50 protein-coding genes and 5 tRNA genes (1 of these 55 running past the window's edge) are annotated in these 57,671 nt (G+C 52.0%); 38 read left to right on the top strand and 17 right to left on the bottom strand.

What is annotated here, in order from left to right; all coding sequences use genetic code 11:
• Positions 1–56: 56 nt before the first annotated feature.
• A tRNA-Glu gene (locus ABYA77_RS03385) sits at positions 57–132 on the top strand.
• Between the two features lie 96 nt (positions 133–228).
• Here the strand turns inward: ABYA77_RS03385 and ABYA77_RS03390 are convergent.
• Positions 229–1,080, bottom strand: a complete 852-nt coding sequence (locus tag ABYA77_RS03390) for a 6-carboxytetrahydropterin synthase (protein ID WP_372964538.1) — start codon at positions 1,078–1,080, stop codon at positions 229–231.
• 101 nt (positions 1,081–1,181) lie between these two features.
• Here ABYA77_RS03390 and ABYA77_RS03395 point away from each other — a divergent pair, with 101 nt between their 5' ends.
• Entirely contained in the window at positions 1,182–1,793 is a 612-nt protein-coding gene (locus ABYA77_RS03395; protein ID WP_372964636.1) for an NTP transferase domain-containing protein, read from the top strand.
• On the opposite strand, the gene ABYA77_RS03400 is transcribed toward ABYA77_RS03395, so the two are convergent.
• From ABYA77_RS03400 to ABYA77_RS03410, 3 genes are all read right to left on the bottom strand, one after another.
• Positions 1,776–2,864: a response regulator gene (locus ABYA77_RS03400; RefSeq protein ID WP_372964539.1), complete on the bottom strand. Its 1,089-nt coding sequence runs from the start codon at positions 2,862–2,864 to the stop codon at positions 1,776–1,778. The genes ABYA77_RS03395 and ABYA77_RS03400 overlap by 18 nt on opposite strands.
• Positions 2,865–2,918: 54 nt before the next feature.
• Positions 2,919–4,277: a PEGA domain-containing protein gene (locus tag ABYA77_RS03405; RefSeq protein ID WP_372964540.1), complete on the bottom strand. Its 1,359-nt coding sequence runs from the start codon at positions 4,275–4,277 to the stop codon at positions 2,919–2,921.
• A gap of 114 nt (positions 4,278–4,391) precedes the next feature.
• Entirely contained in the window at positions 4,392–4,853 is a 462-nt protein-coding gene (locus ABYA77_RS03410; RefSeq protein WP_372964541.1) for a hypothetical protein, read from the bottom strand.
• Between the two features lie 100 nt (positions 4,854–4,953).
• On the opposite strand from ABYA77_RS03410, the gene ABYA77_RS03415 reads away from it, so the two are divergent.
• Positions 4,954–7,878 (top strand): insulinase family protein, encoded by a 2,925-nt coding sequence (locus ABYA77_RS03415; protein ID WP_372964542.1) that lies wholly within the window; start codon positions 4,954–4,956, stop codon positions 7,876–7,878.
• 79 nt (positions 7,879–7,957) lie between these two features.
• Here ABYA77_RS03415 and ABYA77_RS03420 read toward each other — a convergent pair whose 3' ends face one another.
• The gene (locus tag ABYA77_RS03420) at positions 7,958–8,773 is read right to left on the bottom strand and encodes a pyruvate, water dikinase regulatory protein (RefSeq protein ID WP_372964543.1); all 816 of its coding nucleotides are present in this window, start codon (positions 8,771–8,773) and stop codon (positions 7,958–7,960) included.
• 113 nt (positions 8,774–8,886) lie between these two features.
• On the opposite strand from ABYA77_RS03420, the gene ppsA reads away from it, so the two are divergent.
• Positions 8,887–11,259, top strand: a complete 2,373-nt coding sequence (ppsA, locus tag ABYA77_RS03425) for a phosphoenolpyruvate synthase (protein WP_372964544.1) — start codon at positions 8,887–8,889, stop codon at positions 11,257–11,259.
• 33 nt (positions 11,260–11,292) lie between these two features.
• Positions 11,293–11,772 carry a ribonuclease E activity regulator RraA gene (gene rraA / locus ABYA77_RS03430; protein WP_372964545.1) on the top strand — a complete coding sequence of 160 codons (480 nt, stop codon included), beginning with the start codon at positions 11,293–11,295 and terminating at the stop codon, positions 11,770–11,772.
• 66 nt (positions 11,773–11,838) lie between these two features.
• Here the strand turns inward: rraA and ABYA77_RS03435 are convergent, their stop codons facing one another.
• The 3 genes from ABYA77_RS03435 to ABYA77_RS03445 form a co-directional block, all read right to left on the bottom strand.
• Complete coding sequence (locus ABYA77_RS03435) at positions 11,839–12,126, bottom strand: PilZ domain-containing protein (RefSeq protein ID WP_372964546.1); 288 nt, start codon at positions 12,124–12,126, stop codon at positions 11,839–11,841.
• Between the two features lie 2 nt (positions 12,127–12,128).
• On the bottom strand, positions 12,129–12,797 hold the full coding sequence (locus tag ABYA77_RS03440) for a TIGR04211 family SH3 domain-containing protein (protein WP_372964547.1): 669 nt from the start codon (positions 12,795–12,797) through the stop codon (positions 12,129–12,131).
• Between the two features lie 142 nt (positions 12,798–12,939).
• On the bottom strand, positions 12,940–13,239 hold the full coding sequence (locus ABYA77_RS03445; RefSeq protein WP_372964548.1) for a YciI family protein: 300 nt from the start codon (positions 13,237–13,239) through the stop codon (positions 12,940–12,942).
• A gap of 87 nt (positions 13,240–13,326) precedes the next feature.
• Between ABYA77_RS03445 and ABYA77_RS03450 the strand changes: the two genes are divergently transcribed.
• Complete coding sequence (locus ABYA77_RS03450) at positions 13,327–14,193, top strand: PHP domain-containing protein (RefSeq protein WP_372964549.1); 867 nt, start codon at positions 13,327–13,329, stop codon at positions 14,191–14,193.
• 2 nt (positions 14,194–14,195) lie between these two features.
• Here the strand turns inward: ABYA77_RS03450 and ABYA77_RS03455 are convergent, their stop codons facing one another.
• Both ABYA77_RS03455 and rne read right to left on the bottom strand, forming a co-directional pair.
• Entirely contained in the window at positions 14,196–14,738 is a 543-nt protein-coding gene (locus ABYA77_RS03455; protein ID WP_372964550.1) for a YecA family protein, read from the bottom strand.
• Positions 14,739–14,740: 2 nt separating this feature from the next.
• A complete protein-coding gene (gene rne, locus ABYA77_RS03460; RefSeq protein WP_372964551.1) occupies positions 14,741–17,674 on the bottom strand; it encodes a ribonuclease E in 2,934 nt (977 codons plus the stop codon).
• Positions 17,675–18,281: 607 nt separating this feature from the next.
• Between rne and rluC the strand changes: the two genes are divergently transcribed.
• Genes rluC through ABYA77_RS03475 form a run of 3 tightly spaced genes read left to right on the top strand, consistent with a single transcriptional unit; the run spans position 18,282 to position 21,022 of the window.
• Positions 18,282–19,343 (top strand): 23S rRNA pseudouridine(955/2504/2580) synthase RluC, encoded by a 1,062-nt coding sequence (gene rluC, locus ABYA77_RS03465; protein ID WP_372964552.1) that lies wholly within the window; start codon positions 18,282–18,284, stop codon positions 19,341–19,343.
• Positions 19,340–19,987 (top strand): HAD-IA family hydrolase, encoded by a 648-nt coding sequence (locus tag ABYA77_RS03470; protein ID WP_372964553.1) that lies wholly within the window; start codon positions 19,340–19,342, stop codon positions 19,985–19,987. The genes rluC and ABYA77_RS03470 overlap by 4 nt, the downstream gene beginning before the upstream one ends.
• Positions 19,988–20,026: 39 nt before the next feature.
• Positions 20,027–21,022, top strand: coding sequence for a S49 family peptidase (locus tag ABYA77_RS03475; protein ID WP_372964554.1), 996 nt, complete (start codon positions 20,027–20,029; stop codon positions 21,020–21,022).
• Position 21,023: 1 nt separating this feature from the next.
• Here ABYA77_RS03475 and ABYA77_RS03480 read toward each other — a convergent pair whose 3' ends face one another.
• Positions 21,024–21,617: a nucleoside triphosphate pyrophosphatase gene (locus ABYA77_RS03480; protein WP_372964555.1), complete on the bottom strand. Its 594-nt coding sequence runs from the start codon at positions 21,615–21,617 to the stop codon at positions 21,024–21,026.
• 138 nt (positions 21,618–21,755) lie between these two features.
• On the opposite strand from ABYA77_RS03480, the gene ABYA77_RS03485 reads away from it, so the two are divergent.
• The 12 genes from ABYA77_RS03485 (at position 21,756) to putP (ending at position 32,236) form a co-directional block, all read left to right on the top strand.
• The gene (locus tag ABYA77_RS03485) at positions 21,756–22,313 is read left to right on the top strand and encodes a YceD family protein (RefSeq protein ID WP_372964556.1); all 558 of its coding nucleotides are present in this window, start codon (positions 21,756–21,758) and stop codon (positions 22,311–22,313) included.
• 30 nt (positions 22,314–22,343) lie between these two features.
• Positions 22,344–22,523 carry a 50S ribosomal protein L32 gene (gene rpmF, locus ABYA77_RS03490; RefSeq protein ID WP_114333439.1) on the top strand — a complete coding sequence of 60 codons (180 nt, stop codon included), beginning with the start codon at positions 22,344–22,346 and terminating at the stop codon, positions 22,521–22,523.
• Positions 22,524–22,567: 44 nt separating this feature from the next.
• A complete protein-coding gene (gene plsX / locus ABYA77_RS03495) occupies positions 22,568–23,572 on the top strand; it encodes a phosphate acyltransferase PlsX (RefSeq protein ID WP_372964557.1) in 1,005 nt (334 codons plus the stop codon).
• 122 nt (positions 23,573–23,694) lie between these two features.
• Positions 23,695–24,633 carry an ACP S-malonyltransferase gene (fabD, locus tag ABYA77_RS03500; protein WP_372964558.1) on the top strand — a complete coding sequence of 313 codons (939 nt, stop codon included), beginning with the start codon at positions 23,695–23,697 and terminating at the stop codon, positions 24,631–24,633.
• A gap of 15 nt (positions 24,634–24,648) precedes the next feature.
• Positions 24,649–25,392, top strand: coding sequence for a 3-oxoacyl-ACP reductase FabG (gene fabG / locus ABYA77_RS03505; RefSeq protein ID WP_372964559.1), 744 nt, complete (start codon positions 24,649–24,651; stop codon positions 25,390–25,392).
• Between the two features lie 133 nt (positions 25,393–25,525).
• The gene (acpP, locus tag ABYA77_RS03510) at positions 25,526–25,759 is read left to right on the top strand and encodes an acyl carrier protein (RefSeq protein ID WP_114333443.1); all 234 of its coding nucleotides are present in this window, start codon (positions 25,526–25,528) and stop codon (positions 25,757–25,759) included.
• 125 nt (positions 25,760–25,884) lie between these two features.
• Positions 25,885–27,132: a beta-ketoacyl-ACP synthase II gene (gene fabF, locus ABYA77_RS03515; RefSeq protein ID WP_372964560.1), complete on the top strand. Its 1,248-nt coding sequence runs from the start codon at positions 25,885–25,887 to the stop codon at positions 27,130–27,132.
• Positions 27,133–27,139: 7 nt separating this feature from the next.
• Positions 27,140–27,958 carry an aminodeoxychorismate lyase gene (gene pabC, locus ABYA77_RS03520; RefSeq protein ID WP_372964561.1) on the top strand — a complete coding sequence of 273 codons (819 nt, stop codon included), beginning with the start codon at positions 27,140–27,142 and terminating at the stop codon, positions 27,956–27,958.
• Positions 27,958–29,028 carry an endolytic transglycosylase MltG gene (mltG, locus tag ABYA77_RS03525; protein WP_372964562.1) on the top strand — a complete coding sequence of 357 codons (1,071 nt, stop codon included), beginning with the start codon at positions 27,958–27,960 and terminating at the stop codon, positions 29,026–29,028. Before pabC ends, mltG begins: the two co-directional genes overlap by 1 nt.
• Positions 29,028–29,672, top strand: coding sequence for a dTMP kinase (gene tmk, locus ABYA77_RS03530; RefSeq protein ID WP_372964563.1), 645 nt, complete (start codon positions 29,028–29,030; stop codon positions 29,670–29,672). The genes mltG and tmk overlap by 1 nt, the downstream gene beginning before the upstream one ends.
• Positions 29,665–30,444, top strand: a complete 780-nt coding sequence (locus tag ABYA77_RS03535) for an AraC family transcriptional regulator (protein ID WP_372964564.1) — start codon at positions 29,665–29,667, stop codon at positions 30,442–30,444. Before tmk ends, ABYA77_RS03535 begins: the two co-directional genes overlap by 8 nt.
• Before the next feature lie 301 nt (positions 30,445–30,745).
• On the top strand, positions 30,746–32,236 hold the full coding sequence (gene putP, locus ABYA77_RS03540; protein ID WP_372964565.1) for a sodium/proline symporter PutP: 1,491 nt from the start codon (positions 30,746–30,748) through the stop codon (positions 32,234–32,236).
• A gap of 188 nt (positions 32,237–32,424) precedes the next feature.
• Here putP and ABYA77_RS03545 read toward each other — a convergent pair whose 3' ends face one another.
• Positions 32,425–35,019 carry a bifunctional aconitate hydratase 2/2-methylisocitrate dehydratase gene (locus tag ABYA77_RS03545; RefSeq protein ID WP_372964637.1) on the bottom strand — a complete coding sequence of 865 codons (2,595 nt, stop codon included), beginning with the start codon at positions 35,017–35,019 and terminating at the stop codon, positions 32,425–32,427.
• 259 nt (positions 35,020–35,278) lie between these two features.
• Here ABYA77_RS03545 and ABYA77_RS03550 point away from each other — a divergent pair, with 259 nt between their 5' ends.
• Entirely contained in the window at positions 35,279–35,899 is a 621-nt protein-coding gene (locus ABYA77_RS03550; protein WP_372964566.1) for a tRNA-(ms[2]io[6]A)-hydroxylase, read from the top strand.
• Positions 35,900–35,909: 10 nt separating this feature from the next.
• On the opposite strand, the gene ABYA77_RS03555 is transcribed toward ABYA77_RS03550, so the two are convergent.
• Entirely contained in the window at positions 35,910–36,791 is an 882-nt protein-coding gene (locus ABYA77_RS03555; protein ID WP_372964567.1) for a LysR family transcriptional regulator, read from the bottom strand.
• Positions 36,792–36,930: 139 nt separating this feature from the next.
• Between ABYA77_RS03555 and ABYA77_RS03560 the strand changes: the two genes are divergently transcribed.
• Positions 36,931–37,701 carry a ferredoxin--NADP reductase gene (locus tag ABYA77_RS03560; protein WP_372964568.1) on the top strand — a complete coding sequence of 257 codons (771 nt, stop codon included), beginning with the start codon at positions 36,931–36,933 and terminating at the stop codon, positions 37,699–37,701.
• A gap of 152 nt (positions 37,702–37,853) precedes the next feature.
• The gene (locus tag ABYA77_RS03565) at positions 37,854–38,738 is read left to right on the top strand and encodes a hypothetical protein (RefSeq protein ID WP_372964569.1); all 885 of its coding nucleotides are present in this window, start codon (positions 37,854–37,856) and stop codon (positions 38,736–38,738) included.
• On the opposite strand, the gene ABYA77_RS03570 is transcribed toward ABYA77_RS03565, so the two are convergent.
• A complete protein-coding gene (locus tag ABYA77_RS03570) occupies positions 38,733–39,458 on the bottom strand; it encodes a UDP-2,3-diacylglucosamine diphosphatase (RefSeq protein WP_372964570.1) in 726 nt (241 codons plus the stop codon). The two genes, ABYA77_RS03565 and ABYA77_RS03570, sit on opposite strands and share 6 nt — an antisense overlap.
• On the bottom strand, positions 39,455–39,958 hold the full coding sequence (locus tag ABYA77_RS03575) for a peptidylprolyl isomerase (RefSeq protein ID WP_372964571.1): 504 nt from the start codon (positions 39,956–39,958) through the stop codon (positions 39,455–39,457). The genes ABYA77_RS03570 and ABYA77_RS03575 overlap by 4 nt, the downstream gene beginning before the upstream one ends.
• Before the next feature lie 160 nt (positions 39,959–40,118).
• On the opposite strand from ABYA77_RS03575, the gene ABYA77_RS03580 reads away from it, so the two are divergent.
• The 3 genes from ABYA77_RS03580 (at position 40,119) to ABYA77_RS03590 (ending at position 45,511) form a co-directional block, all read left to right on the top strand.
• On the top strand, positions 40,119–41,798 hold the full coding sequence (locus ABYA77_RS03580; protein WP_372964572.1) for a glutamine--tRNA ligase/YqeY domain fusion protein: 1,680 nt from the start codon (positions 40,119–40,121) through the stop codon (positions 41,796–41,798).
• Positions 41,798–43,183 (top strand): cysteine--tRNA ligase, encoded by a 1,386-nt coding sequence (gene cysS / locus ABYA77_RS03585; protein WP_372964573.1) that lies wholly within the window; start codon positions 41,798–41,800, stop codon positions 43,181–43,183. Before ABYA77_RS03580 ends, cysS begins: the two co-directional genes overlap by 1 nt.
• 153 nt (positions 43,184–43,336) lie before the next feature.
• The gene (locus tag ABYA77_RS03590; RefSeq protein WP_372964574.1) at positions 43,337–45,511 is read left to right on the top strand and encodes a malate synthase G; all 2,175 of its coding nucleotides are present in this window, start codon (positions 43,337–43,339) and stop codon (positions 45,509–45,511) included.
• A 111-nt stretch (positions 45,512–45,622) separates the two neighbouring features.
• Here the strand turns inward: ABYA77_RS03590 and folD are convergent, their stop codons facing one another.
• Positions 45,623–46,480: a bifunctional methylenetetrahydrofolate dehydrogenase/methenyltetrahydrofolate cyclohydrolase FolD gene (folD, locus tag ABYA77_RS03595; protein ID WP_372964575.1), complete on the bottom strand. Its 858-nt coding sequence runs from the start codon at positions 46,478–46,480 to the stop codon at positions 45,623–45,625.
• A gap of 243 nt (positions 46,481–46,723) precedes the next feature.
• Here folD and ABYA77_RS03600 point away from each other — a divergent pair.
• The 10 genes from ABYA77_RS03600 to ABYA77_RS03645 all read left to right on the top strand — a co-directional run bounded on the left by ABYA77_RS03600 (position 46,724) and on the right by ABYA77_RS03645 (position 56,006).
• A tRNA-Pro gene (locus ABYA77_RS03600) sits at positions 46,724–46,800 on the top strand.
• 32 nt (positions 46,801–46,832) lie between these two features.
• Positions 46,833–46,909: transfer RNA gene (locus ABYA77_RS03605), tRNA-Arg, on the top strand.
• Between the two features lie 90 nt (positions 46,910–46,999).
• Positions 47,000–47,075, top strand: a tRNA-His gene (locus ABYA77_RS03610).
• Between the two features lie 60 nt (positions 47,076–47,135).
• Positions 47,136–47,220, top strand: a tRNA-Leu gene (locus ABYA77_RS03615).
• A 219-nt stretch (positions 47,221–47,439) separates the two neighbouring features.
• On the top strand, positions 47,440–48,744 hold the full coding sequence (gene tig / locus ABYA77_RS03620) for a trigger factor (protein WP_372964576.1): 1,305 nt from the start codon (positions 47,440–47,442) through the stop codon (positions 48,742–48,744).
• 163 nt (positions 48,745–48,907) lie between these two features.
• Positions 48,908–49,543: an ATP-dependent Clp endopeptidase proteolytic subunit ClpP gene (gene clpP, locus ABYA77_RS03625; RefSeq protein WP_372964577.1), complete on the top strand. Its 636-nt coding sequence runs from the start codon at positions 48,908–48,910 to the stop codon at positions 49,541–49,543.
• A 76-nt stretch (positions 49,544–49,619) separates the two neighbouring features.
• Complete coding sequence (gene clpX, locus ABYA77_RS03630; RefSeq protein WP_372964578.1) at positions 49,620–50,903, top strand: ATP-dependent Clp protease ATP-binding subunit ClpX; 1,284 nt, start codon at positions 49,620–49,622, stop codon at positions 50,901–50,903.
• Between the two features lie 172 nt (positions 50,904–51,075).
• Positions 51,076–53,493, top strand: a complete 2,418-nt coding sequence (gene lon, locus ABYA77_RS03635) for an endopeptidase La (protein WP_372964579.1) — start codon at positions 51,076–51,078, stop codon at positions 53,491–53,493.
• Positions 53,494–53,731: 238 nt separating this feature from the next.
• Complete coding sequence (locus ABYA77_RS03640) at positions 53,732–54,004, top strand: HU family DNA-binding protein (RefSeq protein WP_372964638.1); 273 nt, start codon at positions 53,732–53,734, stop codon at positions 54,002–54,004.
• A 157-nt stretch (positions 54,005–54,161) separates the two neighbouring features.
• Positions 54,162–56,006 (top strand): SurA N-terminal domain-containing protein, encoded by a 1,845-nt coding sequence (locus ABYA77_RS03645; protein ID WP_372964580.1) that lies wholly within the window; start codon positions 54,162–54,164, stop codon positions 56,004–56,006.
• Between the two features lie 40 nt (positions 56,007–56,046).
• Here the strand turns inward: ABYA77_RS03645 and ABYA77_RS03650 are convergent, their stop codons facing one another.
• Entirely contained in the window at positions 56,047–56,928 is an 882-nt protein-coding gene (locus ABYA77_RS03650) for a MurR/RpiR family transcriptional regulator (protein ID WP_372964581.1), read from the bottom strand.
• A gap of 182 nt (positions 56,929–57,110) precedes the next feature.
• Between ABYA77_RS03650 and zwf the strand changes: the two genes are divergently transcribed.
• Positions 57,111–57,671 carry the 5' portion of a glucose-6-phosphate dehydrogenase gene (zwf, locus tag ABYA77_RS03655; protein WP_372964582.1) on the top strand. 912 nt of this gene lie beyond the right edge of the window, so 561 of the gene's 1,473 nt are visible here — the first part of the coding sequence; the start codon lies at positions 57,111–57,113; the stop codon falls past the right edge of the window.

Consider the following 57,671-nt stretch of genomic DNA (forward strand, 5'->3'; position numbering starts at 1 on the left):
AACACTGGCAGTGTTGAGGTCGGCGGTTCGATCCCGCCTGGCTCCACCAATTTCTAGTCCCCTTCGTCTAGTGGCCTAGGACTCCGCCCTTTCACGGCGGCAACAGGGGTTCGAACCCCCTAGGGGACGCCAATACGGCTTTACGGTTTAGTCCACCGGAAAGCCATCAAAAAAACCGCCTTCGGGCGGTTTTTTTGTGTCTGGAATTCAGGGAGGGGGGCTCCGGAACTAGCGAGCGGCAATTGCACCCTTGCCAACGCCTTCGTAAGCCTTGACTCGAATCTCGTCGTCCGGGAATTCAGTTTTCAGTACATCAGCAATGTGCGCTGCGATCAGTTCAACCGTTGTGTCCGTTTCGAGCATGTACACCCGGCTTTCAGGAAGCGTGAGGCCAAATTCACCCTGATTGGCTTCGTACCCGAAGCTGATGTATGGCGTTCCATCCTCACCGACGTAGCGGCGGGTGACGTCTTCCTCGGTACCAACATAGATATCTTCCCAAAGCCTGGCCCAGCGTTTCTCTAAATTATGATCCCGGTGGCCGTTACGATCTATGCGAATAGGAGAGCGGTGGCCGTGGGCTATGCGTTGGCAGTTGCCCAGGTGTTTTTTCAGGCCATGAACATAGTGGTAGTAGGCGCCTTCGATAACGTCTTCCCGCAGGTTAATCTCTACGGTGGTGACGTTACCGGGCAGTACGGCCTTTAGTTCTTTTTCCAGTAGTGCGCTGACAGCAGAGGGGACAGCCCGGTCTGATGATAGCCAGACAACAGCTTCATTCGGTGAAGTATGTTCAATGTGACCACCGCCGGTCAGATCCCACTGGAAAGTGTTTGGTGCTTCTTCGTCCCAGTGCAGGCCTTCGTAGCCTCGCGGGATAACAAGACGATGGTCTACCAGCTCATCAATCACTCTCTTGATGGTGCGTTTGACGTTACTGAAATCGAAGACCATGCCCTGATCGTCCAGTTTCCCACCGAGCACCACGTCAGCAATCCAGCTTTCACCGACAAGGCCTCGGGTGGGGTCCAGGTAGGCGAAGTCAATGACGGTAAGGTTGTCGACGAATAAATGGTTCATGAATGGCCTGGCTATTTTGGTTGCATGATGGCGGGATTCTAGCAAAAATCGAGTGATTCAGCAGTTTGCTGCAGTGATCCGTTACAGGAGGCAAGATCATAATCACGAAAAGGGCTCAGCTCGATCAGCAGTTTCCGGTATTGGTGCTGGCGGCTGGTCGGAGTTTGCGGATGGGGCGGTGTAAACAAGTGCTGAATTTGCCAGGGCGCGGCACATTGCTTGGTAACGCCATTCGTCAGGCCAGAGTACTGTCTGGAAATGTGATGGTCATAGTCGGGGCTGGGTATCCTCTGGTGCGTTATCGTTGTACTTGTGAGCCCTCACGCTGGCTTTACTGTTCGGAGTGGGAACAGGGGCTGTCAGCGTCCTTAGTGGCCGGAATCAATGCTGCTGGGCCGAAAGCGCGGGGCGTGTATGTGGTGCTGGGCGATCAGCCTCTGGTCACCGGGGAGGGGTTGCTCGAACTTGCTCGCTGTGTTCGGAGCGAGCCTAAGCTGGCCTGGGCTGCGGATTACGGTAATCGGGCGGGGGTTCCTGCCTGGATACCGCGAGAGTTATGGCCGGAAGTGCGTGGCCTCGATGGGGATGCAGGCGCGGGAAGCGTGCTGAATGGAGTCGGGGCGAACCGGGTCGATATTCCAGGGGTGAAGCTTGATGCCGACACCCCCGTCGACTGGCTAAGAATAAAGCGGTTGTTAGCCGAACAGGCCTGATAGCCAAGCGATACCCACACTGAATATGCCCAGGCTGACAGCCAGGCCCAGGGTGTAGATGCGCGAGTTGGCAGACCGGTTTTGCGAAACGTACAGGTCAATCGTGCGTTGAGCGATGTCTTCAGCTGTTTCACGGGAGATTTCGTGGGCCTGCTGAATGGCTTCTGACTGAAGTGTTTGCCAGAACTCAGTATCAATGGTTTGCACGCTGGTGATGTGGTCTTTCATTTCGGCCATGTGGTCCGCCGTGAAGCCGGAGCTCTTTGCCAGTTCTTTGCGCCAGTTTGCCAGTTCCCGGCTTAAATTCATGTTCACTTCAACAGCGACTTCGTCACGCAGGTTGCGTGTGCGCTCATCGATGAGTTTGGATAAGTTCTCAAGCCGCTCATCAATGCTTGCTTCTTGCTTGTTCCGGGTTTCATCCAATGCGCGTTTCAGATGATCAAACTGCTCATCAAACAGGTCGCTTAAAAGCTCGTGCAGGCGGTTGTTAATATTGGTTTTGACGGCTGAACGTGCAATTTGTTCGATCAAGTCGCTGGTCAAAGGCACTACTTGCTGGCCAACCTGTCCGCTGAGGTTGCCTTCGGCGTAAGTTGTCATATCAACAGACATGTCTTCCGGAATGCTGATGGCGTCTTCCTCCGTCTCGGAAGGCATGACAAATCCCTCTGATTGCGGCAGGGTGCCCTGCTCAATGTCACTCGAAAGTTGCTCCAGCATGAGGGTAAGACCTTCTGTTTGCGGAGGCTTGGTGAGGATGCTGTAGATGCCGAAGTTTTTGGCTTCATCTGTGAAGGATGAGGATTTTTTCGACGTGCACATGATAATGGGAATGCCGGCGGTGTCCGGGTTGCTCTTGATTGCTTTCGTCGCCTCAACGCCGTTCATACCGGGCATTAAATGGTCCATGAAAATCACATCCGGAGCGGTGTGGTGTTTCAGGAAATCCAGGGCTTCTTCGGCGGAGCCTGCCATGTTCACTTCCATGTTCCGACTTTCCAGCAGTTTGCTTAGAGCAAACCGGGCCACTTTGGAGTCGTCAACCAGCAGAGCATTTTTGATTGCCATGTCACTACCTCAACCTGTTACTGCAAATTCGTGGGTGCTGCGACCGGGATGTTCTTACCAGCCTTCCAGTTGCGGGCACTGTGTGGCCCGATAGCTTTTGTCCCGATAACACACGCCGGGCTCTGAGGTGCGGGCTGTGAATATTTCACCGGCCGCAGTTGTCAGACGAACTTGTCCGTAGGGTTCGCCATGGCGGAATGTGGCTTCAATGGAGCTGCCATTAGGGTTGCGTAGCAGCCCGGCACCATGAAATTTGCCTTCCATATATTCGCCGTCGTATCTCTTTCCATCCGCAAATATTTCTGAACCCTTACCGTGGAAGGCACCGTTGGAAAATTCACCTTCATAAGATCGGCCATCCGGGTAGGTGAGGGTGCCGTGACCATGGAATTCACCGTTGCGGAAATTGCCAACGTATAACATGCCGTCAGCGGTGGTTAGCGAGCCGGCGCCGTGTATGCGCCCTTGTACCCAATTGCCGGTTATGATGTCGCCGTTGGCTTTGGTGAGGGTGCCTTTGCCGTGGAATTCATTCCGCTCAAAGCGACCGGTGTATTCTGAGCTGTCAGCACCCCGCCACTGGCCTTCGCCATGTTGCTGGCCATTTTCCCAGTCGCCTTCATAACGGCTTCCGTCGGGGTACCAGGCTATGCCTTCACCGTGAAACAAGCCGTTAATGAAGTGGCCTTCGTATCGTAGGCCGGTATCATCCTTCCATGTACCGTCGCCGGTTTTTATGCCGCCAATCCATTGGCCGTTCAGATAGTTAACTGTAGTTTGTTCTTCCAGTCTGCCAACCAGTGTAAGTTCTTGGCCAGCTTTTAAGGCAACAGCGCTGCTCCAGGGCTTGTAGCCCGGTTTTTCGATGATAACTTCATAGCGCCCTGGGTCCAGTTCCAGATCAAGTCTGGTGGCGCCATAGGCTTTACCGTTGATAGTGACCAGGTCTCCTGCCACGTTAGAACGAAGTACCAGGGTGCCGGTAGTCGGTGGTGTCTTCTGCCGGGGGGCATGAATGTCTGTGACTTTGGTGATGGCCGAGACTGGTTCGGCTACAGCGAGCAGTTCGGAATCTTCCGCTAAAGGCTCTACCTCAAAGGCTTCTGCGCTAACCCTGCTTTCTTGCAGGGTGTCAGTCGCGGCACCTGTTTGTGGTGCCGTCGCAACAGCCAACTCTTGTTCTTGTGGTTGCGCTGGCTCGGGTGTGTTTTCTTGCCGGGCCTGGTCAAGGAGGGATTCTTCAGGTGAGGTTGGCTCTTTTGTTGTGTCTGTGGCGTCTACAATGGCTGCAGTGATACTGGGCTCGTCAGTTTTTTCTGGCATCATGCCATTACGCACCGAGGCGAAGCCGGCAGTCACCAGTAACATCAATGCAAGTGCGTTAACGAACAGCAGCGGTCTGAAATCGACCATGGTAAAACCTCTTATCCCAACTTCTCGGATACCTTTGTTATAGGATCATCTTAACCACTGTATGCAACGTTATGTAACAGAAAGTCATTGAAGTTAGCCAGAATGCTGGCCAAATCACATTTTGTCCGGAAGCTGATCATGGTTGAGCTGCTCCCAGGACTTCATGTATACATCCGCTTCATACTGATATGGGGACCGGAATGGCGTCAACACGAAATCGAACACCAGAAAAAAGGAACCGATCGAGAACCAGGCTATCAGTAGAGTACTGATGGTTGTGGCCTGTTCTTCAGGGTTGGAGTTTATAAATCCTTGCAGTACCGGGATCAGGTCTGTTGCCAGTACGACTGGATTGAAGCTCGACAATACGAACGGTAGCCAGAAGGCGATAAATACCGGGAAGAACCCGTAGGACCAAAGCACTCGCCGAAGAAGGTAGACACCAACTTCCCGCCAGAACCGTTGGCGAATTTCCGGAACGCTGCGAATGCTTTCGAGGTATTGGCGGCGTTCGGCCCACCAGGCAGCTACTTCGGGGGCGTCTATATGCTTTGTGGTGTTGGTTTTGTCTGTCATTGATTGGCAGGCTACCTTGTTGGGTTTGTTCAATGCATCATATCGGATAGTACGTGTTACTCTGTAATTCTCCAATTATTCAATACACAGGATCGTTTTAATGGCTGCAGTGACAGACAACGCAATCCATCCGGCTTTCGAAAAACTTCGTAGTCACCGGATTAGCACTCTTAACCTGGACGTTGAGGAGTATCGCCATAAAAAGACGGGTGCTCGACACCTGCACCTGGCGGCCGACAACGACGAAAACGTCTTTTTTGTAGCCCTTCGAACTTTCCCGATGGATTCCACCGGGGTAGCCCATATTCTGGAGCACACAGCCCTTTGTGGCAGTGAGCGTTACCCAGTTCGCGACCCATTCTTTATGATGATCAGACGTTCTTTGAATACGTTTATGAACGCGTTCACAAGCAGCGACTGGACGGCTTATCCTTTTGCCAGTATGAACCGGAAGGATTTTGACAACCTGTTGTCGGTGTATCTGGATTCTGTCTTTTTCTCCAGGCTTGATCCGTTGGACTTTGCTCAGGAAGGCCATCGCCTGGAATTTGAAAAGCCTGATGATCCCTCAAGTGATCTGGTCTATCGAGGCGTGGTCTACAACGAGATGAAGGGCGCGATGAGTTCGCCCACATCACAGTTATGGCAGAGCTTGTCCAGCCACTTATTCCCAACTACAACTTATCACTACAACAGTGGTGGCGAGCCAGATCAGATTGTTGATTTGAGCTACGACGATTTGCTCGAATTCTATCGACACCACTATCACCCGAGTAATGCCATTTTCGCCACCTACGGAAATATCCCGGCCCACGAGCATCACGAAAAGTTTGAAACCTTGGCGCTTAAGCGTTTTGATCGGTTGGATATCAGGCTGCCGCTGCATGATGAAAAACGCATGTTTGCCCCTATGAAAGTTGAGCAGGGATATGCGGTTGGAGAAGGTGAAGACGTTGAAAGCAAAACTCACATTGTCATGGGGTGGTTGCTCGGCCACAGCTTCGATTTGCAAGAAAACCTTGAAGGCCAGTTGTTGTCTTCGGTTTTACTGGAAAACAGTGCGTCACCAATGATGCGGGCTTTGGAGACCACCGACATTGGCCTTGCTCCATCACCGATGTGTGGTCTGGAAGATTCTAACCGTGAAATGACCTTTGTGTGTGGTATCGAAGGTAGTGAGCCTTCTCGCCGCGAGGACTTGGAAGCGCTGGTTGAATCGACCCTGAATAAAGTGGTTGAAGAAGGTGTGAGCCTTGATCGGCTTGAGGCGATTCTCCATCAACTTGAGTTGCATCAGCGTGAGATTGCAGGGGATAGCTTCCCTTATGGCTTGCAGCTGATCATGCAGTCCATTGCGCCAATGGTCCATGGTGGTGATCCTGTTGAATTGCTGGATCTTGAGCCGGTTTTGGCGACTTTGCGGGAGAAAATCAAAGATCCGGACTATGTGCCGGACCTTATCCGCCGGAAGCTTCTGGACAACCCGCATCGGGTAACTTTGACTTTACGCCCTGATGAGAAGCTTGAAGGGTATCATCAGGCCGCTCTGCGCGAAGCGTTGGCTAAGCGTAAAGCCAGCCTCAGCGAAGAGGAAGTGAAAGCGATTGTTGAGCAGGCGCAGGCGCTGGAAGAGCGGCAGTTGCGTAAGGATGATGATTCCATTCTGCCAAAAGTTGGGCTTGCTGACGTGCCCTTGCAAATGCCCGAGCCAGAGGCGACTTACGATGCTGAAACTGGTGCAACGTTATATGCTCGTGGAACCAATGGGCTGGTTTATCAACAGGTTGTGTTGCCGGTTCCTGCGCTGAGCGAAGAAGAGTTACTGTTGTTGCCTTACTACACAACCTTGATATCCGAGGTGGGTTGTGGAGAGCTTGATTACCTGCAGATGCAGGATCGTATTTCTGCTGAGTCCGGCGGTATAGGTGCTTCGTTCAGTGCCAAGGGTCGTATTGATGATGTGCAGGATATGTCCGGATACCTGATTTTCAGTGGCAAGGCGCTTGCGCGTAACAGCAAGGCGCTGACTCAATTGCTGAAAGATGTGTTTACCGGTGCGCGGTTTGATGAAAAAGAGCGGATCCGGGAAATTATTACTCAGGTTCGGGCTCGTCGTGAGCAGGCTGTGACGGGTAGCGGGCATGCCTTGGCTATGGGTGCTGCAGCTCAGGGCTTGAGTGCCGGTTCCTGGTTGAGCTTCCGTCTGGGTGGGCTCGCGGGTATTCGTGGGACTAAAGAGTTGGATAAGTCCTTGGGGGATGAGGCTGAGCTGGAGGCATTCTGTACAAGTTTGACAGCGTTGCACGACAAGATTCGCCATCAGGGGCGCAAGTTCTTGTTGATTGGTGAGGAGGCTCAGCTAACACCAATGCTGGATAACCTTAAGTCCTGCTGGCGGCCGGGTGAGGGGACGTCAGGTGACGCTTGGTCAATGGAGCCAGTGAGCTACAAGACTCAGGAGGCTTGGTTGACGTCTACACAGGTGAACTTCTGTGCCAAAGCGTATGCCACAGTGGCGGTGGATCATCCAGATGCTGCAGCTTTGACGGTTCTGGGTGGTTTCCTGCGGAATGGATACCTGCATCGTGCGATTCGCGAAAAAGGCGGCGCATATGGTGGTGGTGCCGGGCAGGACAGTGTAAACGGCGTATTCCGTTTCTTTTCCTATCGTGACCCGCGGCTTGCTGACACCCTGGATGATTTTGATGCGGCGCTGAACTGGCTGCACACTGAGGAGCACGATGAGCAGGCACTGGAAGAGGCGATTCTCGGGGTAATTGGTCAGATGGACCGCCCACATTCACCAGCGGGTGCAGCGCGTCATGCCTTCCATAACCGGTTGTTCGGACGCTCCCCAGAGCAGCGGGCACGGTTTCGTGAGCGTGTTCTTGGCGTGACTTTGGATGAGATGCGTCGGGTGGCTGAGGCCTGGTTGAAACCGGAAGATGCCAGCGTGGCGGTGGTGACAAACCATGAAAATCGCAAAGTGGCGGAACAGTTGGGCCTTGTTATACAGGAGCTGTAAACGGGACTTTAAGAGGGGATTGAATGTCTGAAAAAGGGTGGCAGACCACGGTCTGCCACCCTTTTTTTATTGAGCCGGCTTATCGGTGGCGTTTTAGGCCGGTCGACACCATGATCCGCGTTGAGATTTCCTCAACGGAATAGGCTGTGGTATTCAGGTACGGGATGCGTTCCCGCTTGTACATGAGTTCGATCTCTTCTACTTCATGCATGCACTGTTGCATGGAGGAATAGCGTGAGTTAGGGCGTCGCTCGTTTCGAATCGTGGCCAGACGTTCGGGCTCTATGGTCAGGCCGAACAGCTTTTCTTTATGGGGCCGTAGCGCGGAGGGCATCTTCTGGTCGTCCAGATCTTCTTCGGTGATCGGGTAGTTGGCTGCCTTGATGCCATATTGCAGTGCCAGATAGAGGCAGGTGGGCGTTTTTCCACTTCGTGAGGCTCCGATGAGAATCAGGTCGGCTTCATCGTAGTGGCGCGTGCGGGCACCGTCATCGTTATCGAGAGCGAAGTTTACTGCATGGATCCGGCGCTCATAGCTGCTGACGTTGTTGATGGCGTGGGATTTACCAACCGAGTAAGACGAAGAAGAGTTAAGCTCCAGCTCAAGCGGGCTCAGGAATGTGCCAAAGATGTCGACCATAAAGCCTTCGGCGTCGCTGACTATTTCCCGGATGGTGTTGTTCACGATGGTGTCGAAAATCAGCGGGCGCTCGCCGTCAGCTTCAGCGGCGGTATTGATTCGTTTTACCAAATCCAGCGCCTTTTCTTCATCGTCGATGTACGGCACGGTGATGCGTTCAAATTCTATTTTTTCAAACTGCGCCAACAGCGCATGACCCAGTGCTTCAGCTGTCAGTCCTGTGCCGTCCGAGATAAAAAAAGCGGTTCTTTTCATGGTTTCATCCACTCAGGTTTTAAGGCGAGTCCCTAGGTAATTCTCGCAGCTTACAGTATCATACACGCTAGTTTCGAGACTCCGCGCCACTTAGATACAAGGGAGACCACGCTTTGGAAGATTACATTATCTGGTTTGACCACCTTGGAATGTCCGATGTCGACCGTGTTGGGGGTAAGAACGCATCCCTCGGTGAAATGATCAGTAATCTGGCCAATGCCGGTGTTACCGTTCCAGGTGGTTTTGCCACGACAGCGCATGCTTATCGTGAGTTTCTGGCAACTGACGGACTGAAGGATCGTATTGATGCTGCTCTGGATGCGCTGGATGTTAGCGACGTAAATGAGTTGGCACGGGTTGGTTCAAAAATCCGTCAATGGGTTATTGATACCGCCTTCCCTGAGTCTCTGGAAAGCGCTTTGAAATCAGCCTATGAAAAACTGCGGGCTGGTAATGAATCCATGGCAGTGGCTGTGCGCTCTTCTGCCACGGCTGAAGATTTACCGGATGCATCATTTGCAGGGCAGCAGGAAACCTTCCTGAACGTGGTTGGTCTGGATCAGGTGCGGACGTCAGTTAAAGAAGTGTTTGCGTCTTTGTTTAATGACCGCGCGATTTCCTACCGGGTCCACCATGGCTTTGATCATAAACTCGTGGCCCTGTCAGCCGGTATTCAGAAGATGGTTCGCAGTGAAACAGCATCCAGTGGCGTGATGTTTACCCTGGATACTGAATCCGGTTTCCGTGATGTGGTGTTTATTACCTCTTCCTATGGTTTGGGTGAAACCGTGGTTCAGGGGGCCGTTAATCCAGATGAATTCTATGTTCATAAGCCGACCCTGGCAGCGGGTCGTCCATCTGTATTGCGCCGTAATCTGGGCAGCAAAGCCATCAAAATGATTTATCACACTGAGCCCGGTGAAGGTAAGTTTGTTGAAACGGTGAAAGTGGATCTTGAGGAGCGTACCCGCTTCTCCATCACTGACGCAGAAGTGGAAGAGCTTGCGAAGCAAGCCATGATTATCGAAGAGCATTATCAGCGCCCGATGGACATTGAGTGGGCTAAAGATGGCGATGATGGCAAAATTTATATCGTTCAGGCCCGCCCTGAAACGGTTAAAAGCCGCGCTTCCGCTAATGTTATGGAGCGTTACCTGCTGAAAGAGACCGGCACTGTACTCGTTGAAGGCCGAAGTATTGGTCACAAAATTGGTAGCGGCCCAGTCAAGATTATCACCAGCATCAATGAGATGGACCGGGTTCAGCCTGGCGATGTTCTGGTAACCGACATGACCGACCCAGACTGGGAACCGGTGATGAAGCGTGCTTCAGCTATTGTTACTGACCGTGGTGGTCGTACCTGTCATGCAGCTATTATTGCTCGTGAACTGGGCATTCCGGCCGTTGTGGGCTGTGGTGATGGAACTGAGGTACTTAAAGACGGCCAGAACGTTACGGTTTCTTGTGCGGAAGGTGATACAGGCTTTATTTACGAAGGTGCCCTGGATTTCGAATTGCGTGAAAATACCGTGGACTCCATGCCCAATATTCCGTTCAAGATCATGATGAACGTGGGCAATCCTGACCGTGCTTTTGATTTCCAGGCTCTGCCTAACGAAGGCGTTGGTTTGGCTCGTCTGGAGTTTATTATTAACCGGATGATTGGGGTCCACCCGAAGGCGTTGTTAGGTTATGACGGGCTACCTGGCGATATCAGGCAAACCGTAGATAAGCGTATCGCCGGTTACGGTTCTCCGGTGGATTTCTATGTCGATAAGCTGGTTGAAGGTATCTCTACCCTGGCCGCAGCGTTCGCGCCCAAGAAAGTGATTGTTCGGCTGTCTGACTTTAAGTCGAATGAATACGCGAACCTTATTGGCGGAACACTGTACGAGCCAGATGAAGAGAATCCGATGCTGGGCTTCCGTGGTGCTTCTCGCTACATCTCTGAAACCTTCCGCGATTGCTTCGAGCTTGAGTGTCGGGCGCTCAAAAAAGTGCGCGACGTAATGGGGCTGACTAACGTTGAAGTGATGGTTCCGTTTGTGCGGACGGTGGGCGAAGCCGAACAAGTGGTCAGGCTGCTGGCTGAAAACGGCCTGAAGCGTGGAGAGAATGGCCTGCGCGTGATCATGATGTGCGAACTGCCGGCCAACGCTATTCTGGCTGACCAGTTCCTGGAGCACTTTGATGGATTCTCTATTGGTTCCAACGATTTGACTCAGCTTACTCTGGGTCTGGACCGGGATTCCGGCATTATTGCTCATCTGTTTGATGAGCGGAACGATGCCGTTAAGGTGTTGTTATCTAATGCCATTCAGGCCTGTAAAAAAGCCGGCAAGTATATCGGTATCTGTGGCCAGGGCCCGTCAGATCACCCGGACCTGGCTAAGTGGCTGATGGATGAAGGCATCGATACCGTTTCGCTGAATCCGGATTCTGTTTTGGATACCTGGTTCTTCCTGGCCGAAGAAAAGATTGATTGAACTGGAACATTTCGGGAAAAGGAGAGTGACAACGTGAGCAATATTATTACTCCGGATCTGTGCGACGAGTTTCCGGAAGTGCAGGTGGTTGAGCCTGGCTTCAATAATTACGGTGGCATTCGTCAGTTTGGTGGCGAGATCGTGACGGTGAAGTGTTTTGAAGATAACTCGGTCGTTAAAGAGCAGGTTGGTCTGCCGGGCAATGGCCGAGTGATGGTCGTTGATGGTGGTGCTTCAAAACGCAACGCATTGCTGGGCGATATGCTGGCGGAGAAGGCTGCAAAGAATGGTTGGGCTGGCTTGATTATCTATGGCTGCATTCGCGATGTGGACGAAATCGGTCAAACCAAGCTGGGGGTTCAGGCTCTCGGTACTGTGCCGCGTAAAACAGATAAGCGCAATATTGGTGATTTGAATGTGCCGGTTACTTTTCATGGTGTGACCTTCCGTCCAGGTCAATATGTTTACGCCGACAATAACGGCATTATCGTATCCGAGAAACCTTTGGTTTAATTTCAGAGGTTGGCGGGATAAAAAGGGTGACTATTTTAGTCGCCCTTTTTTTGGGCGGGCTGTTTCTCAAGTGACTTCAATGATATTGATGCCTAAAAGGTAGCCGTTGCCATCAGGAGCGCAGCGCAGTACTTCGCCCACGGTTTCAAGGGGAGGGAACTGATTGCCCGCCGCTTCTATACGTGTTTTCAGTTCTTCGCCAATCGGAAAAGGCCTGTCGACATGCAGTTGCATGCCTGCAGCACTTAGATCGCAGCAGATTCCAGTGATGGTTTCTCCGTTGCTTCCGGTGATCTGGATTTCACTGTTAACCTGCATCCGGTAAAAATCACGCTTTTCCGAATAGTCTTTCATGATTACGCCCAGTTATCGGTTTTTCTTGTTGGTTTGAGCATTGGAATAATCAATGCCAAGAGTACACCGCCCAGAACTAGTCCTGCCCCCAGGAGCATGAAGTCAGATTCTTTTCCGGCTTCCAGGCGTTCATTTTCAGCCGTCAGTACTTCCAGGTCGTTGCGCAATTTCTGGTTTTCTTCACGCAGTTCACGGCTGCGACGTTCCAGGTTAATGGCATCGGCGGCAATAGATTTGATCTTGCGAAGTTCATCCTGAAGGTCGGCGGCCTGGTTTGAGAGGTTGTTTTCAGCAGCTTGCAGGTTGTCGCGCTCTTCCGTCACGGAGGCCAGTTGTTGGCTCAGGCTTGCGACGTCTTCTTTTGCCTTCTCAAGTTCACGGGTGGCTTGAGCCAGCAGGTCTTTGGCAACAGGCGTTTTGCTGACAAACTGAGAGGCAACCCAGCCTACCGTGCCTTTAGGTGTACGAACTTTTGTGTAGCCCTCTGACGTATCAAGAAGTTCAAGCGGCGTTCCAGTGGGCACGGCGTTTTCAATAATTCGAAACTGACTGCCTGCACCGGAACGAACGGGCAGGTAGAGCTGATCGTCAACCCATACGGTTCGGGCCTGAGCGACAGATATGGAGCTGATGATTAGTAGAAAGCTGAGAGCAAGACGGAGCGGTGTCACTGATTGCATTCCCCGGTTTAGGCGGTTGTTTGATCTTACAAGGCAGCAATTTTGTCACAGAGTGACCGGTATTCAAGCAATGGCGCGTTACAATCCGCTCATACTGGGTGTTGTGACGCAAAAAAGATCTGCCTTTGGTTTATTAGGGTAGCGCGATTTTGTATGGTTTAACGATAACTGATTTATAAATGCCTGCTTCAATATAAGGGTCTTCATCGGCCCAGGCCTGGGCGTGTTCCAGCGAATCAAACTCAGCGATTACCAGGCTACCAGTAAAGCCGGAATCGCCGGGATCTTCTGTGTCGATTGCCGGATGTGGGCCAGCAACCAACAAGCGGCCTTCTGCTTTCAGCATTTCGAGCCGAGCAATGTGTGCTGGACGTGCCTGCTTGCGCAGCGACAGGCTGTTAGGGATATCTTCGCTCATAATGGCGTAGTACATTCATCGCTCCACAATCGGTGTGGCCAGAGTTAGGGCCTGGTGCCCCAGGCTGATACACTGTTGGCCACTTTGTTTTCAGGATTGGTTGTGACTATACCTCAAGAGCAGAAATCGTGCATTGACCTGCATTGCCATAGTACTGCGTCTGACGGCGCCTTGGCACCGGCCGAGTTAATTGCTCGTGCGGCAGAGAAGGGGGTGAGTCATCTGGCACTGACTGACCACGATACAATTGCCGGTCTTCCGGAGGCCAGGGAAGCTGCTCTTGGTGCAGGCCTGACGCTGATTCCGGGCGTTGAGCTGTCGTGCGTGTGGCGCAGCTATACCATTCATGTGGTGGGGCTCGATTTTGATGAGACTAGCCCTCCGTTCCTGGCTGCGTTGTCATGTCAGAACGAAAATCGCTGGCAACGTGCCCGAATGATTGCTGATAAGCTTTCCCGACTAAAGGTCGACGCATTGCTGGATAAAGCGACCGCATTGGCAGGCGGTGAGGTGCCTGGTCGTCCGCACTTTGCTCAGGCGTTGGTTGATGCGGGGGTGGTCCCTAAGGTCGCGCATGCTTTTAAACGGCACCTCGGTGCGGGTAAGCCGGGGGATGTGAAGGCTTGTTGGCCTGAATTAAATGAAGTCGTGCAATGGATTCAGGATGCTGATGGAGTTGCCGTTTTAGCGCATCCACGTAAATACCGCTTATCAGCCACCCGGCTGAGGGAATTGGTGGGCGATTTTCGTAAGGCGGGAGGGCGCGCAATAGAGGTTTCTATTTCCGGGCAATCCAGTGGTGACCTGGGCTTTGTTGCAGAGCTTGCGAGGCGAGAAAACTTGCTGGCGTCTCAAGGGAGTGATTTTCACTTTCCGGGGGCTGCCTGGTGTGAGCTTGGCCGGATAACAAAAATGCCAGAGGGGCTGGAGCCCGTCTGGCATTATTTCCGAGAACCTGTGCGCGGGTAGTGTTACTCCGGCACGTGGAAAAGCAGGTACAGATCGGTCAGTGAGTCCGGAATAGCCTCGGCCATCCGGCTTGCGACCTTTTCATCTTCCCGGGCTCGTTGGAAGTCTTCATCTTCAAACAGGCCGGACAGTGTCAGTATCGGCACCATCAGGTCTGCTACTTCTTCTTCGTCTGCATCTTCCATCCACTCTTCCTCATTTTCGAGGAAGGTTTCTACGAATCCCGCGCACCAGTTCTCAAGTGCGTTCATCGGGTCTCCGTCTTCCGGCTCAGGAAGTTCCAGGGGCTGGCCCATATCTAGTGACTGGGTCATTTCCTGGGTTAGCGTGTTGACACACTGTGCGAAAATTTCTGGCACTTTGCCGTCAGGCAGGGTGTCTGAGCCTGTTGCCAGGCGGAAGATTTCTTCCACCTGCAGGCTGACCGGCCCGATAACACTGGCGCATACGGCTCCATGCAGGCCGAAGAAATCCAGGGCGTCGTCACCCCAAGGCTCTGCAAATAGAATGTCTTCCAGTGCTTCGATGTCCGAATTTGTCAGCATAATTAATTACCCTCAGCCTTTTTGGCTTGCTCGGCCGCACGCTGGCGCTTGCGGACTTCTCTTGGATCATTGTAAGCACGGCCCGGAGTAACCGGAATGTCAGCAGCGTTGCTGCTAGCGGCTGGGGCCGGTTCAGGCCTGGCCTCGGCTTCGGGTTTTGCTGGCTGCTCTGGCTTGGTTTCCGCTTCGCTGGGAGCTTTTGGCTTGTCTGAAGCCTGCGCCTTGGGTTTTTCAGGCTGGGCTTCGTTGACGCTAGAGGCAGGAGTTGCTGGAGGGATTTCCTCTGCTTTCTGCACTACTTCTGGCTTTTCTGTGACTGAAGCCTTGCTTTCAGAAGCCGGATCATTGGTTTTGACTGGCTCAGCAGGTTGTGCCGTTTGCTCAGCCTTGTCTTCCTTAGCTACCTGGACCTTGCGCTGTCGTGCTGCGGGCTTGCGCTTTTCTGGCTTGCTCTCTTCAGCTTTAGGCTCCGGTTTGCTGTCAGCCCTTTCGGTCTCTGCTTCGTTGGATTTAGCCTCTGGAGCCTCTTCTTTGGCTGCAACTTCCTGATTTTTAGTGACTGGCGCTGACTCTGCAGGCTTTTCAGCCGGTTTTTGCTGGGCAGCAGTTTCTTTAATCTGTGTAGTTGCTTCAGCCGGAGCTTGTGGCGCAGAAGTGGCCTGGGTCTCAGTGACCTTCTCTGGCTGGGTATCCTTCTGATGCTTTTCGCTGCGCTCAGCTTTACGCTCCGCAGGATTAGACGCAGGTGCTTCAGCCGGGGAACCATCACGGTTGCGTGGGCGACGCGGCTTACGACGTTTGTCGTCGGCAGGCTTGTCATTAGCTGGAGCTTTCTGGATATCCTGAGGCTCGCGTGTGTCTTTTCGATCTTTCAGGTCTTTGTTGTCGCGTTGAGGGCGGTTACGGCCCTGGTTGCGAGACTGACCTTCTTTGCGAGTGTCACGACGGTTATCCGAGCCTTTGTTGTCAGCAGTTTTTTCCTGCTGGTTCTGGCGGCTTTGAGTGCCACGGCTCTGCTCGTCGTTCCTGTTGGTGCGAGCGCGATTACGAGTGTCGTCGTTACGGTTGTTCTGGCGACGCTCATTGTTGCTGCGGTTGTTTCCTGTCCGCTGATCATCCCGGGCTACCCTTGATTTACGGCGGTCCTGACGATCCTGGCGTGGCTGAGGGCGACGGTTTTTGTCGCGGTCGGTGCGGGTTTTGTCGTTGCTCTTCGCTTCTTCGGTTTCACCGCTGAAGAAATTTGCAATTTTCTTGCATAGCTTGCGGAACGAGCCTTCCTCAGTTTCTACCGCTGAAGCTTGTGCAGCAACGGGCGCTGGCGCAGAAGGGCGAACGGCCTTGACTGCAGCTTGCTCGCGTACAGGCTTCTCGGCAGTGGTTACTTCAGTAACAGATTCTTCTTCACGCGAATTATATTCGTGTGCAACCTGGTGGCTGGCTACGTGCTCAGGTGTTGTTTCATCCTGACGCATACGAATGATTTCAAAGTGCGGAGTTTCCATGTTGGGTACCGGGGCTACCACAACAGAGACGCCCTGGCTGGCTTCAATGTCAGCCAGCTGCTTGCGCTTTTCGTTCAGCAGGAAGGTTGCCACAGATACCGGCACAATGGCGCGGACTTCTGAAGTTTTTTCCTTGGACGATTCTTCGTAAATCAGGCGCATGATGCTCAGCGCCAGAGATTCGATGCCGCGGATTGTGCCTTGGCCTTCGCAGCGAGGACAAACTTCGCTGCGGGTTTCGCCTAATGATGGACGCAGGCGCTGACGGGACATTTCCAGCAGGCCGAAGCGAGAGATCTTTCCGACTTGTACGCGGGCACGGTCTATTTCCAGTGCTTCACGCATTTTCTGCTCAACTTCGCGCTGGTGTTTGGCCGGGGTCATGTCGATGAAGTCGATTACAATCAGGCCGCCCATGTCTCGCAGGCGTAGCTGGCGAGCGATTTCTTCAGCAGCTTCAAGGTTGGTCTGAAGTGCTGTTTCTTCAATATCGTGACCTTTGGTAGCACGGGAGGAGTTGATGTCGATAGACACCAGTGCTTCGGTTGGGTCTATGACGATAGATCCACCTGAGGGCAGTTTCACTTCGCGTTGGAAGGCTGTCTCGATCTGGCCTTCGATCTGATAGCGACTGAACAGAGGGATTTCGTCTTTGTACAGTTTGATCTTATTCTCGAAGGTCGGCATAACCGCACGAACAAAGCTGAGCACGTCTTCGTAGACGCTTTCCGAGTCTATCAGTACTTCGCCAATATCCTGCCGGAGGTAGTCACGAACGGCACGGATGATCAGATTGCTTTCCTGGTGGATCAGGAAGGGAGCTTTTCGCTCTCCTGCTGCCTGAGTTATAGCTTCCCAGAACTGGACCAGGTAATCGAGGTCCCACTGCAGTTCTTCCGTGGTGCGGCCAATGCCGGCGGTGCGAACGATGATGCCCATGGATTTAGGGATCTGTACGCCGGTCATGGCTTCTTTGAGCTGGGCGCGCTCTTCACCTTCGATGCGGCGCGAAATGCCGCCGGCACGAGGGTTGTTGGGCATGAGTACCAGATAGCGGCCTGCCAGCGAAATGAACGTGGTCAGGGCTGCCCCTTTGTTTCCGCGCTCTTCTTTATCGACCTGTACGATGACTTCCTGACCTTCGGTCAGCACATCTTTAATATTGATTTTGCCTTCGATCTGGCCTGGCGATTTTTTGAAATATTCTTTGGAGATTTCTTTCAGGGGAAGGAAGCCGTGGCGATCTGCCCCGAAATCAATGAAAGCAGCTTCAAGGCTGGGTTCAACGCGGGTGATTCTGCCTTTGTATATGTTGGCTTTCTTCTGTTCACGGGTGCTGGATTCAATATCCAGATCAAATAATCTTTGGCCGTCTACCAGCGCTACGCGCAACTCTTCAGGATGAGTTGCATTGATCAGCATTCTTTTCATGGAAAAAGTGAGTTCCTGTCGTTTGTTAGTGACAGGAAACCAGGGACGTTCGCATCAGCGAAACAGGATGTGCGTGCCGCGGGCCCTGAAGTAGCAGGGCGGGCCGGCGGCCAGACGAGTCATACCTTTATGGGGTTTGGCCCTGTATGTCTGAGACCACCGCCGACTCTTCGCCTGCCTGTAAGCAGGGTCAGATCGAATAGGGTGAGTGTCTGTTGACGCATAATATCCGTTTTCAGGTTCACACAAACTCCTGGGTCTCACGTCGTATTGGTTAGCTGACGGCCCGGTTATGCGTGGCAGTGATTCTTCGCGATGTTTTCGTCCGACGGTTCCCCAGTCGGTTTTTCTTCTCCCGGGCGGGGTGCAGCCTCTCTGGGTCTGCCCTGTAGGCCGGGAGTTTGTCTCACGCCGTGCCCGGTAGTGATTGGGCTTTTGGCGTTCAATCTATTAATCAGTGTCGGTATACTGCTGCCGCTCCGGCTTCTGAACAGAATTCTTCAGGCCGTAGACAAACGGCAGAGCACGTCGGAATATAACAGTAATGCAGTAGCTGTACAATCCTGTTCCCCCCTATGCGCCCGGTGCAAACTGGTAAAGGTTATCCATGTCTCAAAATTCCGCTTCCCGAAAGTCGCCGAACAAAATGAACTCAAAGCGTCAGTCTGGAGAGGCTGCCCGGCCTGATTCTGCCGCTAAATCGCCCGGAGTGGTTCAAAAAGGCGTTCAGCTGGTTGAGGTTGATGATGATATGGCTGGGCAGCGGGTAGATAACTTTCTGCTGGCCAGGCTGAGGGGGGTGCCTAAAAGTATTGTTTACCGGATTGTTCGCAAGGGAGAGGTGCGGGTAAATAAAGGCCGGGTTAAGCCGGATACTCGATTGAAGGCGGGTGATGTGGTTCGTATACCGCCGGTAGTTCAGCAGGCAAAACCTGATCAGCCAAAGCCGGGTGATAGGGTTCAGGGGGTGGTTGAGGCGTCTGTGGTATTCGAAAATGCTGAGATGTTAGTGGTGAATAAGCCTTCCGGTATAGCAGTTCATGGTGGCAGCGGGCTGAGCTTTGGTTTGATTGAGGTGCTGCGTGCATCTCGCCCGCAGGCGAAATTCCTTGAGTTGGTTCATCGCTTGGATCGCGATACTTCCGGGCTGGTCATGGTTGCGAAAAAGCGTTCAGCATTGCGTTTTTTACAGGATGATCTGCGGCACAAGCGCATGCGTAAGCGTTATCATGCTCTTGTGATTGGTGCGTGGCCGAAAGACGTTAAGCGTGTGGCCGAGCCTCTGTTGAGGTACGAGATGCCTAATGGCGAGCGCCGGGTTAAGGTAAGCACGGATGGTAAGGAGTCTCTTACTCTTTATCGTTGTCTCCAGAGTTTTGAGGGATACAGTCTTGTAGAAGCGTCTCCGGTGACAGGGCGAACACATCAGATCAGGGTACATAGCGCTTGGGCTGGTCACCCGATTGCCGGGGATGACAAATATATGGATGATGCGAGTCTTAAAGCCTTTAGGGCTATAGGTGGCGAGCGCTTAATGTTGCACGCACGGGCGCTTGAGTTCAGATTGCCGGTTACTGAAGAGGTAATGACGCTGGAAGCTCCGTATGATAAAGCTTTCGGAAAGCTGATCGATCAGCTCACCCAACGTAGTAAAGGTCCGCAGAGATGAATGTAAAAGTAGTGATTTTTGATTGGGACGGAACGCTGATCGATTCTGTTGAACATATCGCTGAAAGCCTGCATCAGGCGGCTACCGAGCTTGGTTATCCTGACCTTGAGCGAAAGGCCTACCGGAATATTATTGGGCTTGGCATGGTTGAGGCGTTACAGAAATTGTATCCGGATTTGAGTCTGGACGAGATTGCTCGTATTCGGGAGGGGTATTCAGGGTATTTTTTTCAGAAAGTCACCACGCCTCAGAATGTGTTTGATGGGATGGCTGAGGTGGTGGCCGATATTTGCCAGTCGGGCAGGGGTTGCTCGGTTGCTACCGGTAAAAGTCGGCGAGGGCTTGCGCAAGCGCTGACAACAAGTGGCCTGGGGCATCATTTTGATATTACTCGTTGTGCAGACGAAACCCGTTCCAAGCCAGACCCCTTGATGCTTGAAGAGATACTTGAGTTTTACGGTTATCAACCTGAAGACGCGGTGATGATCGGAGATACCCATTACGATCTGGATATGGCGCGAAGAATTGGTATGCCGGCGATAGGTGTCGAATGGGGGGCTCATGACAGAGAGGTTTTGCAGTCGTGCGATCCTTGTGCCGTTGTGAACACTGTGGGTGATTTGCGTCGGGTGCTCGGGCTTTGAGTTGATTTTATTGGGTTTTGATTTTTTAAGGATGATTAGATGAATGATTCGGAATCTGGTAAGCGTGGAATTTTTGGCAAGAAAGATCCGGCTATGCCACCTGAGTCGAGTCGCGACTGGAGACTGATCGAAAAGCTGGTGATGTCATTGCAGTCTGAGCAACGACGAAGCCGGCGATGGGGTATTTTTTTCAAGGTCCTCACCTTCGGCTATTTGTTTGCTCTGCTTTTTGTGATTCGGTCGCCGATAGATGGTGTGGATACGGTTACCGGTCAGCACACAGCTTTGGTGGAATTGAATGGGCCGATATCGGCTGAAGAGTTGGCGAGTGCAGATAATCTTGTGAGCTCTTTGCGTGCGGCGTTTGAGGCTGAAGATTCGAAAGCTGTTGTGCTGAGAATCAATAGCCCGGGAGGTAGCCCTGTTCAGTCTGGTTATGTGTATGACGAGATCCGGCGTTTGCGGCAGGAGTATCCAGGCAAAAAAATCTATGCAGTAATTTCTGATGTTGGCGCCTCCGGTGCATATTACATTGCGGCGGCAGCTGACGAAATTTACGCGAATCGCGCCAGCTTGGTGGGGTCCATTGGCGTTGTGGCAGGAGGTTTCGGGTTTACTGAGTTGATGGAAAAGCTGGGCGTGGAGCGGCGCTTATATACCGCTGGCGATAACAAGGCGTTTCTTGATCCGTTCACTCCGGAGAGGGATGAAGAGGTCGATTTCTGGCAAAGCGTTCTCGAGAATACTCATGAGCAGTTTATTGCCGCTGTAAAAGCCGGGCGCGGAGATCGTCTGGCTGATGATGAGCGTTTGTTTAGTGGTCTGGTATGGAGTGGTGAGCAAGCTTTGGAATTGGGCTTGATTGACGGGTTGGGTAGTGCCTCCTGGGTTGCCCGAGAGTTGGTTGGCGAAGAAGAATTGGTTGATTACAGTAGGGGGCTCTCTCCGTTTCAGAAGTTCGTAGAACAGTTGGGCGTGTCTTTTGGAGAAGGGGTGGCAACACGCCTGCTGGATGCTCGCATGGAGTTGCGTTGACTCAGGGGGCGAGAAGTGGGTTGAGGCCTGCTTCTCGCAATATATTCGTAAGAGCGATGAGTGGCAGGCCAATAAGGCTGTTTGGGTCTCTTCCTTCCAGTTTTCTGAAGAGTGTGATGCCGAGACCCTCCATCTTGAAGCTTCCGGCACAGTCGTAAGGCTGCTCCTTCTTTAGATAACCCTCAATCTCTTCTGCCGATAGTATTCGGAAATGAACATTGAACTGTTCGCAGTGTGTTCTCAGTTTGCTGTTTTTTGTGTCGAGCACAGCAAGTCCTGTTAGAAATTGAACGCTCTGGCCGCTGCTGCGAGCAAGTTGGTCGGACGCTTGTGCGTGACTGCCCGGCTTGTTCAGTAGTGTGCCATCAGGAAGGGTTGCTACCTGGTCTGAGCCAATGATTAAAGTGTTCGGGTTTTGTCTGGCCAGAGCTTCTGCCTTTTGAGTGGCTAGCCGAACCGCAAGCTCGTTGGCGGGCTCTCCTGGTCGTGGGGATTCGTCAATGTCCGGGCTGGCGCAATTAAATGGCAGTCTTAGTCGCTCCAGCAGTTGCTTGCGATAGGGTGATGATGAGGCAAGTAGGAGTGTTCGGTTCATGGTAGCCTGATATTGACGCGGTTCGTTGAGTGAGTTGGCCTTGTTATCGTAGAATACCCCTATGTAAACGGGAAGGCTTGCCATAAAAGCGATTAAGTCTTTGACAGCAGGCGGTCTCCTCCCTAAAATTGCGCGCCTATGTCTAAAGCGCCGAACGCCGAACTTCCAAAATCTGTTGACCCTATCCGGTTGGCAGAGCACAAAGTGACACTTGAGGGGGTAATACCGCTCAAGGGTCTCGCTCGTTTTGGAGAAGCGGTAGGCGGTTCGCAGGATGGCAGCGAATGTCGCGTGAAGCTTTCCTTCTATCAGGATAGTGAGCGCCGAAGGGTTGTGTCGGGTGAGTTGTCTGCACCAGTCACGCTTGTATGTCAGCGTTGTATGAATGATATGCAGGTTACGCTGACGTCTGGCTTTGATTTGGGTTTGGTCATGAATGATGAGCAGGCTCAACGGTTACCAAAGACATTGGAGCCGTTCCTTTTTGAGGATTTCACGGCGGACTTGTGGGCAATGGTGGAAGATGAATTGCTTCTGGTATTGCCTCCGTTCCCGCTTCATGAAAGGGACGAGTGCCCGGCGAAAGAAGACCTTGAGGCACTGGAGGCGTCAAACGCTCCCAGCGAGCCCGGGGCAAAGAAAAGAGAAGATAATCCGTTCAGCGTGCTGGCGGGTTTCAAGACGACTAAGCACTAACGTTTTCATAAATAGGTCAGGAGCTTAACCATGGCTGTACAGAAGAGTCGCAAGACCCGTTCCAAGCGTGGCATGCGCCGTTCACACGACGCACTGCCAACTTCCGCGCTGTCTACCGACGCAACAACCGGCGAAGTTCATCGTCGCCACCACGTGTCTCCGGATGGTTTCTATCGCGGCAAGCAGGTCGTTGAAGCGCGCGACGAGTAATACTCGCCGCGACAATCTTCTGACCTGTGCCGTATGGACGAAAGGTGAGTAAATCCATCACCATTGCCATCGATGCCATGAGCGGTGATCGTGGTGCCGAGGTGGTTGTCCATGCTGCGCTGGAAGCAGTGCGTGAAAACGAGGCCTTAAGTCTTGTTCTGGTAGGTATCCGGAGCGAGCTTGAGGCCTTGTTGCGTGGTGGGCATCCGCGAATCCGCATCGTGGAGGCTGCAGATGTGGTGCGCATGAATGAGCGACCCTCTCATGCGCTGCGCCACAAAAAGAATTCCTCAATGGCCATTGCTCTTGGCCTGGTTCGTGATGGCGAGGCTCAGGGCTGCGTCAGCGCTGGAAATACGGGTGCCCTGATGGCTTTTGGACGGTCTCTTATCCGGATGTATCCGGGTATTGAGCGCCCCGCTATTGCTAAACTTATTCCTTCCCTTCGTGGTCATTGCCATGTTCTGGATCTCGGCGCTAACGTCGATTCCAGTGCTGAAAACCTGTATCAGTATGCTTTGATGGGCTCTCTGATGGCGTCTGCCATTTGTGGGTTATCTGAGCCTCGTGTTGCACTGCTTAATGTGGGTGAAGAGGAAATTAAAGGTAACGAACAGGTACGCCTTGCCTCTCATATGCTCGCGCAATGCGAAACTCTGAACTACATAGGTTATGTCGAGGGTAGCGATCTTTTTGGGAATGTGGCCGATGTTGTAGTCTGCGATGGGTTTGTCGGTAATATCGCGCTTAAGACAGGCGAGGGTGTTGCAGGCTTGCTCATAGAGTTATTGGAGCAGGCATTTGCCCGCTCTCTGTATGGTCGCTTTGTTGGTTTTCTCGCAAAACCTATAATGAGACGACTGATGCAGCTTATGGATCCTTCCCGGCATAATGGTGCTAGCTTGTTAGGGCTTCAGGGTGTGGTTATCAAAAGTCATGGCAATGCGAATGAGCGGGCGATTCTTGCCGCCATCAGGCAAGCCGTTCGAGAGGTGACGCATGAAGTGCCCCGGAGAATTAATGAGCGACTGGATGACTTGATGCTATAAGGCGTTCATGGCGTGTTGAGACTAAAGTTGGTCCGCATTAGCACCCTTTATTATGGATAATTGGTCTGGCTTGTACTATTGGCTAATCTCCACCAATCCCCAATGACGATAAGATTCCCCCTATGAAATCAGCGTTTATTTTCCCCGGACAAGGTTCTCAATCGGTTGGCATGTTATCCGATGCTGCTGAAGCATGGCCGATGATCGCTGAGACCTTTAGTGATGCTTCGAATGTTCTTGGTTATGACCTCTGGCACTTATGCCAGAACGGTCCTGTGGAAGAACTGAATCAGACAATGGTTACTCAGCCAGCCCTTCTGACAGCCAGTGTGGCTTTGTGGCGACAGTGGTTGGTAGCTGGCGGGCCTCAGCCTGACTTTGTAGCCGGGCATAGCCTGGGTGAGTACAGTGCCTTGGTGGCCGCTGAAAGTCTGGATTTCATTGAAGCTGTGAAACTGGTCCAGCTTCGTGGCGAACTCATGCAGGGTGCGGTGCCTGCTGGTGAAGGCAAAATGGCGGCCATTCTGGGCCTGGATGATGCCGACGTAGTTGCTGCTTGTGATGAGGCTGCGCAGGGCGAAGTTGTGTCGGCAGTGAACTTCAATGCTCCGGGGCAGGTAGTGATTGCGGGTTCCCTGGCGGCAGTCGAGCGAGCTATCGAAGCCTGTAAGGCTCGAGGGGCTCGTAAGGCAATGCCGTTGCCGGTCAGTGTCCCCTCCCATTGTGCTTTAATGAAAGGGGCCGCAGAGCAATTGGCAGAAGCATTGGAAGATGTTCGTTTTAACGATGCGGTCATACCCGTCGTTCAGAATGTCGATGCGGCCGTTTCGAAAGATGCGAAAACGCTCAAGGCAAACTTGCTGAAGCAATTGTATTCTCCCGTGCTGTGGACTGATTCTATTCGTACACTGACTGGAGAAGGCGTTGGCGTAGCGGTTGAGTGTGGGGCAGGCAAAGTGTTAGCCGGGCTGATCAAGCGCATTGATCGCGGCTTGTCGGTTCACAGTATTGACGGTCCCGATTCTCTGGCTGGCGCAGTTGAAGCGTTTGGCCAGTCCTGATAAACGGAGTTGTATATGTCTTTGCAAGGCAAAGTAGCGCTGGTAACCGGGGCAACCCGTGGTATTGGCAAGGCTATCGCTCATGAATTAGCCCGGTTGGGCGCCGAAGTCGTCGGTACCGCAACCAGTCCAGAGGGTGCAGAATCCATTTCCGAGGGCCTGAAAGCTGCTGGTTATAATGGCTACGGCATAGTTATGAATGTGGCCGAGCCGGAAAGCATTGATGCCGGATTGAAGCAGATTGCTGAAAAATCCGGTGCTCCACTGATTCTGGTCAATAACGCGGGTATCACTCGTGATAATTTGCTGATGCGCCTTAAAGATGAAGATTGGACAGATGTTTTGGAAACTAACCTGTCTAGCGTTTATCGCACAAGCAAGGCTTTGCTGCGAGGCATGGCCAAGGCGCGTTGGGGTAGAATTATTAATGTGAGTTCAGTGGTTGCCAGCATGGGAAACCCCGGGCAAGGCAACTATTGTGCAGCTAAGGCGGGCGTAGAAGGTTTTACGCGTAGCCTGGCTAAAGAAATGTCGAACCGGGGGATTACGGCCAATTGTGTTGCGCCCGGTTTTATTGATACTGACATGACTAAAAAACTGGACGAAAAGCAGCGTGACGCTATGCTGGAAATAATCCCGGCAGGGCGCTTGGGTAAGCCAGGTGAGGTTGCCTCTGTTGTGGCCTTCCTTGCATCCGAGGGCGCGGCTTACGTTACTGGAGAAACCATTCATGTGAACGGCGGCATGTACATGGGGTGAGCCCACTGCTGGGCTGTAATGCAACCCCTTGTCGCACAACATGTTTGACTGATTCCCTGCTTGTTTGCAGGTAGGGTTTAAACTAAACTGGCAATTATTGAGTTGCTTGGTTGACACTTAAAGTGAGGACATTATGAGTACAGTTGAAGAGCGCGTTAAGAAGATTGTATGCGAACAGTTGGGCGTTAAAGAGTCCGAAGTTCAAAACACATCTTCTTTTGTTGAGGATCTTGGCGCTGACTCACTGGACACTGTTGAGCTGGTTATGGCCCTTGAAGAGGAATTTGAAACTGAAATTCCTGATGAAGAAGCCGAAAAGCTGGGCACTGTTCAGAACGCAATCGATTATATCGTTGCGCACACCTGATACTCTGCTGATCAGATAGCCAGGCGAAAGCCGTCCTTTTTGAACATTGAAGGACGGCTTTTTTATTGGCTGAATGATAGCAAAGTTGGTGCAAATTTATTCGGATCGATCAGGTGGGTGATGTTATGAGTAAACGACGGGTTGTTATCACCGGCATGGGCATGCTTTCTCCGGTGGGAAATGATGTTGCATCTTCGTGGGCTTCAGTCTGTGCCGGGCGCAGTGGTATTGGACCGATTGATCGCTTTGACACGACTGCTTACAGCACTCGTATTGGTGGCGCCGTCAAAAATCTCGATATCGAACCTTGGTTGTCCGGCAAAGAGGCCCGGAAACTGGATGCTTTTATCCATTACGGCTTGATCGCGGCTCAGCAGGCGGTCGATGACAGCGGGTTGGAACAATACGAAAAGCTTGATCGTGAGCGGGTTGGAATTGCCATTGGCTCCGGGATAGGTGGCTTGGAGTATATGGAGAGGAATATTATCCAGATGGATAAGGCCGGCCCCCGAAAAGTCTCTCCGTTTTTTGTTCCGGCGTCTGTGATTAACATGATTTCTGGCAATGCCGCCATTCGTTTTGGCTACAAGGGCCCCAATATTGCTATCGTAACAGCATGTACCACCGGTACTCATAATATTGGTTACGCGGCCAGAACTATCGCCTATGGTGACGCCGATGTGATGCTGGCGGGTGGTTCTGAAATGGCAACAACACGCTCTGCTGTCGCAGCCTTTTCATCCGCTAGGGCACTGTCCACACGCAATGATGATCCGGAAAAAGCCAGTCGCCCTTGGGATAAAGGCCGTGACGGTTTTGTATTGAGTGATGGTGCTGGAGTGGTTGTGTTAGAAGAATTAGAGCACGCCAAAGAGCGAGGCGCGACCATTTATGGTGAGTTGATCGGTTTTGGTATGAGTGATGACGCGCATCATATTACGTCACCCCCAGCCGACGGCAACGGAGCTGCGCGTTCTATGGCCAATGCGATTCGTGATGCGGGTCTTTCGGTGGAGCAAGTGGATTATATTAACGCTCACGGTACATCGACCCAGGTGGGTGATGTCGCTGAAGTGGCGGCGACTAAATCTGTGTTTGGTAAACACGCTGAAACCTTAGCAATGAGCAGTACTAAATCCATGACCGGTCACCTGTTGGGGGCTGCGGGAGCAGTGGAAACCATTTTCTCTGTATTGGCCGTTCGGGACGGTATTCTGCCGCCTACGATCAACCTGGATAATCCCGATGAAGGTTGTGATCTGGACTTTGTGCCTCACAAGAGTCGAAAAGCTGATGTTCGGGTGGCTCTGTCTAACTCGTTCGGTTTTGGCGGTACCAATGGTACGCTGATCGTAAGCCGATACGAGGGCTGAACCTGCTGTGGTAAAGCTTTATTGGGCGGAAGACGGCGGGATTCCGCCCGGTGATCGGGGCCTTGCTTATGGTGACGGTCTGTTTGAGACCATTCGGGTGGATAATGGTCATGCTCCGATGCAGGCTTACCACCTGGACCGGATGACTCAAGACGCAGCACGCCTGGGGATTTCAATTACCCGGGCAGAGTTGACAGCTGTATTTCACCAAGCCCTTCAGCGTTATGCTGAGTCCCATGCCGAAGATTCCCTGGTTTTGAAGCTGACTCTGACTCGGGGTGCCGGTGGCCGTGGGTATCGGCCTGCACCGGGGGTACAGCCAAATATTCTGGTGTCATACTCGTCATTACCACCTTTACCGGATTGTCGTGGTGTTAAAGTCGATTTCTCTCGAGTTCCCCTAACCATAAATCCTTTACTTGCGGGCATTAAGTCTCTGAATAGACTGGAGCAGGTCATGGCTGCTCTTGAACTGCAGGGTGATGTGTTTGAGGTGCTGATGGCGAATGCATCCGGGCATATTGTGGAAGGTACACGGACTAACCTTTTCGTGGAAACCTCCAATGGTTGGCTGACACCTGCAGCCGGCTCAGTGGCAGTAGCAGGGGTTATGCGAAGATATGTGTTGGAGCGCCTTCGGGCTGCGGGGGAGCCGGTGAAAGAAGGCCCGGTGTTACCGGAGGATTTGCTTGCTGAGGATTGTCTGGGGGTTTATCTCACAAATAGTGTGCTCGGTGTGGTTCCGGTTCGTAGTTTGGCTGGGCAGGATTTGCCTGTTACGGGTCGCCTTGCGACAATCTGTGGCTATACTCCAACAACGGAATAATGCGTGTGTTCAGAAAATTATTTGTTTTATTTTCTGCCTTGACGGTTCTGGCTGTGGCAGGTCTTGGGTTATGGTCTTGGCAGGGATTGAAATCGCTGCAGCATCCGGTGGCCCTTGATGAACCCGTTTTGTTCAGTGTCCAGCCTGGTACTTCATTCAATGGCCTGGCATACGAACTCGCTCAGGCAGGCTTGATATCTGATGCCCTCTGGTTGCGCCTGTATGGTCGCCTGTATCCGGAGCAGACACGCATCAAAGCCGGTGATTATGAGCTTACGCCGGGTATGACGCCTCTTAATATGGTTGAAATCATGGTGGCGGGCAAAGTTAAGTTATGGTCCGTGCAATTTATAGAAGGCTGGACCTTTTCTGAAATGCGGGCGGCACTGGCCAGGTCTGACCGGCTGAAAAAAATTACGACCGACTGGACAGATAAGCAGGTGATGGAGGCTGTAGGGGCCGCCGATCAGCATCCGGAAGGTTGGTTCTTTCCGGACACCTATATGTTCAGCAGCAACGAGACGGATCTGGATATTCTGAAGCGTGCGTATAGCCGTATGGTGAGCGTGCTTGATGAGGAGTGGGAAGGTCGTGCCAAAGGTTTGCCGTATAAAACGCCCTATGAAGTATTGATTATGGCCTCTATCGTAGAGCGCGAGACTGGTGTGCCTTATGAGCGTCGGCAGGTGGCTGGAGTGTTTGTGCGGCGCCTGCAGAAAGGGATGCGGTTGCAGACAGACCCGACGGTTATATACGGAATGGGCGATCAGTACGATGGCCGGATCCGAACCCGCGATCTGCGTGCCTACACCCCTTATAACACGTATCGTATCGATGGCTTGCCGCCAACACCTATAGCACTTCCGGGCAGGGACTCCGTGCATGCAGCGTTGCATCCCGATGATGGAGATGCTTTGTATTTCGTAGCGCGAGGTGACGGTAGTCACCAGTTTTCACGAACCCTGGCTGAGCATCAGAAGGCTGTGAGAGCGTTCCAGGTGAATCGAAAAGAAGGGTATCGTTCTTATCCTGTACCAGAAGCACAGACTGATAACGGCGGAGAAGAGTGATGGTTGCCAGAGGTCGCTTCATTACCTTTGAAGGCACTGAGGGTGTGGGTAAGTCTACACAGATGAATGTTGCTGCGGATACGCTCACATCGCTTGGTATAGACTTCATCGTGACTCGGGAGCCGGGCGGAACGCCTATGGCCGAGACTATTCGTGAAGTGTTGCTGGCGCCTCGCGAAGAGCCCGTGCATGAAATGACCGAATTGCTTTTGATGTTTGCTGCCCGGGCTCAGCATCTGCACACGAGAATTTTACCTGCGTTGGCAGCCGGGAAATGGGTGCTATGTGACCGTTTTACCGACGCCACTTTTGCCTATCAGGGGGGAGGCCGGGGTGTTGCCAAAGAGCGAATTGCAACTTTGGAAGCGCTGGTACAGGGTGATGTGCGGCCTGATCATGTGGTTCTGTTAGATGCGCCGGTTGAAATCGGTATGGCCCGGGCAAAAAATCGTGGTGACCTGGATCGTTTTGAGCAAGAAACCCTGGAGTTTTTTCAGCGCATTCGCAATAGCTACCTTGAGCGAGCTACGGCGGCTCCGGCTCAATACCATGTCGTAAATGCAGCGTTGCCGCTCGAACAGGTATCTGAAAGTGTTGCCGCTTTAATCGGAGCGCTTGCAGGACGGAAAGCCGCTAATGCTTAATGCAAAGATCGTAAAGCTCCCGGTTAATTCCGAGCAGCACCATCATGAACATCACCAGGTTGTCGTCGGTGTTCGCGGTGCTGCGGAATTGAGCGTGGACGGTGTGGGTTCGTTCCTGGACACCTGGAAGGCTTGCCTTGTACCTACAGAGTTCAGGCACGATTTTTGTGGTGATCAGCAAAATCATGTACTGGTCATTAATCTTGATCCCTTCAGCCCTGTTCTTGATTCACCTGCGCATCGTGATTACGAACGGATGGCGCGAATGTTTGAAAAGCCATGCACTATTCAGATGGATCACCGTTTGCAAGGGCTGGCTCAGTTTGCTGCTGGGGAGTTTGACCGCGCCCCGCAGAATGAACCATTACATCGACATCTGGCTGCAAGTATTCTCTACAGCATGGCCGATCGGATTGTCGACACAAATACTACGAAAACGAGCCGTCACACCGTCAGCCCTGATGCTGCCCGCCGTTATATTCTTAGCAATCTGCACCGAAAAATTACGGTGAAGGATCTTGCCGGAGAAGCCTGTTTGAGTGTCAGTCGGTTTCACGAGGTTTTCCGGGAAGTCACAGGTATCACTCCTCATCAGTTCCTGCTACAGACCCGCCTGGATCAGGCCGCCAGTTTGCTGGCTTCAAGCCAGCTTTCAGTTTCTGAAATCAGTTACCGAACTGGCTTCTCATCTCAAAGTGCTTTAACCAACGCCCTTCGGAAATATAAAGGTACGACGCCCTCCAGGCTGCAAATTGGCAAACATGTAGCCTGATTTCTCCTCGAATGTGCAGTAAAGGAGGATTCCGTAAAAAAATCGTAGGATTTTGTAAGCAGGGAGTGGGTAGTAATACTACCTTGTGTCGCTTATAGCACCGAATTGCTGATTTGTTATTGATTTCAGTCGCAAAAAGCTGAAGGTTAACTATATTGAGGGTGTGTCAGTGCGAGGAGAGCCTCGCTCCAATCAGGATGGAATTCGGGTAAACAATAATAACAGCGTGGTTTGCTGACATTTTGTCAGGTCTGCGCTCAGCGAGCGGATAAATTCCGACTCATTAAACCGGAGGAGCCTTATGGCTATTGGTGTTTGGATCAGTCTCTTTGCTTACTTCGCGCTCATGATTGCCATTGGCATTTATGCGATGCGAACGTCTACGTCATCGTCTGAAGACTATATGCTAGGTGGGCGATCACTCAGTCCCAAAGTGGCGGCCCTGTCTGCAGGTGCTTCTGATATGAGTGGATGGTTGCTTCTGGGGCTTCCGGGGGCGCTCTATGTGTCCGGGCTGGCTTCAGCCTGGATCGGTATTGGTTTGTTCGTAGGTGCGTTTTTTAACTGGGTGCTGGTCGCACCTCGCCTGCGTGAACAGACGGTGCATTATGGTAACGCGATTACCATTCCTTCCTTCCTCGCTAACCGTTTTCCGACGCAAGCACTGTCTTTGCGCACTGTGTCGGCGATTGTTATCGTTGTTTTCTTTGCGGTCTACACTGCGTCAGGCTTAGTCGCTGGCGGTAAACTGTTTGAAAGTGCTTTCGCTGGAATCTTCAATTTCGGTGGTTTGAGTGACTACGCAGTGGGTATTGTGATTACCCTGGGTGTCGTTCTGGCTTATACCGTTGTAGGCGGCTTCCTGGCGGTGAGCATGACTGACTTTGTGCAAGGCTGCATTATGATGCTGGCGCTGGTTATCATGCCGGCGGTTGTGCTCTTCGGAGAAGGTGGTGGTGGCTACGCTCAGGCGGCGCAGACCCTCAATGAAGTTGATCCTAAACTGTTGTCCTGGACAGATGGCCTGACCTTCATTGGCTGGTTGTCAGCTGTGACCTGGGGGCTGGGTTACTTTGGTCAGCCACACATTATTGTCCGTTTTATGGCGATTCGTTCCCTGAAAGACGTACCGACAGCACGGAATATCGGTATGGGCTGGATGGCAATCTCCCTGATTGGTGCGGTTTCTCTGGGTATCTTCGGTCGTGCTTACGCTGTACGTAACGGTATGGAGATCGCAGACCCGGAGACTATCTTTATCATCCTGTCGGATCTGTTGTTCCACCCGCTGATCACTGGCTTCCTGTATGCGGCGCTTCTGGCTGCGGTTATGAGTACTATCTCGAGTCAGCTTCTGGTGTCTTCGTCTTCTTTGACGGAAGATTTTTACCGTCTGTTCCTGCGTAAAGAAGCAACTGATCGTGAGTGCGTGAACGTAGGTCGTGCGTGTGTTGTGGCTGTTGGTCTGGTTGCAGCGGTTATTGCCTCTGATCCGAATTCTCAGGTTCTGGCTCTTGTCAGTAACGCATGGGCAGGCTTTGGTGCTGCGTTTGGTCCTTTGATCCTGCTTTCATTGATGTGGTCTCGCACCAACGGTGCAGGCGCTATTGCCGGAATGGTTGTGGGCGCAGCCACAGTAATGATCTGGATTTCTCTGGGGTGGAGCGGCAGCTTCATGGGTGGTCCTGGCGTTTACGAGATCATCCCGGGCTTCATTGCAGCCTTCATTGCTATTGTCGTAGTGAGCTTGGTTACAGCGGACTCCGGCGAGTATCAACACATCAACCGGTAATCCGTAATCAGTAACAATTGTATTGCGCTGAGAAATGAAAGGGCTCCTTTGGGGGCCCTTTTTTGTGGGGTTGGGTTGGGGCCTTCCGCAGTGGGGCCGAGTCGCTCAAACGGATTTATCTGACGGCCACAAAAAAACGCCAGCCCGAAGGCTGGCGTTTCATGGAGCTAAACCGAGAAGGTTAGTGCTTAAGCGACTGTCGCTTCAGCTGCCTTCTTGGTGTAGTTTTCCATCTGGTCAAAGTTGAGATACTTGTAGATCTCAGCAGACATGCTGTCCAGATCCTTCGCGTACTCCATGTATTCTTCCGGAGTCGGGAGCTTGCCAAGGATTGCTCCAACCGCCGCCAGTTCCGCAGAGGTCAGGTACACGTTGGCACCATCGCCCAAGCGGTTCGGGAAGTTACGGGTAGAGGTAGACAGCACGGTGGACTTCGCAGCCACACGTGCCTGGTTACCCATGCACAGAGAGCAGCCCGGCATTTCGGTACGAACACCGGCGGTTCCGTAGATGTTGAAGTAACCTTCTTCCATCAGTTGAGCCTGGTCCATCTTGGTTGGCGGCGCCATCCACAGGCGGGTCTTCAGCGGAGCCTTGTTCTGATCCAGCAGTTTACCGGCCGCGCGGAAGTGGCCAATGTTGGTCATGCAAGAACCGATAAAGACTTCGTCTACCTTGTCGCCAGCTACTTCTGACAGGAACTTGGCATCGTCTGGATCGTTCGGGCAGCAAACGATCGGCTCTTTGATGTCGGCCAGATCGATTTCTACAACGTGGGCGTATTCTGCGTCTTTGTCTGCGCGCATCAACTTGGGATTAGCAAGCCAGGCTTCCATTTGCTGAGCACGACGCTCTAGAGTACGTGGGTCGCCGTAACCTTCGGCAATCATCCAGCGCAGCATGGTGATGTTGGAGCGCAGGTACTCGGCTACAGAGTCTTCAGACAGGTTGATGGTGCAACCGGCAGCTGAACGCTCGGCAGATGCGTCAGATAGTTCGAACGCTTGCTCAACGGTCAGGTTCTCAAGGCCTTCGATTTCCAGGATACGACCAGAGAATTCGTTGATTTTGCCTTTCTTCTCAACGGTCAGCATGCCTTGCTTGATGCCGTACAGCGGGATTGCGTGTACCAGATCGCGCAGGGTAATGCCTGGTTGCATTTCGCCTTTGAAACGAACCAGAACAGACTCGGGCATATCCAGTGGCATAACACCGGTAGCCGCAGCAAACGCAACCAGACCAGAGCCCGCTGGGAATGAGATACCCATTGGGAAGCGGGTGTGGGAGTCGCCACCAGTACCAACAGTGTCTGGCAGCAGCATGCGGTTCAGCCAGGAGTGGATGATACCGTCGCCCGGGCGCAGGGATACACCGCCACGGTTGCGGATAAAGTCCGGCATGGTGTGCTGCATTTCAACGTCAACGGGCTTGGGGTAAGCCGCAGTGTGGCAGAATGACTGCATAACCAGGTCGGCCTGGAAGCCCAGACATGCCAGATCTTTCAGTTCGTCACGGGTCATAGGGCCAGTGGTGTCCTGAGAGCCAACGGTGGTCATGTGCGGCTCGCAGTATGTGCCCGGACGAACGCCCTGGCCTTCTTCCAGTCCGCAAGCTTTACCAACCATCTTCTGGGCCAGGGTGAAGCCTTTGTCGCCAGCCTCCGGATCTTCTGGCAGACGGAACAGATCCGTTGCGCCCATGCCCAGCGCATTACGCGCTTTGGCTGTCAGGCCGCGACCAATGATCAGAGGAATACGGCCGCCAGCCTGAACTTCGTCCAGAATAACGTCAGACTTGAACTTGAATTCGGAGATCACTTCGCCGGCTTCGTTCAGGATCTTGCCTTCGTATGGGCGGATTTCGATCACGTCACCCATGTTCATGTTGTCTACAGGTGCTTCGAATACCAGAGCGCCGGCATCTTCCATAGTGTTGAAGAAGATTGGGGCAACTTTATTACCGATACATACACCGCCAGCGCGTTTGTTCGGTACACCTGGGATGTCGTCGCCGAAGAACCACAGGACAGAGTTGGTGGCAGATTTACGGGAAGAGCCGGTACCTACAACGTCACCTACAAATGCAACGGGCAGGCCTTTGGATTTGATTTCTTCGATCTGGCTCATCGGACCAGTTACACCGGGTTCTTCCGGTTTCAGGCCATCGCGTTCCATTTTATAGGCGGCGCGGGCGTGAAGTGGAATATCCGGACGGGACCATGCATCTGGTGCCGGGGACAGGTCGTCAGTGTTGGTTTCGCCAGTGACCTTGAAAACAACCATTTTGGTGCTTTCAGGAACTTTGTCTTTCTTGGTGAACCACTCGGCATTAGCCCAGGACTCAACAACAGACTTGGCGACAGCGTTGCCGGCGTCCATCTTTTCTTTAACGTCGTTGAACGCGTCAAACATCAGCAGAGTGTGTTTTAGTTCTTCACCGGCCAGTTCGGCCAGTTCCGGGTTGTCCAGCAGATCAACCAGGGTAGCGATGTTATAGCCGCCTTGCATCATGCCCAACAGCTGTATGGCTTTCTTGCTGTCGATCAGCGGGGAAGAGGCTTCACCTTTAACAATGGCAGTCAGGAACGCAGCTTTAACATAAGCGGCTTCGTCTACTCCTGGTGGTACACGGTTTTCCAGCAAGTCAACCAGAGTGGCTTCTTCACCGGCAGGTGGGTTTTTCAGCAGTTCGATCAGACCGGCGGTCTGGTCAGCCGTCAGAGCTTTAGGGGGGATACCCAGAGCTGCACGTTCAGCAACGTGTTCACGATAGGCTTCTAACACGATATAGACCCTCATCAGTTGGAATGTTCCTCGCCGTTGGCACGTTGCCTGGCGGGAGTTTTTTGGCGAAAAGGCCGCAGGAGCCTCTGAATAACGCCTAAATTCGCTGATGAAGCGTTCAGGTTTTATTCAGAGACACCTTGATCCGGCGCTGTATTCTATAGGAAAGCCCTTATAAAGTTAAGTTGGACAGAGGTCGGAGGTGCGTGTTACCTGCGGTATACTTCGTGGCTTTTAGAACCTGACCAGATTCGGCGATATGAACGACGTCCTCAAAGAAATATACAATTTTTTACCTTGCCCAACTCCGGAGCAATGGATTGAAAACGCATTGGTTAATCAGGATTTACTGCTGATTGATCATGCTCATTGCGAAAAAAAGGCGGCCTCGACGGCACTGAGCCTGATGTACCGGTATGTGGATAACACGGAACTGTTAAACAAAATGTCCCGGTTGGCCAGAGAGGAATTGCGGCACTTTGAGCAAGTGTTGGCAATTATGACCAAGCGGGGTGTGGCCTATACCCACCTGACGCCAGCACGTTACGCAGCCGGTATGCGGAAACCTGTGCGCAAGGATGACCCGGGGAGGTTGGTGGATGTTTTGATTGTAGGTGCCATTATTGAGGCCCGTTCCTGCGAACGTTTTGCTGCACTGGCTCCTTATCTGGATGAGAATCTGGCCGAATTCTATAATGGGTTGTTGAAGTCTGAGGCCCGGCACTATCAGGATTACCTGAGGCTTGCTGAGCAAGCGAATGGTGGTTCGGCAGATGAGCGTGTGGCGGAGTTTCTGGCGATTGAACAAAAGCTGATTGAGGAACCGGATACGGAATTCCGCTTTCATAGTGGCCCTGTTTCCCAAGCTGTAACCTGGTGAGCCGGCGTCATTAAAGTTGCCGGCACAGTTCAATCCATCGGGCAATGCCTGCGCTACGGTACTTTTGTTTGTGCAAAATAAAGTAAAAGTGCCGTTTGAAGGACCGGTGTTCTGGTACTTTTAATGGTATCAGGCTTCCACGTTTGAACGCATCGATCAGAACCACTTTGGACAGGCAGCCAATGCCAAGATCAGCTTCTACCGCTCGTTTGATCGCTTCAGTGTGTTCCAGCTCCAGTAGAACGTTCAGGTCGGGCAGCATGCCTTGCATGCCTCGCTCAAAGCTCTGGCGGGTGCCAGAACCTTGCTCGCGCATAATCCATACAGCCTGACGCAAGTCGTCATCGGTTAACGATGACTTTTGGGCCAGTGGGTGCGTGGGGGAGCAGAAGGCTACCAGCTCATCTTCACGCCAGGGGATGACTTCCAGTTCCGAGGCCTGTAATTCACCTTCAATTAATCCGATGTCCAGCTCGAAATCCTGTACCCGTCGGGCAACGGTGCTCGTGTTGGCGACTTCAAGAGATACCTTCGGCCGGGTAGGGGTGTTCATGTACTGAGCCATGACTCCGACTGCGAGATAGTTGCCGATAGTGAGCGTTGCGCCGACTTTCAGTGCACCAACTTCGGAATGCTTGCTGAAGGCCTGTTCCAGTTCGGTTGCCTGCGCCAGAAGTGCCTCAGCTTTGGGCCGGTAAAGTCGACCGAGTTCGTTGAGTTGCAAGCGCTTTCCGACCCGGTCAAATAACTGAATGTCAAACTGGCTTTCGAGTTCTTTGAGGGCGCTGCTGGCAGCAGACTGGGACATCGAAAGAGACTCCGCTGCCCGGGTAATATTCTGGAAATGGGCGGCGGCCAGGAAGACTTCAAGTTGGCGAAAACTGTATTTCATAGTTGACCTGACGGAAGGAGTTTGTTTATCTAAAAAATCGAATAGCTTTATGAGAACATCCCATTTTGTCGATTTCAAGAAAAAGATTACACTGGGCGTAACTTGAATTTTGACCGATTGTGATCTTGTGAGGGCTCCCATGAGCAACCTGATGAAAGAAACGGTGACCAGTGTGCATCACTGGAACGATACCTTGTTCAGTTTTAAGACAAGTCGGGACCCTGGCTTTCGTTTTAAAAACGGGCACTTTGTCATGATTGGCCTGGAAACTGATGGCAAACCCCTGATGCGGGCATACAGTATCGCCAGTGCTAACTATGAAGAAGAGCTAGAGTTCTTTTCCATTAAGGTGCCCGACGGTCCGCTTACCTCGCGTTTGCAGCAGATCAGTGTTGGTGACGAGATCCTTGTCAGCCGCAAGCCAACCGGCACTCTGGTGCTGGACAATCTGTTGCCGGGCCGGAACCTGTGGTTGATCAGCACCGGTACTGGATTAGCGCCATTCATGAGCATCATTAAAGACCCTGAGGTATATGAAGCCTATGATCGGGTCATTCTGACTCACGGCGTCCGCTATGTTTCGGAGTTGGCTTACCAGGGCGAAATTGAAGGGTTACCGGAAAACGAATTTTTTGGCGAAATGGTTCAGGGTAAGTTGCTGTATTACCCCACGGTTACCCGGGAGCCGTTCCGTAATCAGGGTCGCCTGACGGATGCCATGGAAAGTGGAAAGATTACCGGTGATCTTGGTTTGCCAGAATTTGATATTGAGCAGGATCGCTTCATGATTTGCGGAAGCCCAAGCATGCTTAAAGACACCTGTGCGATTCTGGACGCCAAAGGCTTTAAAGAAGCCCGCGGTGGAGACCTTGGCCATTATGTTATTGAGCGTGCTTTTGTAGAGCAGTAAATACGTCTGCTCTGTCTTTTCCGGAAAACCCCCTGAGCTGCTGCTTTTGGGGGTTTCTTTTGTAATGATAACCTGCGCTGTGCAATGTGGTTGGGGTACCATCAGTTCGGGCTTTATAGAACTGAGCTTTCGCTTTTTGGAGGAATGCAAGGGTGAAACATAAGCACCTTATACTGCTGATATGCGCAGCGTTTATATTGCTGGGGTGTGATCCCCGCGCTGAGCAGGAAGTGCGTGTAGCGGCAGCTGTGCCGGATAAAGCGCAAGAGCGTCAGCCTGCGGCAGATATTTCACTGGCTTTGACGCCGGCTCAGCTGGATTGGGTCGGGCAGAGTATTTTTCAGAATGAATGTGCTGGCAAGCTGGATTGTCTGGTGCACTGGAATGAGGGGGAAGCCTTTCCTTCACTGGGTATTGGTCATTTCATCTGGTATCCGAAAGAGGTTGATGGGCCGTTTACTGAAAGTTTCCCCAACCTGGTTCAGTACATGGTTCAGCGCCAGGCTCCGGTTCCCGATTGGTTACGCAGTCTTGAGCCATTCGATGCACCCTGGCCGGATAGAGAAGCCTTCTTACAATCCGAAAATTCTGCGGAAGTTGCTGAGTTGCGGGAGTTTTTGGCAGGAACTCAGGGGTTGCAGGCGGAGTATATTTTTCGCAGAGCCGACGAGTCTTTAAAGAACGTGATTGCTGCTGCTCCTGAACCCAGACGCGATGAGCTGGAAGGCTATCTTGGTCGGCTCAGTGAAACGCCGGGCGGTGTTTACGCCTTGATGGATTACGTCAACTTCAAGGGTGAAGGGCTGGTGCCGTCGGAACGGTATCAAGGGCAGGGCTGGGGATTGCTTCAGGTGTTGCTTGAGATAGTCGTTGAGCCGGGCAAGTCTGTACTTGATAGCTTCAGAGAAGCCGCAGGCCGGGTGCTTACCCGGCGTGCGGAGAATGCTGAGAAGGCGATTGAACGTGAGCGCTGGTTGCCTGGTTGGCTTAAGCGCCTGGACAGTTACAGGGAGCCTTCGCAAAACAGCCCGCTATAGCGGGGCTTTTTTAAGCTCGGGTTGTTGTCCCGGGCTTGCCTCTATCCACCAAATGTTTTTGTCCCAGTCGCCCAGTACCATGCGGCGAGCATTTTGACCATTGGCTTGCAGCTCGTGAATGTCCGGACGGTGAGTGTGGCCGTGGATCATCAGTTGAACACCGTAGTGTTCAAGCGTTTTCACCACTTCCTCTGGAGTCACATCCATGATGGATTCGGCTTTGCCCTGATTTTTGGCCGCAGAGAGTTCGCGTAATTGGCGAGCCATCTTTTGTCGGTCTTCGAGCGGGCGTGCCAGCATCATTTTCTGCATCTGCGGGTTGCGCATATTGGCTCGAAACTTCTGATACTCAACATCTGCCGTGCACAGGCTGTCGCCGTGCATCAGCAGGGTTGGTGTGCCGTTCAGGTCGATGAGAGCCGGGTCATCAAGCAGGGTGGCGCCTGCCCGGACGCAGTAGTCTTCACCAATCAGAAAGTCGCGATTGCCATGCATCAGGAAAATCTCGGTGCCGCTTTCGCTTAGGGTTTTTAGTGCTTTGGCTACCTGGTCCTGAAGGGGCGTGTGCTCGTCGTCACCAATCCAGGCTTCAAAAAAATCGCCGAGAATGTATAACTGCCGGGCCCCCACGGCGTTTTTGTTCAGGAACGATAAGAACGCGCCCGTAATGTCGGGGCGCGATTCTTCCAAGTGCAGGTCGGAGATAAACAGCGTGGTCACGCGGCCTCCACAACCTCAGCTTTAACGATAACAATATCTTCGGCCGGCACGTCCTGGTGGCCTGCACGCATGGTAGTACGGGTTGCGCGAATCTTGTTAACGGTTTCCATGCTGTCATCCGTCACTTTGCCGAACACGCAGTAACCCCAGCCTTCAGCGTTTTTTGCGGTATGATCCAGAAAGCCATTATTTTCAACGTTGATAAAAAATTGTGCTGTTGCAGAATGTGGGTCCATCGTGCGGGCCATGGCGACAGTGCCGACCATGTTGCTCAGGCCATTGTCAGCTTCGTTCTGGATCGGGTCGCGGGTTTTTCGGGGCTGCATGCCAGGTTCAAAACCGCCACCCTGAACCATAAAATTGCTGATGACGCGGTGAAAGATCAGGCCGTCGTAGAATCCATCGCGAACATACTGTTCGAAGTTTTTGGCGGTTTCAGGAGCGTTTTCGTAGTCGAGTTCCAGTTTGATATCGCCAAGATTGGTTTGCAGCAGAATCATCAGGGTTTCCTGTAAATTGGAGGATAAGTGTTCAAAGTGGGCATTGTACTCAAGAGTTTCTTCCTATGCATGAGACCCGCAAGGATTTGTGAGTATAATACGCGGTTTAACGGAGCCTCTGAATAGCTCCCACAATTCATTCCCTGTTGACCGAGATTGTATGAGCGCCGAGTCGAAGAAAGCCCACAACTTTATTCAGAGCCTGATCGAAGATGCCATCGCCAAGGGCGAGCACAGCGGTAAGGTGATTACCCGTTTTCCGCCAGAGCCTAATGGGTATTTGCACGTTGGTCATGCCAAATCCATTTGTCTGAATTTCGGGATAGCCGAAACGTTTGGTGGCGAGTGCAACCTCCGGTTCGATGACACCAACCCGGAGAAAGAAAGCCAGGAATACATCGATGCTATTAAAAGCGATGTTGAGTGGCTGGGGTATAAATGGGCTGGTGACGTTCATTACGCTTCCGATTACTTTGACCAAATCTACGCTTTTGCTGAAGAGCTGATTATAAAAGGCAAAGCGTATATCTGCGCCCTGACAGCCGACGAAATGGCTGAGTATCGCGGGTCCCTTAAGGAGCCGGGCAGAAATAGCCCATATCGCGACCGGCCGGCAGAAGAAAGCCTGCAGTTGTTCCGGGATATGCGCGATGGCAAGTACCAGAACGGCGAGCTGGTGTTACGGGCAAAAATTGATATGGCCTCTCCGAACATTAACTTACGTGATCCGATCCTGTATCGGATTCGCTATGCCGACCACCATCAGACGGGAGACAAGTGGTGCATCTACCCAATGTACGACTTCACGCATCCGATTTCTGATGCGCTGGAAGGCGTGACTGAGTCTCTGTGTACGCTTGAATTTGAAGATCATCGCCCATTGTACGATTGGGTGCTGGATAACATCACCATTCCTTGTCATCCCCGCCAGATTGAGTTCGCCCGGCTTAACCTGAATTACACGATTACCAGTAAGCGCAAGCTCAAGCGCTTGGTGGATGAGAATGTTGTTGATGGCTGGAATGACCCACGTATGCCAACCATATCCGGCATGCGTCGTCGTGGTTACACCCCGGAATCTATTCGTGCCTTCTGTGACATGATTGGTGTCAACAAAGCTGGTGGAACGGTTGACGTGGGTATGCTTGAGTATGCGATCCGGGAAGATCTGAACAATCGTGCGCCCCGCGCCATGTGTGTGATGCGTCCGATTAAGGTGACGCTGACCAATTACCCGGAAGGTCAGACTGAAACCCTGACGTTACCGGTGCATCCGCAGAACCCTGACATGGGACAGCGGGAAGTTACCTGGAGCCAAACGCTCTATATCGATCGCGAAGACTTTGCTTTTGAGCCGCCGCGTAAGTGGAAGCGCCTGGCTCCAGATCAGGCGGTTCGCCTTCGGGGCGGTTATGTGATGACCTGCAAAGAAGTTGTTTACGATAACAGTGGCGAGATAGTTGAGCTGAAGTGTGAATACGACCCGAACACATTAGGCGTTAACCCGGAGGGCTACAAGCCGAACGGTGTCATTCACTGGGTTTCGGCCGCTGATAGCGTGGAAGTCGACATCAATCAGTACGATCGCCTGTTCAATCATGAATCTCCGGACAGCGATAAAGACGGCGATATGATGGATCACCTGAACCCTGAGTCTCTGGTTGTTTTAAAGGGGGCACGGGCTGAGAAAGGGTTAGCTCAGCCTCGTACGGATCTGCCGTACCAGTTCGAGCGTGAAGGCTATTTCTTCTGTGATCAGGAGCTGACTGCCAGTGCTGGTAAGCCTGTATTCAACCGCACCGTGACCCTGAGGGATTCCTGGGGTAAAGGGGGTAAGTAATGCGTATCTATAATACGCTGACACAGAAGAAAGAAGAGTTTCAGCCGATCGATCCGGGCAAGGTGCGTATGTACGTGTGCGGTATGACGGTATACGACTACTGTCACCTCGGGCACGGTCGGGTGTTGGTGGCTTTTGATGTCATCAGCCGGTATCTGCGCCACCGAGGTTATGATGTGCATTACGTGCGTAACGTTACCGATATCGACGATAAGATTTTGCGCCGTGCCGAAGAAAACGGGGAAGTGTATACCGATCTGACTGAGCGCATGATTGATGCGATGCATGAAGACGAAGCACGTCTGGGTGTTCAGTCTCCGAACGAAGAACCACGGGCAACAGCGTTCATCGGTGAGATTGTCACGATGGTTGAGACTCTCATCTCTGGTGGCCACGCTTATGCGGCGGACAACGGCGACGTGTATTTCGCGGTGGATTCCTTTCCGGATTACGGCAAGCTCAGCAAAAAGAAACTCGAAGACTTGGTGGCAGGTGCGCGAGTGGGTGTGCAGGAGGCCAAGCGCAGTCCGGCCGATTTTGCGCTTTGGAAGGCCGCCAAACCTGGAGAGGTGAGCTGGCCATCGCCCTGGGGAGAAGGCCGTCCTGGGTGGCACATAGAGTGTTCGGCCATGTCCACCAAGTGTCTGGGGGATACCTTTGATATTCACGGTGGTGGCCCGGACTTGTTGTTTCCGCACCATGAGAACGAAATTGCCCAGTCTGAATGCGCGACCGGTCATAAGTTTGTGAATACCTGGATGCATGCCGGTGCTATTCGGGTAAACAAAGAGAAGATGTCTAAATCCCTGGGCAACTTTTTTACGATTCGCGAAATTCTCGAAACCTACCCGGCAGAAGTGGTGCGTTACTTTCTGGTATCCAGTCATTACCGTAGCCAGGTGGATTATTCGGCTGACAGTCTGGCCGAAGCCAGTCGCACCTTGACCAAGCTCTATCATGCATTGCGCGGCATTACGGTAGCATCGAGTGCCGATGTTCCGGAAACCGAGCATGATCGTCGGTTTGCCGAAGTGATGGATGATGACTTCAATACGGCAGGTGCCATTGCGGTACTGCATGCGGTGGCCAATGATATCAATCATTACCGTCGTGAAGGTAATGACGAAGAAGCTGCAAAAAGTGCGGCGGTGCTGGTACGTCTGGGTGATGTGCTTGGGCTGTTGCAGCAAGATCCGGAAGCCTTCTTCCAGTCGGATACCGGCAGCGAATTGTGCGCGGAAGATATTGAAGCGATGATTCAGGCCCGTGCTGACGCTCGTAAAGCCCGGGATTTTGCGGAAAGTGACCGAATTCGGGATGAGTTGCTTGAGAAAGGCATCATTCTGGACGATGGCCGGGAAGGAACTACCTGGCGCCGCGCCTGACGCCAGGCATTTCGACATAAGCCGTATTGTAATTTACGGGAATGACCTTGTAGGGAATTTCACGTACAATACGGCGCTCAAATATTCACGCCCCCGCGTTTCGTGCGCGATCAAGGGGGAGTCGGGAAACATAACCCATTGAGGCAGGTAACGATGACAGAACGCGTTCAAGTTGGCGGCATTCAGGTCGCAAAGAATTTGTATGATTTCGTGAACAACGAAGCCATTCCGGGTACCGGTGTTGACGCAGAAAAATTCTGGGCTGAGTTTGACAAGATTGTGAACGAACTGGCTCCGCGTAACCGTGAATTGCTCGCCAAGCGTGATGCCATTCAGGAAAAACTGGATGCCTGGAATCGTGACCATAAAGGCCAGAAGCTGGATATGGCTGAGTACAAGTCATTCCTGAAAGAGCTTGGTTACCTGGTTGATGAGCCTGAAGATTTTAAAATCTCTACATCCAATGTTGATCCTGAGATTGCCACCATGGCCGGCCCTCAGCTGGTTGTGCCTGTGATGAACGCCCGCTTTGCCCTGAATGCGGCTAATGCTCGCTGGGGTAGTCTTTATGATGCGCTTTACGGCACCGACGCACTGTCTGAAGAGAATGGTGCTGAGAAGGGGCGTGGTTATAACCCGGTACGCGGTGCCAAGGTTATTGAATGGGCTCGCAACCTGCTGGACAGCTCTGCTCCTCTGGCTGCTGGCAGTCATAAAGATGCCGCCAGGTATTACGTTGATGGCGGTAAACTGGCCGTTAAACTGCAGAACGGTGAAGTGACTGGCCTGAAAGATGAGTCGGGGTTTGTTGGCTACACGGGGGCGGCAGATGAGCCCACCGGCCTGCTGTTGGTCAAGAATGGCATGCACTTTGAAATTCAGATCGATGCGACTCATCCGATCGGAAAAGATGATGGTGCTCACGTAAAAGATGTTTTGATGGAGTCGGCACTGACGACCATCATGGACTGCGAAGACTCTGTTGCTGCGGTAGACGCGGAAGATAAAGTGCTGGCCTACAAAAACTGGCTGGGCCTGATGAAGTGCGATCTGGAAGAGTCTTTCGAGAAGGGCGGCAAGCAAATGACCCGCCGCATGAATCCTGACCGTAACTACACCGCTGCTGACGGTAGTGACCTGACGCTGAAAGGTCGCAGCCTGATGTTTGTTCGTAACGTTGGTCACCTCATGACTAACCCGGCCATTTTGCTGAGCGATGGTAGTGAAGTTCCGGAAGGGCTGATGGATGGTCTGGTGACTTCTTTGATCGCTATCCATGATCTGAAGTCTAACGGCAAGTTCCAGAACAGCACCAAAGGTTCTGTGTATATTGTTAAGCCGAAGATGCACGGTCCTGAAGAGGTTGCATTCACCAATGAATTCTTCGGTCGTGTAGAGGATGCTCTGGGTTTGCCTCGCTTTACTCTGAAAGTAGGGATCATGGATGAAGAGCGCCGCACCACCGTTAACCTGAAAGCCTGTATTTACGCCGCCAAGGATCGTGCGGTATTCATTAATACTGGCTTCCTGGATCGCACCGGTGACGAAATGCATACGTCCATGGAGCTGGGTCCGTTCATTCGCAAAGGTCAGATGAAGCAGGCTGCCTGGATTAATGCCTACGAGCAGTGGAATGTTGATATTGGTTTGGAAACCGGTTTCTCCGGCGTAGCTCAGATTGGTAAGGGTATGTGGGCGATGCCAGACCTGATGGCTGATATGCTGGAACAGAAGATTGGTCATCCGAAATCTGGTGCCAACACAGCCTGGGTTCCGTCTCCGACTGCAGCTACTTTGCACGCCACACACTACCACCAGGTAAATGTGTTTGACGTCCAGAAACAGCTGGCTAGCCGTCAGCGCGCAGCCCTGGACGATATTCTGACTGTACCTGTTATGGACGATCCTTCTTCACTGACTGCTGAAGATATCCAGCAGGAGCTGGACAACAATGCTCAGGGTATTCTTGGCTACGTTGTACGTTGGATCGACAGTGGCGTGGGTTGCTCTAAAGTGCCTGATATCAACGACATTGGTCTGATGGAAGACCGCGCGACGCTGCGTATCTCCTCTCAGCTTCTGACTAACTGGCTGTACCATGGAATCTGCACTGAAGAGCAGATTCTGGAAACCATGAAGCGTATGGCAGCTGTAGTTGATCGTCAGAATGCTAATGACCCATCTTACCGTAATATGGCTCCTGGCTTTGACGGTATTGCGTTCCAGGCCGCTATGGATCTGGTGCTGAAGGGGCGTGAGCAGCCGAACGGCTACACTGAGCCACTACTGCATGCGTACCGTCTGAAGGCGAAAGCAAGTCAGAAGTAAGGGCTTCGGAAATGAAAAAAAACCCCGCCTAAGCGGGGTTTTTTTGTGGCTGCGGATGAGGCTGTCTAAAGGGGTAGACTTGTGGCGGGTTTGCTTTTGCCATGTCTTGCTTTAGTCGTTGTGTAGCTCGTTCGCCGCATAAAGGGTGTTCTCCAGCAGTTTGGCAATCGTCATAGGGCCGACGCCACCGGGAACAGGGGTAATGTAAGCTGCACGTTCTGAAGCTGTTTGAAAATCTACATCCCCGCAGAGTGAGCCGTTTTCCATTCTGTTAATGCCCACATCAATGACGGTTGCGCCAGGTTTTACCCACTCACCTTTAATAATGCCGGGTTTGCCTACAGCGGCAATGAGAATATCGGCCTCGCCAACAAACTTCTCCAGGTTGTCAGTGAAACGGTGGCACACGGTGGTGGTGGCGCCCTTTAGAAGGAGTTCCATGCTCATGGGGCGCCCAACGATGTTAGAGGCGCCTACAATCACTGCGTGCTGTCCTTTGTATGGGGTGCCGATAGAGTCAAGCAGGGTGATTACGCCGGCGGGCGTGCAGGGGCGCAGAGTCGGCTTGCGCTGCATCAGGCGGCCAATGTTGAAGGGGTGAAACCCGTCCACATCTTTATCTGGCCGAATCTTTACCAGGATCGGGTCAGCGTCCAGGTGTGCGGGTAGGGGAAGCTGAACCAGGATACCGTCTATTGCCGGGTTTTCGTTCAGTTCGTCTACCAGGGTCTCAAGAGCTGCTTGTGAGGTGTCCTCAGGCAGATCATAGGATAGCGAAAGAATGCCGGCTTGTTCGCAGGCTTTACGTTTGTTGCCGACATAAACCTGAGAGGCTGGATCGCTGCCGACCAGAATTACAGCGAGACCTGGTGCCCGAAGTCCATTCTGTTTTCTGGCTTCAACGCCGGCAGCAACCTGCTGTCGAACCTGGGCGGCGATTTCTTTTCCGTTAATCAGTTTGGCGCTCATGTTACCGTCTTGTAGGTTGGGCATGAATAAAGGTGAGATAAGTGCGGTGCATTGTCTCATGGTTCGGCAATAACGCCAATGTGGTGGGCTGCCTAAGAAGACTGTGAGCACCTGCCCGATCGGGGGCAAAAAAAAGAGGGTTTTAAAGATATCTAAATGATTTTTAAATTCTATGTTGACGGATGGGAAAGTCGTCGGTAAGATGCGCACCAACTTTGCTGAAGCACTTGTTGTTCGGTTAATCGGGGTATAGCGCAGTCTGGTAGCGCGCCTGCTTTGGGAGCAGGATGTCGGGAGTTCGAATCTCTCTACCCCGACCATTTTCTGAATATTCAGGTGGGCGAACGGTCAAGCGCCCGTAGCTCAGCTGGATAGAGCATCCGCCTTCTAAGCGGATGGTCGCAGGTTCGAGTCCTGCCGGGCGCGCCATTATTTGGTTCGGTCTGTACCGGGCTCGCCAAACCAGCAAAGTTAAATTAAGCAGAAAAGATTGAGTGCCTGAGGGCACTTTTTTATGTGGTGGACGTAGCTCAGTTGGTAGAGCTCAGGATTGTGACTCCTGCGGTCGAGGGTTCGAACCCCTTCGTCCACCCCAGTTTTATCTTAGCCAGTTTGTCCGTAGCTTTTGAGTGTCGACTCAAGGCATGTCGGGTACGCGAGAGTGGCGGAATTGGTAGACGCACTGGATTTAGGTTCCAGCGGGGCAACCTGTGAGAGTTCGAGTCTCTCCTCTCGCACCATCCTTTCTTTTTTTCTGAATTTTCCCCATATTTTTTCTAAATCCAGTTGTTGCATGACGCCCAAACTGTTATTCAGGTTTGTCGGGTGATTCTCTCGGCAGGGTAAACCGTGATAAACTACCGGCTTTTAATTTTGCATCCCATGAGAGCGGTTTGCTCTGTTTGGGATTTTGTTTTAATTTTCATTCACATACAGAATCTGTAATTTGAGGATCTTCCATGCAAGTGTCTGTTGAAACGACCTCTAACATCGAACGTCGCATGACGATTGGTGTGCCCGCCCAGGAAATTGATCAGGCGGTTCAGAAACGTCTACAGGAAACTGCTCGTACTGTTCGTCTGAACGGTTTCCGTCCAGGCAAGGTGCCCATGAGCGTGGTTAAACGTCGTTTCGGTGACAGCGTCCGTCAGGAAATTGTTGGCGAGGTTATGCGCGACAACTACATCAAGGCGCTGCAGGAGCAGGATATCAATCCAGCAGGCTGGCCGACGTTCGAGCCGAAGACTATGGAAGAGGGTAAAGACCTCGAGTTTGTGGCTGTGTTTGAAGTGCTGCCGGAAATCGAGCTGGGTGACTTGAGCAAGGTTAAGGTTGAGAAGCCTGTAGCTGAAGTGACCGAAAAAGATATCGACACCATGATCGATAACCTGCGTCGTCAGCAGGCTCCGATGAAAGAAGTTAAGCGCAAGTCCAAAAATAAGGACGTTGTAACGATCGATTTCAAAGGCTTTATTGACGGAGAAGAGTTTGAAGGCGGTTCCGCTGAAGGACATCGTCTCACACTGGGTTCCGGTCAGATGATACCTGGTTTCGAAAAAGCCATTGTGGGTGGTAAAACAGGTGAAGAACTCGAGATTGATGTGACGTTCCCTGAGGATTACCACAACGAAGATCTGGCTGGTAAGCCTGCCAAGTTCGAAATCAAGATCCATAAGGTAGAAGAAGCTCAGTTGCCGGAGTTGGATGCTGAATTCTTCAAGAAATTCGGTATCGAAGCAGAAGATGAAGCCGGCTTCCGTGAAGAAGTTAAGAAAAACATGGAGCGTGAGCTAAAGCAGGCTGTTGCCAACAAGGTCAAGAACGACGTTGTTGAAGGGCTGCTGGAAACTACAGAGCTGGACGTACCGTCCTCTTTGGTTGATCAGGAAATCGATCGTCTGCGCCAAGAAGCCGTGCAGCGTTTTGGTGGTCAGGTAGACTTCAAGCAACTGCCGAAGGAAATCTTCGAAGAGCAAGCCCGGCGCCGCGTGAAGACGGGCCTGCTGTTCCAGGAAGTGGTTAAAAAGAATGAGCTGAAGGCCGATCCTTCCAAAGTAGATGAGAAGATTCAGGAAATCGCTTCTACTTACGAGCAGCCGGAAGAGGTTGTTGCTCACTTCAACAGTAATCAGGACCAGAAGAGCCAGGTTGAATCTGTAGTTCTGGAAGAGGCTGTTGTTGAATTTGTGCTTGGTCAGACCAAGCCGAAAGAAAAGAAAATGAAGTATGAGGAAGCAGTCAAGGCGGGTCAGGCCCAGCGTTGATGGCTCGGGCCTGGCCCGTAGCCGCTTTCTGGAAACAGCCGGCGTGTCCGGCTGTTTCCATCTGGGCTCACTGCTGGCAGAGTATAGGGGTATCCTGGTTTTAATTTCCGGATATCCTGCTGCAGGAGTCCATGCCCAATGTCTTTAAGGAGTTCAGGCACACATGACGCAAAAACCGTTTGATGGCCCAACAATGATAACCAGCGCTGGTCTGGTGCCGATGGTAATTGAACAGACGGCACGTGGAGAGCGGTCATTCGACATTTATTCGCGCCTTCTCAAAGAACGTGTGATTTTTTTGGTAGGTCAGGTCGAAGATCATATGGCCAATCTGGTCGTTGCTCAGCTGTTGTTCCTGGAGTCCGAAAACCCGGATAAGGATATTCACCTGTACATTAATAGTCCGGGTGGTTCTGTTACTGCGGGTATGTCTATTTACGACACTATGCAGTTTGTTAAACCCGACGTGGCTACACTGTGTATTGGTCAGGCAGCCAGCATGGGGGCTTTTCTGCTCGCCGGTGGTGCAGAGGGCAAGCGTGCATGCCTGCCGAATTCTCGTGTCATGATTCACCAACCACTGGGTGGCTATCAGGGGCAGGCTTCGGATATTGAAATTCACACCCGTGAAATTCTGAAAATCCGTCATACCCTGAATTCAATACTGGCTAAACATACTGGCCAGGATCTTGAAACCATTGCCCGGGATACTGACCGGGACAATTTCATGGATCCATTCCAGGCTAAAGAGTACGGGCTGATCGACACAGTACTTGATAAGCGCGTACCGAATAACTAATACTGAAAGTCATCGCATCATCCCTGGCCGGCGCATTCATTTGTAACGCCGGCCAACGAAGAACAGAGGTATTTCAATGGCAGATGAAAGAAACGGCAGAGGCGACGATAACGGCAAGTTGCTGTACTGCTCGTTTTGCGGAAAGAGCCAGCATGAAGTCCGTAAGCTCATTGCAGGGCCCTCGGTTTTCATCTGCGACGAGTGTGTTGATCTGTGTAATGACATTATTCGGGAAGAGATTCAGGAAAATGCTCAGGAAGATACGGGTGATCGTCTTCCGGTACCGGCAGAAATTCGTGACACTCTGAATGAGTATGTTATTGGGCAGGATCGCGCCAAAGTTGTGCTGGCCGTTGCCGTCTATAATCATTACAAGCGCTTGCGCTATGGTGAAGGCAAGAGCGATGTGGAGTTGGGCAAAAGTAATATTTTGCTGATTGGCCCCACGGGTAGCGGTAAAACCCTGCTGGCAGAAACTCTGGCTCGAATGCTGAACGTGCCGTTCACGATTGCAGACGCAACCACTCTGACTGAAGCTGGCTATGTGGGTGAAGATGTTGAAAATATCATCCAGAAGCTGCTGCAAAAGTGTGATTACGACGTTGAGAAAGCGCAGCGCGGTATCGTTTATATAGATGAGATCGATAAGATTTCCCGTAAGTCTGACAATCCTTCTATCACCCGGGATGTCTCCGGTGAAGGTGTTCAGCAAGCACTGCTGAAATTGATCGAGGGTACTGTGGCGTCTGTGCCTCCACAGGGTGGTCGCAAGCACCCCCAGCAGGAATTTCTGCAAGTTGATACTGGCAACATTCTGTTTATCTGTGGTGGCGCGTTTGCTGGTTTGGAAAAAGTTATTCAGGAACGTTCAGAGCGTAGCTCTATTGGTTTCTCTGCTACCGTAAAAAGCCAGGATGATAGCAAGAGTGCTGGCGATATCATCCAAGACGTAGAAACTGAAGATCTGGTCAAGTTTGGTTTGATTCCGGAGTTTGTTGGTCGTCTGCCGGTTGTGGCAACGCTGACAGAGCTGGATGAAGATGCTTTGGTACAGATTCTTACAGAGCCGAAGAACGCACTGACTAAACAGTATCAGAAGTTATTTGATCTGGAAGGTGTGGAACTGGACTTCCGTGAAGATGCCCTTAGGGCAGTAGCTCGTAAAGCTATGGCCCGCAAAACGGGTGCTCGTGGCCTGCGTTCTATCATGGAAGCGACCTTGCTGGATACTATGTATCAGATACCGTCTGAGAGCGATGTATCCAAGGTTGTGATCGATGAAAGCGTGATTAACGGTGAGTCAGAACCGTTTAAGATCTATGCAAATAGCGATCATGCGAAGGCTGCATCAGAAGACTGACACCAGTTTGTAACTAAAGCTGGTGATTTGGGAAAGGGGCGTTTAACGCCCCTTTTTCATGGTTGATCGGAAATTATCTGCCGCTAATTTTCACCCCGTAAAAGATTGCAATTTCTGCCTGTGCCCCAATGATGGGTGATATGCTGAATAAAATGATTTCAGAGGATTCTCTATGACCCTTATATCCGAAGAAACCGTGCAAGAATATCCGCTGCTTCCGCTTCGTGATGTGGTGGTGTTTCCGCACATGGTGGTGCCGCTGTTTGTGGGACGTGAAAAGTCTATTCAGGCACTTGAAGCTGCGATGGAGGGTAGCAAAGAGATTTTGCTGGTTGCACAAAGAGATGCATCCACCGATGAGCCTGGCCCTGATGATGTATTTGATATGGGTACCCTGGCAACCGTGTTACAGATGCTTCGCTTGCCGGACGGCACCGTTAAAGTGCTTGTAGAAGGGAACGCTCGTGCCAGTATCTCTGGCATTGTGGAAGGTGACTTCCTGACTGGTAACGCCATCCTGATGGATGAGGATCAGTTGCCAGAACGTGAAGAAGGCGTTCTCATCAAAACATTGATGGATGAGTTTGATAAGTATGTGCAGCTCTCCAAGAAAGTCCCGTCAGAGGTATCCAGTGCGTTGACGGGTATTACCGAAATCGATCGCCTGGTGGATACCATGGCAGCGCATCTGGATATGCGTATTCCTGAAAAACAGGAGCTGCTGGAGGTTCTGGAGGTCCGCAAACGGGTTGATCTGTTGTTGGGCAAGCTGGATGGTGAAATCGACCTTATTGGCGTTGAAAAACGTATCCGTGGTCGTGTGAAGAAGCAGATGGAGCGCAGCCAGCGTGAGTATTACCTGAACGAGCAAATGAAGGCCATCCAAAAAGAAATGGGCCAGCTTGGTGAAGGTAATAACGATTTTGAAGAACTGGAACAGAAACTCGAAGAAGCGGGTTTGCCTGAAGAGGCCCGCAAAAAAACTGAAGCTGAGTTGAATAAGTTAAAGATGATGTCGCCTATGTCTGCCGAAGCAACGGTGGTGCGGGGCTACATTGACTGGATGTTGGCGGTACCCTGGAAAAAACGCAGCCGGGTACGCCACGACCTGGAAAAAGCCCGTGAAATCCTCGACAAGGATCATTACGGGCTGGATGAGGTCAAGAAGCGCATTCTGGAGTACCTGGCAGTACAAAGCCGGGTGAAAAAGGTTAAAGGGCCTGTGCTTTGTCTGGTGGGGCCTCCTGGCGTGGGTAAAACATCTCTCGGTCAATCCATTGCCAAAGCAACCAATCGTAAGTATACCCGGATGGCTTTGGGTGGCGTTCGTGACGAAGCAGAAATTCGCGGTCACCGTAAGACTTATATTGGAGCCTTACCTGGTAAGTTGCTGCAAAAGCTGGCGAAAGTCGGCGTTAAGAACCCGCTGTTCTTGTTTGACGAGATCGACAAGATGGGTATGGATCACCGGGGCGATCCTGCCTCAGCGTTACTGGAAGTGTTAGATCCCGAACAAAATCACACCTTTAACGATCATTATCTGGAGGTTGATTACGACCTTTCAGACGTAATGTTTGTGTGTACGTCGAACTCGATGGATATCCCGCCGGCGTTGCTGGATCGGATGGAAATTATCCGGATTCCGGGGTATACCGAAGAAGAGAAGGTCAATATCGCCATGAGATATTTGCTGCCGAAGCAAATTCTTGCGAATGGTCTGCGTAAGGGTGAGCTGGAGGTGCCGGAAGAAACTCTGCGCGACCTGATTCGTTATTACACCCGTGAGGCGGGCGTTCGTGGGCTGGAGCGGGAGATCGCCAAGATCTGTCGTAAAGTTGTCCGTGAGCACGTGGAAAGCACTGATAAAGCCTCTGTAACCATTACTCCTGACATGCTGGAAAATTATTCCGGTGTTAAGAAGTTCAAATATGGTCTTGCCGAAGAAAGTAATCAGGTTGGGCAGGTGACAGGTCTGGCCTGGACGCAGGTGGGTGGTGAACTGTTGACGATAGAGTGTGCTCTGACCCCGGGTAAGGGGCGAGTGGTAAAAACAGGCTCGCTTGGCGATGTGATGCAAGAGTCTATTCAAACGGCGCTTACGGTGGTTAGAAGTCGTGCAACCGGACTGGGAATTACTGATGATTTCCATGAAAAACACGATCTTCACGTGCATGTACCTGAAGGTGCGACACCGAAAGATGGCCCAAGTGCCGGTATTGGTATGTGCACAGCTCTCGTTTCTGCACTTACAAAAATACCCGTACGCGCGGACGTCGCAATGACGGGTGAGATCACACTTCGTGGTCGTGTGCTTCCTATTGGAGGGCTGAAAGAGAAGCTTCTGGCGGCTCACCGAGGAGGTATCAAAACAGTACTTATTCCTGACGAAAATGTCCGTGATCTCAAAGAGATACCGGAAAATATAAAGGAATCGCTCGACATTAAACCGGTCAAATGGATCGACGAGGTACTGGATATTGCGCTTGCCTATCCGCCGGAGCCAAGAACCGAAGATACGGTTGAAAAAGCCGCTTCTTCGAAAAAAAAAGACGACTCCAGTGATGCCTCTGAGCGCATAAATACACATTAAACACTGGATGAGTTGTTGACATGCCAGAGAGCCCGTTGGTATAACTGTTTCGCCGTGAAGCAGCCAATACCAAGGGCTCCCGCGCAGTAAGTGCCTATTCCAAACACCGGTTAATCGCCGCAAGGAATAAAAAAACTGAAGAATGGAATTCTCCGACCGCTTATGCGATAGTCGTGAGCGTCCGCGAAAAAACAAACCAACCTATAACATCTTCAACCTGAAATCGAAGGGGTTTAGTGTGAACAAGTCCGAACTGATTGATGCAATTGCAGAGTCCGCAGATATTTCTAAAGCTGCAGCTGGCCGTGCGCTGGATGCTATGACAAGCACCATTACTGGTGCACTGAAGAATGACGACCAGGTTACCCTGATCGGTTTTGGTACCTTTTCTGTGAAGGAGCGCGCCGCACGTACTGGCCGTAACCCGCAGACCGGCGCTGAAATCAAGATTCCGGCCTCTAAAGTGCCTGGATTCAAGGCAGGTAAGGCCCTGAAAGACGCTGTTAAGTAACAGCTCTTTCTCTGGCAGCTTCCTCCGCTGGCGGAAGTTGCCATAAGAATTCGAGGCGCATTCCGGACAGGGTGCGCCTTTTTACGTTAAAGGCAGCCGTGGCTTCAGCTCACACAATTACCACCAGCAAGACCTTGAACAGGGATTCAGAAACAACATGCTTCAAGATATTCGGGATAATTCCCAGAGTACTATCGCCAAGGTTATCGTTGGCCTTTTGATTATATCTCTCTCTATCTGGGGAATGGACGCCATCATTGGCGGTTTTTCTGGCGAGCCGGAAGTGGCTACAGTCAATGGTAACGAGATTACCGAGCGGGAGTTTCTGCGGACCGTTCAACTGGAAACCCAGCAACGTCTGATGCGGATGGAGAATCCAGATCCATCTATGGTGGATGAAGATCAGCTTCGCATTGATGTATTAGAAGCTCTGATTCTGGAAGCCGTACTGACACAAGATGCGCAAAGCCAGGGGCTTGAACTGTCCGACGCGGATATCGATGCGTTGATCACGCAGATGCCCCAGTTCCAGGTAGATGGTCAGTATAACCCTGAACAATTTGCAGCCATGGTGCGTAATTTGGGCATGGGCGTTGCTGAGTTCCGAGAGAGCATGCATAAGAACTATGTGACCAATCAGATCCGTGCGGGTATTGCGCAGACGGCTCTGGCTGCTCCAGATAACGCGGCTCAGTTGCTGGCTATCCAGAATCAGACCCGAAACTTCCGTGTTCTGACCGTTTCAGCGGATGAGGTTGCTGATCAGGTTGTGGTATCTGATGACGATGTCGCAGCCTATTACGAAGAAAACAAAGCTCAGTTCCAAGAGCCCGAGCAGGTTGATGCAGCATACATTACCTTGTCTCAGGCTGTTTTGGCGGAATCGATTGAAGTGACTGAAGATGAAGTTCGTGCTGAATACGAAGCCCGAGCTGAGCAGTTCGCCCGAGAAGAGCGTAAAGCAGCCCATATTCTGGTGGAAGCCGGAGCCAATGCAAATGCCACCATCGCAACTATTCAGGAGCGTCTGGAAGCCGGTGATTCGTTTGAGGACCTTGCGGCCGAATATTCTGTTGATGTTGTCTCCGGGCGTGATGGTGGTGACCTGGGATATGCGGGACGTGGTGTGTATGACCAGGCATTTGAAGACGCTTTGTTCTCATTGGAAAAGGGCGCCATATCGGGGCCGGTTGAATCCAGTTTTGGTATTCACCTGATTCGCCTGGACGATATCCGTCGCTCTGATGTTCCTGCCTACGAAGAGCTTCAGGCTCAACTTCGTGAAGAGATTGCCCGTACGAAAGCATCGGAAAGCTTTGTTAAGGTTCGTGCAGAGCTGGCTGATGCTGCCTATGCTGCGGATGATCTCGTCGGGCCAGCCAGTGAGCTTGGATTGGAAGTTCGTGAGGTGAAAGGTGTTACCCGTGCTGGCGGTGTAGCTCCGTTTGATCATGCAGGTTTGGTGCGCCAGATATATTCAGAAGATGTGCTTGAGGGTGGCTACAATACGGAATTGATTGATGTGGGCGACAGTGTGTCTATCGTGGCTCGTGTAAGGGCGCACCGTGAGCCGCGCCAGCTCGAGCTGGCTGATGTTCGTGATGATATCCGGGCAACTCTGGAAGTACTGGCAACCCGTGAAGCTCTGCAGGCCAAGGCTAACGAGCTTATTGCTGGCATTAAATCAGGTGAACAGACTGATCAGGGCAACTGGGCCCGCTTTGAGGACCAGGGCCGAGGTGCCAGAGACTTGAGTCCGCTGGTTCTGCATAAGGTATTCGCGATGGTCAGGCCAGAAGACAATAAGCCCTCTGTAGACGCCGTTGTTGGCCTGAGTGAGGCTCATGTGATTGTGCTTGAGGCTGTAAATGAAGGCGCTGTTGATCGCGACAGTGAGGAGTTTCAGCAGGTCAGTCAGTTCCTGACGCAGCTTGAAGGTCAGCGTGAATATATGGTTTATCAGCAGTACCTGAGAGATACCGCCGAGGTGGAACGCAACTGATTCAGCGGTAATTAAAAAAGGGTGCTTCGGCACCCTTTTTTTATGTCCTTGGGTTGAGTGGAAAGCGCGTGGCTTTGAGGCTTTCTTTCACCTTCTTCAGGTGATCCAGGAAGTCCGGGCCCCGTTTCAGGGTAACCCCGGTTGCCAGGATATCAATGACCGTCAGGTGGATGATTCGCGACGACATTGGCATATACACTTCGGTATCTTCCGGAGAGGTAACCCCAAGTACCGTGGTGCAGACTTCGGCCAAAGGTGAATCGGGGTTGGTAATGCCAATAACTGTGGCTCCGTTGCTTCGGGCCAGTTCAGCAGACTCCACGGACTCCCGGGTGCGGCCGGTGTAGGAAATCACTACGATGGTATCCCCTACACCGGCTCCGGCAGCAACCATTCGTTGCATAAGTGCGTCGTCGTAGGCAGAGACTGGAGTGTTAAACCGGAAAAACTTGTGCTGGGCATCCATGGCTACTGATGCCGAGCCGCCCATGCCGAAAAAAATGATTTGCTTCGCTTGAATCAGATAATCCACCACCGTTGCTATGGACTGGGGGTTTAACGCCTGACGAGCTTTATCGAGGCTGGCGATGGTGCTGAGCATGATTTTGTCAGCATACTCGGCAGCGCTATCGTCTGGTTCAATATTCTGCCCTACATAAGGTGTGCCTGTGGCAATGCTTTGGGCCAGGCGTATTTTAAAATCCGGAAAGCCTGTGGCCGAAAAGCCGCGGCAAAATCGGTTAACCGTGGGCTCACTCACTTCGGCGGCTCTGGCCAGCGCCGCAATACTGTAGCGGGTGGCTGCGCTTGGGTCACGGAGAATGGCACCGGCAACCTTACGCTCAGATTTGTTGAGTGTTTCCAAGCGGTTCTGGATGTCTTCCAGCAGGTTTTCTTCTCTATGTACCGTACTGACTGGCATACGGTTTACTCCCTGTTTTGCACGCAATTTGAATAATCAAGTTCTAACATTATACCTTGTTCGTTGAGTTTCCTGAGTAGTAAATATGTCATAGGTGTCTTGCAGTCTTGGTTTACCTGGCCGGTGGTGTCATTATTTGAGTAAAGTTACGACATTGTTCGATCTCAAAGGCGGATAAGTGAATGTCAGAGCCTCTGCAAACATCCTGCGACCTCATGCTGTTTGGTGCTTTAGGGAATCTCGCCCAGAAAAAGTTGTTTCCGGCGCTGTACCAGCTGGACAGGTCGGGCTTGCTGGCTCCGGGAAGCCGGATTCTGGCGATTGCCAGACGAGACATCAGCGTGGAGGAATTACGCGCTGAACTCATGTCCAGGCTAGAGGCGGAGGTCACGGCGGAAGAGTTTGATCTGAATTTGGCGGGATTGTTTGTGTCCAGAGTGGATTACCAGCGTCTGGACTTTACCGATACTGAGGGATACCTATCACTGAATGCCTGGCATGATTCGGGTAGTCAGCTCATTATTTACATGGCAACCCCCCCGATGATGTATGGGGTAATTGCCCGCAATCTCAGAGCTCATCGTTGCTGTACGGCGCGTACCCGGGTAGTGGTGGAAAAACCCATCGGGCATGATCTGGAATCATCGAAAGTTATTAATGATGAGCTGGCAGAGGTTTATCACGAAAATCAGCTATTTCGTATCGATCACTATCTCGGTAAAGAAACCGTCCAGAATCTCATT

This window comes from Marinobacter sp., from assembly GCF_041595835.1.
Lineage (GTDB): Bacteria > Pseudomonadota > Gammaproteobacteria > Pseudomonadales > Oleiphilaceae > Marinobacter.

Bases quoted from the DNA above. Each gene is read 5' to 3' on its own strand.
- ABYA77_RS03550 (WP_372964566.1), top strand. From the start codon at position 35,279: ATGAACGACGTCCTCAAAGAAATATACAATTTTTTACCTTGCCCAACT.
- fabD (WP_372964558.1), top strand. From the start codon at position 23,695: ATGAAATCAGCGTTTATTTTCCCCGGACAAGGTTCTCAATCGGTTGGC.
- lon (WP_372964579.1), top strand. From the start codon at position 51,076: ATGACCCTTATATCCGAAGAAACCGTGCAAGAATATCCGCTGCTTCCG.
- ABYA77_RS03535 (WP_372964564.1), top strand. From the start codon at position 29,665: ATGCTTAATGCAAAGATCGTAAAGCTCCCGGTTAATTCCGAGCAGCAC.
- clpP (WP_372964577.1), top strand. From the start codon at position 48,908: ATGACGCAAAAACCGTTTGATGGCCCAACAATGATAACCAGCGCTGGT.
- rpmF (WP_114333439.1), top strand. From the start codon at position 22,344: ATGGCTGTACAGAAGAGTCGCAAGACCCGTTCCAAGCGTGGCATGCGC.
- clpX (WP_372964578.1), top strand. From the start codon at position 49,620: ATGGCAGATGAAAGAAACGGCAGAGGCGACGATAACGGCAAGTTGCTG.
- fabF (WP_372964560.1), top strand. From the start codon at position 25,885: ATGAGTAAACGACGGGTTGTTATCACCGGCATGGGCATGCTTTCTCCG.
- ABYA77_RS03480 (WP_372964555.1), bottom strand. From the start codon at position 21,617: ATGAACCGAACACTCCTACTTGCCTCATCATCACCCTATCGCAAGCAA.
- ABYA77_RS03400 (WP_372964539.1), bottom strand. From the start codon at position 2,864: ATGGCAATCAAAAATGCTCTGCTGGTTGACGACTCCAAAGTGGCCCGG.
- ABYA77_RS03560 (WP_372964568.1), top strand. From the start codon at position 36,931: ATGAGCAACCTGATGAAAGAAACGGTGACCAGTGTGCATCACTGGAAC.
- rluC (WP_372964552.1), top strand. From the start codon at position 18,282: ATGTCTCAAAATTCCGCTTCCCGAAAGTCGCCGAACAAAATGAACTCA.
- ABYA77_RS03555 (WP_372964567.1), bottom strand. From the start codon at position 36,791: ATGAAATACAGTTTTCGCCAACTTGAAGTCTTCCTGGCCGCCGCCCAT.
- ABYA77_RS03410 (WP_372964541.1), bottom strand. From the start codon at position 4,853: ATGACAGACAAAACCAACACCACAAAGCATATAGACGCCCCCGAAGTA.
- ABYA77_RS03590 (WP_372964574.1), top strand. From the start codon at position 43,337: ATGACAGAACGCGTTCAAGTTGGCGGCATTCAGGTCGCAAAGAATTTG.
- folD (WP_372964575.1), bottom strand. From the start codon at position 46,480: ATGAGCGCCAAACTGATTAACGGAAAAGAAATCGCCGCCCAGGTTCGA.
- ABYA77_RS03415 (WP_372964542.1), top strand. From the start codon at position 4,954: ATGGCTGCAGTGACAGACAACGCAATCCATCCGGCTTTCGAAAAACTT.
- ABYA77_RS03405 (WP_372964540.1), bottom strand. From the start codon at position 4,277: ATGGTCGATTTCAGACCGCTGCTGTTCGTTAACGCACTTGCATTGATG.
- cysS (WP_372964573.1), top strand. From the start codon at position 41,798: ATGCGTATCTATAATACGCTGACACAGAAGAAAGAAGAGTTTCAGCCG.
- mltG (WP_372964562.1), top strand. From the start codon at position 27,958: ATGCGTGTGTTCAGAAAATTATTTGTTTTATTTTCTGCCTTGACGGTT.
- ABYA77_RS03390 (WP_372964538.1), bottom strand. From the start codon at position 1,080: ATGAACCATTTATTCGTCGACAACCTTACCGTCATTGACTTCGCCTAC.
- ABYA77_RS03485 (WP_372964556.1), top strand. From the start codon at position 21,756: ATGTCTAAAGCGCCGAACGCCGAACTTCCAAAATCTGTTGACCCTATC.
- ABYA77_RS03420 (WP_372964543.1), bottom strand. From the start codon at position 8,773: ATGAAAAGAACCGCTTTTTTTATCTCGGACGGCACAGGACTGACAGCT.
- ABYA77_RS03475 (WP_372964554.1), top strand. From the start codon at position 20,027: ATGAATGATTCGGAATCTGGTAAGCGTGGAATTTTTGGCAAGAAAGAT.
- ABYA77_RS03470 (WP_372964553.1), top strand. From the start codon at position 19,340: ATGAATGTAAAAGTAGTGATTTTTGATTGGGACGGAACGCTGATCGAT.
- putP (WP_372964565.1), top strand. From the start codon at position 30,746: ATGGCTATTGGTGTTTGGATCAGTCTCTTTGCTTACTTCGCGCTCATG.
- ABYA77_RS03435 (WP_372964546.1), bottom strand. From the start codon at position 12,126: ATGAAAGACTATTCGGAAAAGCGTGATTTTTACCGGATGCAGGTTAAC.
- tig (WP_372964576.1), top strand. From the start codon at position 47,440: ATGCAAGTGTCTGTTGAAACGACCTCTAACATCGAACGTCGCATGACG.
- ABYA77_RS03445 (WP_372964548.1), bottom strand. From the start codon at position 13,239: ATGTACTACGCCATTATGAGCGAAGATATCCCTAACAGCCTGTCGCTG.
- acpP (WP_114333443.1), top strand. From the start codon at position 25,526: ATGAGTACAGTTGAAGAGCGCGTTAAGAAGATTGTATGCGAACAGTTG.
- tmk (WP_372964563.1), top strand. From the start codon at position 29,028: ATGGTTGCCAGAGGTCGCTTCATTACCTTTGAAGGCACTGAGGGTGTG.
- ABYA77_RS03645 (WP_372964580.1), top strand. From the start codon at position 54,162: ATGCTTCAAGATATTCGGGATAATTCCCAGAGTACTATCGCCAAGGTT.
- rne (WP_372964551.1), bottom strand. From the start codon at position 17,674: ATGAAAAGAATGCTGATCAATGCAACTCATCCTGAAGAGTTGCGCGTA.
- ABYA77_RS03650 (WP_372964581.1), bottom strand. From the start codon at position 56,928: ATGCCAGTCAGTACGGTACATAGAGAAGAAAACCTGCTGGAAGACATC.
- ABYA77_RS03455 (WP_372964550.1), bottom strand. From the start codon at position 14,738: ATGCTGACAAATTCGGACATCGAAGCACTGGAAGACATTCTATTTGCA.
- ABYA77_RS03575 (WP_372964571.1), bottom strand. From the start codon at position 39,958: ATGATTCTGCTGCAAACCAATCTTGGCGATATCAAACTGGAACTCGAC.
- fabG (WP_372964559.1), top strand. From the start codon at position 24,649: ATGTCTTTGCAAGGCAAAGTAGCGCTGGTAACCGGGGCAACCCGTGGT.
- ABYA77_RS03580 (WP_372964572.1), top strand. From the start codon at position 40,119: ATGAGCGCCGAGTCGAAGAAAGCCCACAACTTTATTCAGAGCCTGATC.